This window comes from Nitritalea halalkaliphila LW7 (genome assembly GCF_000265075.1).
Taxonomy (GTDB): Bacteria; Bacteroidota; Bacteroidia; order Cytophagales; family Cyclobacteriaceae; genus Nitritalea; species Nitritalea halalkaliphila.
In genome coordinates this window covers 1-57,671 of record NZ_AJYA01000023.1, presented here as the reverse complement: position 1 = coordinate 57,671, position 57,671 = coordinate 1, and the positions used below count along the sequence as shown (strand labels likewise).

Sequence of the window (57,671 nt, the reverse complement as noted above, 5' to 3'; positions counted from 1 at the left end):
TATGCTGGAGGTATTATTTTCATAAAGAGACTTATAAAAAGTGAAAGCCAAGTAAAAGGTGAGCAGTAGCACTAAAACTACCAGTGCTCCAAAGGTTAAATTCCCCCCTTTTATACTATTTTCCAACACTTTTTTCTTCATAAAGGACGAAGCTCAAGTACAAACCAGTTTAGCTTTTCTAAAGGTACCTTTATTACCTCAAACTGTTTGTCATCCAAAGAAAAAAGGTCTACTTCTGCTCCTTTTTTAAATAAAGTCTCCGCGAGCAGACGAACCTCAAGTTGTTTACTTTGATACAAATTATACGCTTCAGGCCGGAAACTATCCCGAATTACAGGCTGGATGTAGGAGTAGTTTCGGATAGGTGGTAAGCTAAACATTTCCACTGCAGCATCTTTTCCTGCCACTAAAACGCCATTTTGATCCACGATAAGTAGGAGCTCTGATGTAGCACGTAAGTAATTTTCGATAATCGAGGAAATGGTCAAATCAGCCCCCAACACAAAGAGTAGTTCCTCCCCCCTATACACCGGATGTAAAAGACTAACCATCCAGCCCTTACCCACTGGATCTACATAGGCTTCCTGAATCCATACAGGACCCTTATTCGGGTTATTGAGCTCATCGGCCATGTAATAAAAGTTATAGCTCGTAACATCAAGGACCTCTGTGAGCATGGACTGTGCTTCATAGGGAGGATAAAGCCGATTTATCTGATAGCTAGAATTCAGATAAACTTGCGTGACCAAAGGATTTTCCTTCAGCACTTTTTTAAAATGCCGGTCGAGCCGTTCCGTTTGCGCCAGCAATTCAAAACTACGCACTTTATCAGGAGCTAACGCGGATACATACAGGGAACTTTCCGATGTATCCGCCCGCGGCAAGGTATTAAAATAGTGCTTAGACAGGTCGTACTTCTTTCGCAGCTCCTGCTCCGAAAAGGGGGGAGCATTTTCCACTACCTCCTCTGCGACCAGCGTCAATCCTATAATAGCGCGCTCAAGCTCAATAAGCTGCGTGTAGAAAGACGATGCAAATCGTACCGCAGCCGAATCCTCTTCCTGCTTTTGAACCGGATTACAAGCACTCACGAACACCATAAAAAACCAACCGAAATACCAACAACTTAATCGCATAAATTCATAACAAATGACTAAATCTAGCCATTTTCTAATTGAAATCGAAGTTTTTCTCCCATTACCTCAAAATTATTTTTAACTCCCTCCAAAAAAGGTTCTGACAGAAAGCCTTCTAGCTCTTTTTCCTCTAAAATATCCATTTCCGACACCTTATACGTTTGTTCTAAGGGACCCAGCTCATACTTGAGGATATACTTATTATTCCAAGAGAAAATGCTAATGCGAATATCCCCTTGGGTTAATTCTTTTACGACGCGCATACTTATGGCTTTTTCACTTCTGATGTGTATGAAATTTCTGATTTAAGGCTGGCCGACACCGAGCAGTACTTGTCCACCGACAGGCGCACCACTTTCTCGAACTCCTCAGCCGTGGCATCGGGCGATACCAAAATAAAGTGTAGGTGTATCTTCTCATAGTAAGCTGGAATGCCCTCATGACGCTCCCCTTTCACCTGCACAGAAAAATCGATGATCTCACGGCGCTTTTTGCGCATCATGAGCACCGCATCCACAGAGGCACAGCCCCCCACCGCGGAAAGCAGTAAATCCATCGGACTCTGTGCCTGCTTCTCTTCCGGTGCTAACATATCGATCGGCACTGTAATGCCTGATCATTTTTTGCCTCATAGGCATAGTCCGCCTGCATGCGAACCTCAACTTGTCTCGTCGCCATAATCTTTTTAGCTATAAAAAAGCCTCGAAGAAATTCTCCGAGGCCCTAAAATCATACTACATATTTCTGCGGTACTGACCTCCTACCTCATATAAGGCTTGTGTCAGCTGCCCTAAAGAGCAGTATTTCGCTGCCTCCATTAGGCCTTCGAAGATGTTCTGATTTTGAACAGCGCGGTGGCGCAATTCGTTCAGCATCGCCTCTGCCTGCTGCTTATTTCGCTGGTGCAGGTAGCCTAACATCTCGATCTGATACTCTTTCTCCTCCTTATGCGCACGAATTACCTCGCCCGGAATCACCGTCGGCGAACCCTCCGAACTTAAGAAGGTATTCACTCCGATAATCGGGTACTCACCCGTATGCTTTAAGGTCTCGTAATACAAGCTCTCCTCCTGGATTTTACCACGCTGATACATGGTTTCCATAGCGCCTAACACTCCTCCACGCTCTGTCAAACGGTCGAACTCTGCATACACCGCTTCCTCGACGAGATCTGTGAGCTCCTCGATAATGAAGGCTCCCTGAAGAGGGTTCTCATTTTTAGCCAAGCCCAGCTCCTTATTGATGATGAGCTGAATCGCCATGGCACGACGTACCGATGCCTCCGTAGGCGTCGTGATCGCCTCATCGTACGCATTCGTATGCAGCGAGTTACAGTTATCATAAATCGCATACAAAGCCTGTAGCGTCGTACGAATATCGTTAAAATCGATTTCCTGCGCATGCAGGGAGCGCCCAGAAGTTTGAATGTGGTACTTAAGCATCTGACTTCGCTCATTAGCACCGTATTTCAGCTTCATGCTTTCGCCCAGATCCTTCTCGCCACACGTCCGATCACCGCATACTCCGGATCGATCCCATTTGAGAAGAAGAACGACAGGTTCGGCGCGAATTTATTGATGTCCATCCCGCGAGACACATAATACTCCACGAAGGTAAAGCCATTCGAAAGCGTCAGCGCCAGCTGGGTAATCGGATTGGCACCCGCCTCCGCGATATGGTACCCCGAAATCGACACCGAGTAGAAGTTGCGGATGTTATGGTCGATAAAATACTGCTGCATATCTCCCATCACACGAAGCGAAAACTCCGTAGAGAAAATACAGGTATTTTGTGCTTGATCCTCTTTTAAAATATCTGCCTGCACCGTTCCGCGCACCTTGGCCACCGTCTCTGCCTTAATCTTAGCATACACATCAGCAGGTAAAACCTGATCGCCCGTCACCCCTAAAAGGAACAAGCCCAAGCCATCATGGCCCTCTGGAATCGACGCATTATAGCGTGGGCGTGGAACACCCTTCTCAGCATAAATAGCCTCTATTTTGGCCTCCACTTCTGCCTCTAAACCATTTGCATGGATGTAGCGCTCACACTGCTGATCGATGGCCGCGTTCATGAAAAATGCGGTCATCGCAGCTGCAGGCCCATTTATGGTCATGGAAACTGAGGTGCTCGGCGCACACAGGTCAAACCCGCTATACAGCTTTTTCGCATCATCCAGACAGCTGACATTTACCCCCGAATTACCGATTTTACCGTAGATATCCGGACGATAATCGGGATCCTCCCCATAAAGCGTTACCGAGTCGAAGGCCGTAGATAAACGCTTGGCCGGCATGCCCTTAGACACATAGTGGAAACGTTTATTGGTCCGCTCAGGACCCCCTTCTCCGGCGAACATACGTGTGGGATCTTCTCCTTCACGCTTAAAGGGGAATACGCCTGCGGCAAAAGGAAACTTGCCTGGCACATTTTCTGTCAGGCCCCACTTAAGTAGGTCCCCCCAAGCTTCGTACCTTGGAAGCACCACCTTTGGGATTTGGCTGCCCGCCAAACTTTTCGTGTAGGTCTGTACCTTAATTTCTTTGTCACGCACCTGGAAAACATAAAAGTCATCCGAGTAGCGCGCCTTCTCAGCATCCCATTCCTCTAACCACTTCTTGTTCTTGGGATCTAAGTTGAGGGCCACCTGCTCATACACCTCCTGAAGTTCTTTCACCAGACGATCTGCATCTGCCACGCCCGACTGCTGAATCGTTTCGATACTTTTATGGATGCTGTAGAGCTTTTGAGCCACTTCCTTCTGCTCTTCCACCCACTGCCCATACTTCCGGTTGGTTTCCGAAATCTCCGAAAGATAGCGTGTGCGGGCAGGAGGAATGATGTAAATCTTCTCCGACATTTCATTACTCACCTCGAAGCTCGTCTGAAGTGGAGCCCCCGTTTTCTCCACCACTGTCTGCATAAGCGCGCGGTAGAGGTGGTTCATACCCGGATCATTAAACTGCGAGGCGATCGTGCCGTAGACGGGTAGTTGCTCGTCCGGGGTGTCCCAAAGATTATGGTTGCGCTTATACTGTTTTTTCACATCACGAATCGCATCGAGTGCTCCGCGCTTATCAAATTTATTTAAGGCAATGACATCAGCGAAATCCAGCATATCGATTTTCTCCAACTGTGTGGCCGCCCCATATTCTGGCGTCATGACATAGAGGGAGAGGTCGGAATGCTCGATAATTTCAGTATCAGACTGGCCGATTCCTGATGTTTCGAGGATGATTAGATCGAAATTCGCTGCCTTCACCACATCTACCGCATCCTGCACATACTTAGAAAGTGCGAGATTCGACTGTCGTGTAGCGAGCGAACGCATGTACACGCGTGGATGATTTATCGCATTCATTCGGATGCGATCCCCAAGAAGAGCACCCCCCGTTTTCCGCTTAGAGGGATCCACGGAGATGATAGCCAGATGCTTGTCCTCGAAATCCAATAAAAAACGGCGTACCAGCTCATCCACTAGAGAAGATTTCCCCGCCCCACCAGTGCCGGTGATGCCTAAAACTGGGGTTTTAGCCTCCTGTGCGGCAGCACGTACTCGCTTTAAAATGCCTGCAGACTGCTCCGGAAAGTTTTCTGCCGCTGATATGAGGCGAGCGATCGTGACCTTTTCTTCCTTTGTCGGCAGCGTCGCCAGGTCCTGCACCTTATCTCCTACAGGGAAATCAGCCGTCTGTACGAGATGATTAATCATCCCCTGAAGACCCATCGAGCGGCCATCATCTGGAGAATAAATGCGTGCAATGCCATAGGCGTGCAGCTCCTCGATTTCGGTCGGTAAAATCGTGCCTCCACCGCCGCCAAAAAGCCGGATATGCCCTGCGCCTCGTTCCTGAAGTAAATCAAACATATACTTGAAATACTCTACATGGCCCCCTTGGTAAGAGGTGATCGCGATGGCCTGCACATCCTCCTGGATCGCACAGTCCACGATCTCCTGCACGGAGCGGTTATGCCCTAAGTGAATGACCTCACAGCCAGTCGCTTGGATAATACGCCGCATGATGTTAATCGCAGCGTCATGGCCATCGAATAGCGAGGCCGCCGTCACAATACGTATGTGATTTTTGGGTTTATAGATTTCTTGCGTCACAGTATGATAAAGCTATTATTTTCTAAGATCCCCCCAGAAGTGGGGCGCCTTCCGGCTACCTTGCGAATATAAGGAATTTATGCTAAGGAGGAAACCTTGATTACAGAAAGCCAGCAAAAGATTATTCCGCTAACACTTGTTTTGTGTATAAACTAAAAATATTCAGCAAGAAATTACAGCCATCGACATATAAATAAACGGTTGTATAGACACAGGAATTACCTCCCCATATTTTGCGCCCCGGCGCAAAAAAAAAGCGAGGCCCTGCCCCACCGGGCTAAAGACCTCGCCTACAGGAGATATCACGCCCGCTTAGCGAAAGGTGTACTTAAAAGACCCAAATCGGGCTACGATTTCGCGTTCTAAAGTCTCGCGATGATCTGGGTGGGCGATTTCCATCAAGGCATAGGCACGCTGCCGCAAGTTTTTGCCATACAAATAGGCCACCCCGTACTCGGTCACCACATAGTGCATGTGCGCGCGCGTAGTCACCACCCCTGCTCCAGTACGCAAGAAAGGATTGATTTTACTTTCGCCTTTTCGCGTAGTGGAGGCCAGCGCCATGATGGGTTTTCCGCCCTTAGAAAGGGCCGCACCACGCATGAAATCCATCTGCCCCCCGACGCCCGAATAGTGATAGCTCCCGATAGAGTCCGCACAAACCTGCCCCGTTAGATCGAGTTCCAAACAAGAATTTATGGAGACCACTTTAGGATTTTTCCGTATCACAGAAGTGTCATTCACATAGGCCGCCTCCTGAAAAGAAAAGAGCGGGTTATCGTGCAGGAAGTCATAGAGCGCACGATTTCCGATGGCAAAAGCAGTGACGACCTTGCCAGGATGTTTTTTCTTATAAGCATTCGTGACCACCCCCGACTGGATAAGCGGAAGCAGTCCATTAGAAAACATTTCGGTATGAATGCCGAGGTCCTTATGCTGGGTCAGTGCGCGGAGGGTGGCATCGGGAATACCACCGATACCCATCTGCAGCGTAGAGCGGTCCTCGATCAGTTCAGCGATATAGGCACCGATTTTTTCCTCTTTTTCACTGATTTTCTGGCTGTAATCTACCTCTGGAAGCGGCTCGTCGATTTCTACATAAGCATGGATGCGGCTCATGTGGATATGTCCTGCACCGTGGGTTCGTGGCATCTGTTTGTTGACTTGTGCCAAAACGATTTTAGCCGTTTCCACAGCGGGAATAGCGATATCCGCTGAGACACCTAAACTGCAGTAGCCATGCTGATCGGGCTCTGACACATGGAGGATCGCCACATCGGGCTGCAAAATTCCGGAACGAAAAAGTTGTCCGATCTCACTTAAAAAAACGGGCACATACCCTCCCTGTGCACTGTTAACGGCCTGGCGCACATTTTCGGAGACGAAGAGCGAATTGATAAAAAAGGCATCTTTTTCTTTTACTTCCGTGAGTGGCATCGCCCCTAAAGTAGAGATAGAGACGATTTCTACTCCTTTAAGCTCCGCACTTCGGGCGGCGAGGGCGCGTAGCAGGTGATGGGGTGTGGCGGCACTTCCATGGATAAAGACGCGATCTCCCGATTGTACAGAGGAGACCACCTGAGCAGCGGCTACAGATCGAACAGACATAAATTTTACGTTAGTATAGGTAGGGAAAAATAGACAAAACAAATGTAAAACACTTCGAAAAGCATTTTACAACTACTTAAGAAACGGAAAGAGGTGAAAAGAGTTTACGAATAGCCCATAGACCTACTGGGCTAGCGCTGTGGTCTCAGCCGATCGGAGGGCGTTTCGGACCAGTACAAACTCCGCAACATTTTCTTGGTCTAAAATCCCAACGAAGGTTCCTTGGTCAAAGACGAGTGCCACTTTAACATTTTTTTCGAGCATCCTTTGCCAGGCCCGCTCTAGCCCTTCGTTCACCTCTAGACGCAGCGCATCTTTCTCTACCACACGATGGATGGGAAAGTCTGTCCCCCCCTGCTGCAGGCCAGCGATGATCGCGTCACGACTTAGGGTGCCGACGACTCCCTGCGCATCATGCACCACGAAATGGGTCGCTTGGCTGTTGAGCAACTTGTCCACTGCCAGCGCTAATGGGTCGCTGAGGGCCAGTAGCTGATACTTACGCATCAAGACATTCTGAACGGTGAATCCTTTCAGGACGCTTTGTTTTGCGGTATGGGCGACCTCCGAGCCTGCACCTAAAAAGATAAATATCCCCACTAAGACTAGGATAGGGTTATAAAATAGGCCCACGAACACAAACCCCACAGCCAGCACCTGCCCGATTCCGCCGGCGATACGAGTAGCCTTCTCTCGCGGCATGCGGATGGCTAAAAAGGCCCGTAAAACCCTTCCTCCATCCATAGGAAAAGCAGGGAGCATATTGAAGAGTGCGATAAATACATTGGCGGAAGCCAAGACCAAAAGGAAATTCCCGGCCCCTAAGCGCGGCTCTTCCAGATCCATGCCAGAAAGGTCAGTGGTTCCTGTGAGCCCGATAAAAAGAAGTAGCACCAGGAAAATCACGATATTCACGGCGGGACCAGCCAGCGCCACGGCCAGCTCTTGCTTCGGGTCCTCGGGCAGTTTCTCCAGTCGCGCCACTCCTCCTATCGGTAGCAGCGTAATGTCGCGGGTGGGAATTCCGTAGCGTGCGGCGGCCAGGGCGTGGCCAAATTCGTGGAGGGTCACACAGAAAAAAAGGCTGAGTACAAAGCCTAGTGTCCACAGGATCGTCTCCGCGTCGGCTCCCGCTCGATAGTTCGAGAGCACGATCCAAAGCAGCAGGAGCGAAAAGGTCCAGTGCACAAAAACTTTTATCGATTTATAAGTACCTAGATACAGGGAAAGCTTCATACGAATCGGTTTAGGGGGGTGAAATTGGGTTAAGACTACAAATTTACACGTGGAAAAACGCCAATTCCCTGATAAAAATCAGTAAATCTCAAGAGAGTCCGCAGCTTTTTTTCGGGTAAGCTATCGGCAAGGAAACCTAAAGACAGATGAAGCCTCCGTTAAGTCTGGAAACTAATCAGGCGCTCTGCCGTTATTTTTGTACTTTTGGCTTGGCGAAAGCCTACTCAACCTATTTATAAAAAACCTAATGGCTATTCATGAAAAAAATTGCGGTTTTTACCTCTGGGGGTGATGCTCCTGGAATGAATGCATGTATCCGCGCCGTGGTTCGCACGGCGATTTACCATGGGATCGAAGTCTATGGCATTAATTATGGCTATGAGGGCATGATGAAGGGCAACATCAAGAGGATGCAATCCCACTCGGTCAGCAACATCATACAGCGGGGCGGAACGATCTTAAAATCGGCACGTAGCGAAGATTTCCGCAGTGCAGAGGGTCGCCGCATCGCCTATTCCAACTTACAAGCGCAGGGCATCGAGGGGCTTGTGGCCATCGGCGGGGATGGAACCTTTACCGGTGCGAAGCGCTTCCATGAGGAGTTTGGCATCCCGATCGTCGGCTGTCCGGGCACTATCGATAATGACATTTTCGGGACCGACTACACGATCGGTTTTGATACGGCGGTGAACACGGCACTGGAGGCCATCGACAAGATTCGCGACACCGCGGCGGCACATGATCGAATTTTTTTCATCGAGGTGATGGGGCGTGATTCTGGCTACATCGCCGTGGAATGCGGCATCGGGGGCGGGGCGGAATTTGTGCTCGTACCCGAGCAAAAGACGGAGTTACAAGATTTAGTTAAGACGTTTAAAAATCTGCGTAAGTCGAAAAGTTCGAGTATTATCGTGGTCGCGGAAGGGGACGATGCCGGTTCCGCCGATCAGATCATGGGTGCGGTAAAGGCCTCCATTAACGATCCTGAAAAGGAATTTAAGGTGACCACTCTCGGGCATATTCAGCGTGGCGGAAACCCTACGGCCCGAGATCGTGTTTTGGGTTCTAGGTGTGGCATGGCCGCGGTAGAAGGACTTCTTCAGGGTCAAAAGCGTGCGATGGCTGGTGTCGTAAATGGAGAAGTCTGCTACACGGATTTCCATGACTGCATCACGAAGAAAAAAGTCTTAAAAGACGATCACCTGAAGTTAATCGAAATATTGAGCATCTAAATTATGGGGTTTTTACCGATTATGATTGTGGTGGGCGGCGCCTCTCTGCTGTTCATCCTGACTGTACGCATTTATCTGGCGCAGCGAAATAAAACGCTGGAAGAGTTAGAGTTGCAGATGAGCGCTGCCGCGCAAAGCCTTCGCTTCGGCCAGCTTTACGGGGAGTCCACGCACCCTTCAGGCTTTTTTCCATCGCTTAAAATGGATAAGAAAAATAGTTTTGATCAGACGCTCCTCGCGCAGTTCACGCAGGCGCATAAAAACTACCAGCTGGAAGTACGAGCGTATAATAAATTGGTAAAAAAGCGTCCTTATAGTTTCGTGGCTAAAATTTTCGGGTTTCGGGTACGCCCGCAGCTTGCTTAAACCCTGTGGATTTCTAGTCAAGTACTAGCAGCTCCCATTATTCGGGAGCTGCTATTTTTTTATCGATAAAACGTAAAATGTCTTCTATGGCATCGGGATGAAACCAGTGGATTTCCGGATCACGACGAAACCAGGTAAGCTGCCGCTTGGCATACCTGCGCGAGTTTCTTTTCAGCAGCCGCACGGCTTCGTCGTAGTCATACTGCCCCTCCAGATAAGCGAATAGCTCCGTATATCCTACTGTTTGGAGCGCATTAAGTTCTCGATAGGGATAGAGTGCTTCCACTTCTCGCAGCAGTCCTGCTTCCAGCATGAGGTCCATGCGCTGATCGATGCGCGCGTACAATTCTTCGCGGGGGCGTTCCAGTCCAATTTTGATGGTTCGAAATGGGCGTTCGGGCAGTTGCTTTTGGCGGAAGCCAGAATAGGGTACGCCTGTACCCCAGCAGACCTCTAATGCCCGCATGAGACGCTGGGGGTTTTGCATGTCCACTTCTGCGGCATAGGCAGGATCCAGCTGACGGATTTCGCGCTGCAGGGCAGCTAATCCCTCCGACTGAAAGAGCTGCTGCGCACGTTCACGAAAGTGAGGGGCAATGGGCGGAATCGGATCGAACCCCTTCGTGATCGCGTCCACATAAAGCCCTGAGCCCCCCGTAAGAAGCAGAACCTTCTTTTGTTTGAAATAGGTGTCCATGAAATTTAGGACTTCTTTTTCAAACAAATTCACATCGTATGCGTCATGTATAGACTTGTGGTCTACGAAATAATGTGTTACTTTGAGGCGTTCCTCATGCGTGGGTTTCGCGGTACCGATTTCCATTTCCCGAAAAAACTGTCTGCTGTCTGCAGAAAGTATAGGAATGTGAAGTTTTTCAGCAAGTGTGATGCATAGGGAGGTTTTGCCTACTGCGGTAGGCCCCACCACTGTAATCAGTATTGGCTTAAACGGTTTAATGCGGGCTACATCATTCATAGGGATAAATTTAGGGAATAAATGGACGGTCAAACAAAAAAAATACTCATCGTAGACGATAACTTACTTAATAGGAAAGTTTTCGAGCATATCGTGGGACAACTTTACGAAATACGTTCTGCTGAGGATGGGCAGCAGGCTGTCGATATGTTACGAGAAGAACAGGTGGACTTAGTCCTGATGGATATACAGATGCCGGTGATGGATGGGATCACAGCCTTAGGCATCGTGCAGAAAGAGCAGCTGACAGAATGTCCCATCATCGCGGTTTCCGCTTTCGCAGACGAATCGGATAAGGCCTACTTTTTATCCACAGGCTTTCATGACTTTATTCCTAAACCGATAAAACCTAAGGTGCTTCTAGAGTGTATCGCCTTTCACCTTGCGCCAGCCGAGGAGGTAATTCAAAATAGGGAGGCACATCTAAGTAGCGCACATGCTGTGGTACTCGATGAAAAAGTGTGGCAGCAGCTTTTAAAATACAATTCGGAAGAAAATATCCGGATGGTGTATTTTGATTTTGTCGATGAATGTGAGCGGCTTCTGGCCGATATCGAGCAGGCAGTAGCGCGCGAGGATTTTTTGATCATCGGGGAAAAACTCCACATAATAAAAGGAAATTCGGGGACACTGGGGGCTACGGATATTTTTATTTTTGCGAAAGATTTTGAAAATAGTATTAAAAAGGGCATTTTTGACAAGGTGAGTGCCCAAACAAACCGTCTAAAAGAGAAGGTGGAGCACTTTAAACAGCACTTAACAAGCACACAAAACCAAGCATCTACGTAAATGGAAAGTAAAAGAATTTTAGTAGCCGAGGATAGTTCCGTTATCATTAACCTTACTAAAAATGTTCTAGCCTTCGAAAAGTATCACATCACAGCCGTGAAAAATGGTGCACAAGTTTTAAAAAAGCTTGAGAATGAAGACTTCGATCTCATTCTTATGGACATTAACATGCCTGTGATGGATGGTATTTCGTGCACACAGGAAATCCGAAAAATGCCTCAGGCTGAAAAGTCTCAGATACCGATCGTGGCCATCACGGGCAATTATAAAAATTACACCTTAGACGACTTTAAGGCAGCAGCCTCGATGACTACATCCAAAAGCCACTTGATTATGACTTGCTTCTCGCTACAGTAAAGAAGCATCTGACCAAATAACGTTATTCATGCCAGTACGGTACACCAAAGCCTATTTAGATAAGCTAGAAAGTGTTTTTGCCTCATCGGCGTATCATCTACGGTACGAAAAAGGAAGCTTTAAGTCGGGATATTGTATCTTGAACGAAAACAAGATTGTAATCGTTAACAAGTATTATACATTAGAAGGTAAAATCAACACACTGCTAGATATCCTAAAAGAGTTAGATTTAGATCCGGCTAGTGTGTCGGATAAAAAGCTGCAGGCTTTCCTTTCCGAGATAAAACAAACTGTACTGAAGCTTTGAAGATTACATTTTTAGGCACAGGAACCTCTCAGGGGGTTCCCGTTATTACTTGTAACTGTCCTGTGTGCAGTTCCTTAGACTTTCGGGATAAACGTCTTAGAAGTTCTTTACTGCTAGAAGTCCAAGGAAAAACGCTAGTGATCGATACGGGTCCTGATTTCCGGCAGCAAATGCTGCAAAACCGCGTGCAGCAACTTGATGCTGTTCTTTTCACGCATGCACATAAAGACCACACAGCGGGCATGGACGATATTCGCTCGTTCAACTTCAAGCAGAAGCAGGACATGCCTATTTATGCTACTTCCGATGTATTAAAACAGATTCAGCGGGAGTTTGCTTATGTGTTTGAGGCCATTAAATATCCGGGCGTACCCGCTGTGGCTCCTGAGATCATCGATGAAGCTCCCTTTTTGGCCGCAGGCATACCCATCACACCCATCGAGGTGATGCATTACAAGCTCCCGGTAAAGGCCTTTCGAATCGGGGACTTCACCTACATCACGGATGCGAATTACATAGCCGATAAGGAATTAGAAAAGGTAAAGGGCAGTAAGGTGCTCGTCGTAAATGCGCTACAGCGCACACCGCACATCTCGCACTTTACCTTAGAAGAGGCCCTCGCTTTAGTCGAAGAGCTCGAAGTGGAACAAGCTTTCTTCACGCATATTTCTCATAAACTGGGCACCCACCAGGAGGTCGAAGCTACCCTGCCTAGCCATGTACGCCTGGCTTACGATGGCCTTAGCGTTTCAATTCCCTAACCATGCATTTCAATCGCTATTTTCTCGAATTTCTCGTCCCTGAGTTGCGAGAAATACTCCTCGGACAGCAGATACAAGCGTGCTTTTCCCAAAATAAGGATGAGCTGATCATCGGCACAGTGAGTTCCTCAGGAGAGCGCTTTATCCGAGCGAATTTCCTGCCCAGTATCGCCTGTATGGACTTCCCGGACACCTTTCACCGGGGAAAGCGGAACACGATCAATTTATTTTCGCCACTGCTTGAAAAAACCATTGAGGCGGTGGACGCTATGCCGCATGAGCGCGCCTTTTCCCTTCGCCTAAGTGATGAGGCCGTGCTGCTCTTCAAGCTGCATGGCACTCGAGCAAATGTTCTTTACTACGACTCCGCGGATGCTCCTGAGGCCGTGCTACTTTTCCGAAATGAGCTTAAAGAAGACCACGGGGTTCCACTAAGCAGCTTTTCAAAGAAATTAGACCTCAGCAGAGCGCACTTTGATGCCTTAGAAGGGCATGCGGGACAGTTTTTACCCACTTTGGGCAAAATCCCCCGCCAATGGCTAAAGGAAAGGGGCTATCCTGATGCCTCACTGGATGTAAAATGGACCCTTCTACAGGAGCTCCTGGACATGCTGACCGTGCCGCTATTTAGTATTACACAGGAGCAGCAGAATTATGAGCTGAGCATGCTGCCGGTAGAAAACCCTCTTTTTCAGACCAGTGAGGCCGTAGAAGCCTGCCGGATGCTGTTTAAATATCGGGTGGCGATTCGCGCGTTCGAAAAAGATCGTGGACAGTGGATCAAACATTTTCAGGGACAAAATAAGAAATCTCAGGCCTATATCGCCAAAAACATGCAGCGACTGGAAGAGCTAGTGGAAGGCCGCTCCCCTCAGGAGGAGGCTGATATCCTGATGGCTAATTTACACCTGCTAAGTGGTCAAGAAACGGAGGCGCGCTTGTTCAATTTTTACAGCGGACAAGAAGAAGTGTTTAAGCTCAAACAAGGGGTGAGTCCTCAAAAACAAGCAGAGCTTCGCTATAAAAAGGCAAAAAATCGCCGTTTGGAAATCGCCCAAATCGAACAGCACATCCGTGATAAGGAGGAGCTAATCGCACAAAATGAGTTGTTTATCACACAGCTGGAGCAACTGGAAGATTACCGCAGCTTAAAAGCTTTTCTAAAAGACAATCAACTGGAGAGCCAGCAGCGTGAACAGGCTGAAAGTGTCCCTTTTAAACGTTTCGAGCATCAGGGTTTGAAATTTTAGTGGGCAAATCGGCCAAGGCCAATGACGAACTGCTTCGCCGCTATGCTTGGAAAGAGGATTTATGGCTACATGCCAAAGATGTGAGTGGCTCCCATGTGCTTATCAAGGCACGTTCAGGTTTAAATTTCCCAAAAGATGTACTTGAATATGCGGCTGGCTTGGCGGCTTACTACTCCAAGTACAAGCAAGAAAGCCTGGCTCCTATCGCTTACACCCCAGCGAAGTACGTGCGGAAGGTAAAGGGAAGTGCTCCCGGTGCTGTCATGGTAGACCGGGAGAAGGTGGTCCTGGTGGCTCCGCTAACGCCCCAGTAGGCACTTATACTTATCTGTTTTTCCTAAACAGTGCAGTAAGTGTCTCCGTTATCCCTTCGAAGGTAGATGCTCCATCTCCTATAGAAGGATCACTTAAAGCCTGGAAATCGGTATTCCCAACGCCACGCTGCATCGGATATACAAGTAAATAAGAGAACTCTTTAAAATAATTGTTTAAGTAATATGGGATTTTTGCCATGGCAGCATGGTAAGAAATCTTCTCTTTTCTACTCATAATAAGAACCAGTTGATCATTTTCCTTTAATTCCCGCGATAGGATTAAAAAATCTTCCCAGTTAGTAAAGGACTTGAAGGTCGCTTCGATGGGGTTGGATTTCTGAACAGAGCGTATAACTTTAAAAGCAGCATCATGTCCATAAAAAACGATAGGAGATCCTGAGTTTTTACTGATATTCCATATTTTCACCAACCAGAAGGGAAAACCGATTTCCCGCTCCACATTTCCTGGTAGTACGACACAGAGTCGCTTAATCGTGCTTAGCGGCTGTGCAGGTTTGTAGATAAACGTGGTGGTATTACACTTGGTAAGAATCCCTTTCGTCAGGTGCCCTAAAAAGGAATCTGAAATTCCTTTTTTACGTGTAGCCCTAAGATCAAGTCTGTAATAGCATGCTCTTTAACGACACTGTTAATGCCATTCACGATGTTGAGGTCGTAACGCAGTAATTCTTTAAGTTTATTATCTGAAGCCGCGGCCGTCATGACCGCCTGTTCTAGAATTTTTCGCGCGTTTTTAATGGGTAAATCGTTCTCGTCATTATTATTAACCACGCTGAGCGCATAGAGACCAGAGGTGTTTTTCTTGGATTTAATCAGCAAGCCTAGATTAACCAACTCTTCTGTCGTTTCCTGATTGCTGACAGGGATAAGAATGCGCTCCTTATCCTCTACCGTCTCGCTATCTTCTGTATCCACTTCTTGAAGGGCGATGTTACGTGCCCCTTTTTGGGCCACAAAGCTTGCGATGGTACAGGTTACCAAAATCATCAGAATAGTTCCATTAAGAATACTTTCGTTCAGCAGTCGAACCGGATTTCCGGCCTCGTCCGTACCGACGATGATGTTAAAGCCTACTAAAACTGCTGCAAGAGTAGCGGCAGCCTGTGCATTACTTAAGCCAAAAATAAGGTTTCGCTCATCTACCGAAAACTTAAATACTTTTTGCGTAGCGAAGGCGGCTAAGAATTTAGATAAAGTAGCCACTACGATCATCATCGCCCCTACCTTAATCGTTTCTATATCTTTAAAAAAGGCTTTGTAATCGATCAGCATGCCTACTCCGATTAAAAAAAAGGGAATAAAAATTGCATTTCCCACGAATTCGATTCGATTCATTAAGGGAGAAGTGTGAGGAATGAGACGATTTAAAGCCAAGCCAGATAAAAAGGCCCCAATGATCGCTTCGATACCTGCTAACTCAGCCAACACAGCCCCCAAAAAGACCATCACGAGTACAAAAATATACTGCGCCACACTGTCGTCCACTTTTTTAAAAACCAGCGTGCCAGTAAGGGAAATATAAAGATAATAATGCTGGAAAACAGGACCAGTGCCACACCTAAGCGCCCCCAAAAGTAACCATCTACCTCTCCCGCACTCATCCCGACGATGACGGCCAAGACCAACAACGCCAGGGTATCGGTAATCATCGTCCCCCCTACCGTTACATTTACTGCCTTGTTTTTAGCCACCCCTAACTTACTAACTAGTGGGTAAGCGATCAGGGTATGCGAAGCGAACATACTCGCTAACAAAACAGAGGTTGGAAGCGAGAAGGAGAACAAAAAATAAGACACGGAAGTCCCTAAAAGCATAGGAATTAAAAACGTAAACAAGCCAAACACCAAAGACTTGTTTACATTTTTCTTGAAATCCATCAAATCGATCTCCAGCCCTGCCAAAAACATGATGTACAGGAGTCCCGCTGTCCCTGATAAAATGATGCTACTATCTCGATCCAGAAGATAGAAACCATTTGGGCCCACGATGCACCTGCTATGATGAGTCCAAGCAGTGGCGGAATTTTTATCTTTTGGAGTAGCAAGGGAGCTACTAAAATGATAATTAAAATGATTAAAAAACGCAGCACGGGATTACTCAGCGGCAGCGTGAGATCATAGATATCTGCTAATAGAAGCATTGGTTTTCATTTAGAATGAAAAATAATAAAAATTACCTAATCACCGTAATGTATTTTCCTTTGGGGTAAAATATAGACCAGATTCCGGACGCCCCACACTAATTTTATTAAAACCATTCACTAAAACCACAGTGCCTGCGATACCGATTCCTCCTCCGACGTACAGCAGCGTCTCCCCTGCCCGAGGCCGCGTACCTAATAGTTGGCCACCCAAGATGGTAACAGAATATCCGAGCGTAGCCACTAAAATCCCTGCCTTTAACTGCTTTTTCGCTTGGTAGAGGCGCAGATCTGTCTCATACTGTTTCATTTCTAAACGCGATACCGCACGAACGAGCGAGTCAGATCGGGTGAGCATCCCGGTGGCTGCAGGAGCCTCCTGAAGAGGAGCGCTTTGATTTTGCGCATGCGCAAAGCCTCCGATGCAGAAAAGTAGTATGGCACACAAAAAAAGCTTCTTCATATTTACTGATTTATCCAATTTTTAAACCCAGAAACGCGCTCGCGGGATACTACCAGTAGCTCTCCCTTAGCCGCTCCGATTCCTATTTTAAGACGCCCATTTTCAAAAGGGGAAATGACATCAAGTGCTTCGATTTGTACGATAGTATTTCTACTGATGCGGTGAAAAATGGCTGGATCCAAGGCCTTTTCCAGCTCATTTAAAGATTCATCCACTAAATAGCGCTGCCCACCATCTCGTGTCACGAGGTAGGTAAGTCCGGCCTTAGAGTGAAAGAAAGCGACATCCTGTGCCCAAATAAAGTACATTTTTTTACCGACATGCACTAAAAAACGGGATTTATACGCTGGCTTAGGGAGATCGAGCACTTCTTGAATCATCTGCTTGAATAACTCAGGTTCAGGTAAGGCACTGACGGACGAGTGGCCCACGCTTTTAGCCAGCAAAAGCTCAACTTTTTTTAAGGCTCGCATTAACTTACTTCCTCTATGGGCTTTAACAAATAATCGATACAGTAATGGTCGAAAGCCTCGAGCGCATGCTGATCGAAGGCTGTTACAAAAATAACCGGTGTCTCTAGCCGATGCTTGCGCAGGGTATGGAAACTATGCCCATCGGCAAGGTGGATATCACAGAAGATGAGATCCACCTCCGTTTGAGTCGTTAATAGGTGCTCAAATTCTTCATTACTCTGCGCTAAGCCACAAATTTCGGATTCTGGCTGCAACTTGGAAATCAGCTGCTGCAGTCTTTTAGCGGCTAACGGTTCATCCTCTATAAGTAAGATTTTCATGATGTTTCAGCATGGGAAGAACGACCTCGAACAGTTCAGGAGTTTCCTGAACCTGTATCGCATGACCTAAAAACTGATATCTTTCGCGAATGTTTTGTAACCCTATCCCATTAGAGTTTTCCGGATACGGTTTAAGCTGCTTTTTATTGCGTATTTTTATGCTTTCTGGAGCTATATGGAGAGAAACCCGCATGGGGTTTGCCTGTGTAAAACTATTGTGCTTCACCACATTTTCGATGAGCAGCTGTAGGGTGGCAGGTGGGATGCCTAGGTGGGTCTGGTCTAAGTCTGAGGTGTACTGCACTTCCACCAAAAGAGCGCGATCAAACCGGGTTTCAAGTAGCGTGAGATAGGCCTGCATAAACGCCAGTTCGTCCTCTAGTGAGACCAGCACGCTATCTTTATGCTGCAGAAGGTAGCGATAAATTTTTGCCAACTGCTGTAAGTAATTCTCTGCTGCCTCCACATCTGTCTGGATGAGTGCAGATAAGGTGTTAAGATTATTAAAAAAGAAGTGGGGGTTCATTTGCGCGTTTAAGCGCTCCAGCTTCGCCTCGGAATTCAATCGGGAAAGCTTTTCTGCTTCTAAGGCTTTCTGTTTATACTGCTGATGGAAATACACCAATGCATGCAGCGTATTTAAAAAGAGATTCACGCGATACATAAAGCCAGCGATGAGCAGGAAGTTCTCTATACGGAAGAAAAAAGGATCTCCGAAGGTTTTGGCGCTAGCCCAAGTAAAAAAAAGTGCTCCGATACCCGTCAGCAGTAGGCTGGACAAAAAACTGAGTGATCAGGGCGTGAAAACGCGTAAACTGAGGCACCACGTACTGCTGAAGGAGACGATTTCCCTCCCATACGTAGCTTACGGCTAGCAAAATAAGAAGCCCTAGCGGTAATGCCTGTACGTCCACTAACGTAAGTCGATCCCCATCTAACAACCAGATGTTTAAAAAGGAGAAAGCCGTAAGGAAAAGGATAAATAACCAACGGTAGTGATGAGAGAACATGGGCCTTCTTTATCGAAAATACGCGGTGCAGGTATGTTTTGGATGAAGAAATGGGGCACAACATGCCCCATTTCTATGTATATAAAAGCAAGGATTGCCGAATTATGGGAGCAATACACCGTCGATAACGTGAACTACCCCATTTTCGATGGCTACATTAGCTGTAGTCACATTAAAGGTATTTCCATTATTATCTGTGACGGTTACGTTGCCATTGCTACGTGTTACAGTAAGCATTTCGTCCGCTAGTGTAGGCACCTCTTGCGCGCTTCTGCTAGGTCAAAAGAGAAGGCTACTGTAGGCACCACATGGAAACCAAGTGTTCTTACGACCTCTTCAAGGCCTAATAATTCCACTAATCCCTCTAGGTCAGCTACATTCTGCTCTTCCAGAAGGGCAGCGAATGCTTCGTTAGTTGGGGCAAACACGGTGATGGCCTCCGCTCCTAAAAGCGTTTCGCCTAAGTTAGCTGCCATAACTGCATCTAAAAGGACTGTTAGACCAGCTGCAGTGGCTGCTTCCACTACTGTAGGGAAGGTAAGTTCTGGTAGTAAAACACCGTCGATGACGTGCACGACACCATTTTCGATCGCTACATCAGCAGTCACTACGTTAAAGGTGTTTCCAGCTGCGTCCACCACTGTTACAGTACCGTTGGCTACATTAACGGTTAATTCTTGCCCTGCTAAGGTAGTAAACGTATTAGTCGCCTGTAAGTCACCAGAGAAAGCTACTGCTGGTACTACGTGGAAGCCTAAAACAGTTTCTAAGTTTTCTACACCACCGATACGTACCACTAACTCTTCTAAGGAGGAAACATTAAAGGCTTCAAGTGCATTTGCAAATGCCTCGTCGTTAGGAGCAAAAACAGTGATGGCTTCAGCAGCTGCTAAATCATCTGCGATACCTGCTGCTGTCACTGCTAAGATGAGGTTCGATAAGCCGGCCTCAGTAGCGGCTTCTAAAAGAGAAGGGGCCTCCATTTCCATTTCTCCTAATTCAGGAAGTAAAACACCATCGATTACGTGTACAACACCGTTTTCGATTTCCACGTCAGCGGCGATTACGTTAAAGGTATTTCCTACCGCATCCGTTACTGTCACTGCGTCTCCACTGCGCTCCACTAAGATTTCTTGTCCGCTAAGTGTAGGAAGCATTTGAGAAGGCTGTAAATCAGCCGCGAAAGCTACAGAGGGAACCACGTGGAATGCCAATACAGTTTCCAAGTTCTCTACACCGCCAAGCGTGGCTACTAATTCACCGAGATCGTTCGCATCGAAGGCAGCCAGTGCTGCTGCGAAAGCCTCGTTAGAAGGTGCGAAAACGGTAATCTCATCTGCCTGAAGCAGCGTAGGCCCCACTCCGGCAGCTTCCACGGCGGCAAGTAAGGTCGTAAGGCCGGCGTTCTGGGCAGCCGTCACTAAGTTAGGTGCATCCTCCTCCATTACTGGAGGCGTCATTTCTTCTTCATCACTACAAGCGAAGAAGGACAGGAACAGCGTTCCAGCGAGCAGATAATTGGCTAGTTTTTTCATAAGAGAGTAAAATTATTTTATGGATTAAACCCCTTTAAAATAAAATGTTTTCATGCCAATCCCTAACTTGTAGAATTTATACCTTGAACTGTTCATTTTTTACCTCGAACTGTCGCTACAGGCGAGGTGCTTGAACCAAAAAAGAGTCCGAGAAACGAACACGGCGCTCCTCGGACTCCAAATACTCCCTTGCTACCAAAACACACTGAGTTTTCAGGGAAGAAAGCTCGGCTTACCGCTTAAAAAGCATAGCGTAAGCCCAGCTGCATGCGCCACGGTGTACCGTTAATCGGAAGCACCCCTACTCCAGACTCTACATTATACTGGTAGGTACGTGTGGCCTGATCGAAACCCCGAATACTCTGTAGATTCCGCGTTCTTCCCAAGTCATTATTCACCCCCCAGTCTTTATTCAGTAAATTCATGAAGTTAAAAACATCAGCCGACACTTCGAAGCGCTGCTTGCCGAAGGTCTTAATCGTTTTTAATAAACGTAAATCCACCGTGAAGAAAAATGGATTTTCTCCTCCATTACGACGCGCCACAGAGCCGAAACTTTCTCTCAAGTAGCGCTTTGCACTTTCGGCCGTATTCGGGTCATTTAGAATCGCCTCGTAACCCGCACGAATCGCATCTGGCGTGGCAGGATCATTCGGATCGAAGACGAAAGCCAATGCATTATTCAGTGGAAAATCCCCCTGTAGAGAGCCATTCGAAGTCATAAATGAATAACGCGAGCCCCCGATACCGATTAAACTCGCCCCGAAAACAAAGCCCTTCCAAGTCGGTGAAGCTCCATTTAGCACCACCTTATCCCGAAATTGATTATCTGAGTAGCCCCAGTTGAGCGCACGCGAATCATCGACCACTGGAAGGAAAGTCGAGGTATTCGCCACACAGCAGTTGTAAGAGGAGTTATCAAAAGCCTGATTAAAGGTATAGGAAGCTGTAAAATAACCATCCTTACCGATGCGGACTGAACCGTCTAAGATAAAAGCATACTGATAGGCAGAGGCCACCGAGTTCAGCTCCAGCACACGTCCTACATTTTCAGAAGCTCGAGAGAACAACCAGTTCGTCTGCCCACGGTCTGAAATCGTCCCCGCAGGCACGAAAACACCTCTATTGCCCTCATTTTCCAGACGGAAAAACGGCTCATCCACTAAATTTCGTTCCAAGTACACGTAGTTATTATAGGTATACGAGAAGAGTGCATTCGCACCGACACGGAAGCGATCTCCGATGAACTTATTATAGTTTACATTCGCTTTTACCGTATTCGGAACTCTAAAATCCTCGCTGATCGCATTAATCGTAGAAATAAAATCGGCTCCTTCCGGCACCCTGGCGCAGGCACCCATTACGGTAACCGATAAAATCAGCCTCAGGAACCAGATCGCCCTGTACGTCGATCGCCGCTAACATCACACCCGAATTTTGGATGTTGTTCACCTGCGCATAGTAATGCGGCTGAGCCGCAAAGATCCCCGCACCAAATTTCAGCACATCGGTGTTCTTGCCCTTGATGTTCCATGTCAGCTGCACGCGCGGCTGAATATTCGTGAAGTCTTGTGGCTTCACCTGCGTATTGATTCCCAGCTCATTTCTCAAGACAGGGTTGGGAGCCGCTGCATTCATAAAAAGGGTCGCATCGTAACGTATGCCCACTACAGCATTCAGGTCTGGATGCGGATTCCACTCTGCCTGACCGAACACAGAAAAGTCCATCACCGTTTGCTTCACGATCGGCAGGCCCTGAAGCGGCACCTCACGCGCATAGCGGAAAGGGCGGTTATTTTCGAAATCAGTCAAGCTATTGTAAAAAAAGCGCCCGTTTTGCTCACTGGTGAGCAGGGTCTCCAAGTACGTGATCATATTATCCGTACCAAAAGTCAAGTTGACCTTACCCCGCTGCATGTAGGTGGTATTTACGAAATGCAACTGCCGCTCCATATTCGTCTCCGGTAAAAAACGCTGCCCACCGATCTGCACGTTCGTCGTCTGGATCGCGTTCGGATTACTTTCCGTAGGGAAAGGAGACTCTACCCGTACGATCGCCCGTGGGATGTTAAAGAAAGGCAACTGACTATTCGGTGCAAAAGCGCGCTCTGCATGCTGAAACTGAACTTTTAACTCGTTCGTCGTAGAGGCATTGGCGATACTTCGTAGGGAAACCAACAAACTATTTTCTTTCGAAGTAAAATCTCCCCATACCTCAGCGAGGTTAATGGCCGTATTGTCGTTTACAGAAAAAGGATTACTCCAGTTGGTGAAATTATTTCGGATCGTCAGCTTGTTGCGCTTATTAATCTGCCAGTCGATACGTGCAAAAATCGTGTTGGCTACTGTGGTACGGCCGAACTCCCCCACCTGCTGCTCAGGGCCTACGCCGAACTTATTACGTGCGATGTCGATAAAGCGATTTAGCGTGTCCTGGCGAATCCGCAGGCGACGCTCATCATCCTCATTTCGAATATCTGCGATAAAAACCGGTTCACCTGCATCTTGCCGATCGAAAACGGTGTAGAAGTGAAGCTTATCTTTAATGATAGGCCCTCCCAAGCTGAAACCCCACTGGGTATTATGAAAGCTCACATCCCGCTGCACCCCGCGAATATCCGTTTGGCTAGCTAGATTATCGTTTCGGTGATACACGAAAGCAGCACCTTCCATTTCATTCGTACCTGCCTTGGTCACCGCATTCAGTGCACCCCCAGCCTGACGCCCTGCGTCACATCATAGGCATTCGTGGCCACCTCGAATTCCCGAATCGCTTCGATGGAAACGGTGTAGGGCCCTCTTCCGATTTCTCCGGCGGTCAACTGATTACGCGCATTTACACCATCTAAGGTGATGTTCGTGGATGTTCTGCGCTGTCCACCGAGGTTGAGCGCTCCGCCACCCTGCAGCGGAGAAAGCGCCGTCAGGTTAGCAAAATTCCTTCCTTCCGTAGGTAGGTTTTTAATCTGCTTCGAGTCGATGGCCGTCACAGCACCTAGCTTATCGATCTGATTTTTAAAGCTATTGCCTGTTACCACTACCTCTTCCAGCTGACTATCGCTGGAAGTCATCTCTACACGCACCTGGATACGATCCCCCTGGTTCAGGGTATATCCTGTGTAGCGCTGCGTCTGATAGCCCATGTAGCTGATGGTTACCGAGTAAGGACTTCCTAAGGGAAGCTGCTGGAATGTAAAGCGGCCATCGACCCCCGTCACGGCACCAGCCTCAAAACCAGTGGATTCATTACGGACGAGCACCATGGCTCCGAGCATGGCCTCTCCCCTTTCATCGGTCACCACGCCACCGATAGTGGCATTCGTGGCCTGAGCGTAAGCTGACCCGGGTGAGGCCAGCAAGCATACCGTTCCGAAAATCAGAAACAGCACGCGTAAGCGTAATACGTTAAGCATAGTAAGATAAAGTGTCGTTTGATGCCACAAAAGTCGTGGTCTCCACTTCATCTGCATGTTAAATTTTAACATGTTAATGAGCCTTAATGAAGGCTTAACCTGCAGGAGAACTTCCTGTACCCCACTTCATCTTGTGGTAATAATCAGAAGCCCCCTTTGCCCTTCGGGCAAAAAAAAAGTCTGTACCTTCACCTGAAGATACAGACCCCGCAAGCACCTGTAGGGCGCCATTTATTCCACGATATGGATTTTCAACATATTCGTCTTGCCTTTCGCTTTTAACGGCATACTGGCCGTGTTCACGACGATATCTCCTGGAACCACGTGACGGTCTTCCTTCAATTTATTTTGTAAATCCATGAAGGTAGCATCTGTGGACACGTTACTCTCATAGTAGTAGGCGCGCACCCCCCAGACCAGGCTCAGCTGGGTGATAAGCGGTTTGTTTCGGGTAAAAATAAAAATGCTCGCTGAAGGGCGATGTGCAGAGGCACGGAAAGCAGTGAATCCAGAAGAGGTGATGCCCACCACGGCTTTTGCTTTCACGTTTCGCGAGAGGCGAACGGCCATGAGGATGAGGTTGTTCGACAGGAACGTCTCATCCGTTTCGGGAATTTTAAAGAGATTATGGTAGATCGGTGCATTTTCCTCGATATGGGCGATGATGGTGCTCATGGCCTTTACCGCATTTATCGGGAAGTTTCCAGAGGCGGTCTCTGCCGAAAGCATTACGGCATCCGCTCCATCCAGCACGGCGGTGGCGACATCATTTGTCTCGGCACGTGTAGGGCGAGGATTTACGATCATGCTTTCCAGCATCTGGGTAGCGATGATAACCGGCTTACAGGCCAGTTTACACTTCTCCACCATGGTTTTCTGCCAGAGCGGCACCTTTTCCATAGGCACCTCTACCCCGAGGTCTCCACGTGCCACCATGATGGCATCTGTGGCGGCGATGATTTCATCTATATTTTCCAGTGCCTCTGGCTTTTCGATTTTCGCCACGATTTTACAAAACTTACCAGCAGCCTGGATGCGGCGTCTTAGGTCTTCGATATCCGCTGCTGAGCGGACGAAAGAAAGTGCGATCCAGTCCACCTCTTGCTCTAGACCGAAGGCGAGGTCTTCTATGTCTTTTTCGGTAAGAGAAGGAGCAGAGACCTTTGTGTTCGGCAGGTTGATGCCTTTTCGGGACTTTAAAAGTCCACCGTGAATGACGGTACAGTGTACCTGCTTACCATCGGTACTGTTTACTCGGAGTTCTAAGTTACCGTCATCGATTAGGATGCGGTCGCCCTCTTTTACGTCATTTGGGAGGTTTTGGTAAACGGTAGAAACCATGGAACTATTTCCCACCATCTCCTCCGAGGTAATGGTTAGCGCATCCCCAGGCTTGATGGTGACCCCATTATTTTCCACCTCCCCTACGCGAATTTTTGGACCTTGAAGGTCCTGGAGAATACCTAGGCTGGAATTCGTCTCCCTGTTAATTTTCCTAATTTTTTCGATAACAGCGGCATGTCCTTCGTGGTTTCCGTGCGAAAAATTCAGGCGAAAAACATTAGCGCCGGCTGCGGCAAGGCTTCTGAGAACGTCTTCAGAATTCGAGGCAGGACCCACAGTCGCTAAAATTTTCGTGCGATTAAACGATTGGTTAATCATAGGTTTAAGAGTATTTAATAGGTTATAAGATTGTCTTTAGATTTCAATTTACGAATATCCGGCTTGAAAACAAGTTGCACCCCTGGGCAGCTCCGGATACGCTCCCCGTACTGGACGGGGTCGAAGCCTGCGCTTTCATCCTCAAAGAGGAAGAAATAATCCATCTGCTTGAGCTCTGGAAGCACATACCCTCGCTTTCCTCCGTGAAGGAAGCCACGGTTTTGGAGTAGCGCCAGATAGCCATGTTCCAGGGTATGCTTAAAGAGGACAGCTGCTAATTTCACCCCACGTGCCGCATACACTTCATGATCCTCTACGCGCTTCAGCTGGATGTTTAACTTTCTGTTTAACCAGAAGGCCAGCGTATGTGCTTTTAAAGGAGTCACCAGTCCCAATAACTCAAATTCGTATGAGGGGTCTATCAGGAGTTGGGTTTTCTTCATGGCTGGATGACGTCAAAAAACAAAGTTAAGCATTCTCGCTCAACTTTAACACGCTACATGAATATCTTCATTTAGTTGCCATTTTTTTTTGGCAATAAGGCATTAAATCTATTTCTTTGCGGAGTGTTTAAAATTTAAACTGATCTAAAATGTCTGAAATTGCAGAAAAAGTAAAGGCCATTATCGTTGATAAGCTTGGCGTAGATGAAGGTGAGGTTACTCCTGAGGCTAGCTTCACGAATGATCTTGGTGCTGACTCTCTTGACACGGTAGAGCTCATCATGGAATTCGAAAAGGAATTTAACATCTCGATTCCGGACGAACAAGCTGAACAAATCGGTACTGTTAAGCAGGCGATCGATTATTTAGAGGCTAACGTTAAATAAAATTCATAAGCTTAAATTATGAATTTAAAAAGAGTAGTTGTTACAGGTTTAGGTGCCCTTACACCCATTGGTAACACCGTTCCAGCTTACTGGGACGGGTTAGTAGCGGGTGTAAGTGGTGCTGCGCCTATCACGAAATTTGACGCATCTAAATTTAGGACACAATTCGCCTGTGAGGTCAAAAATCTGAATGTAGAAGACTTCATAGACAGGAAAGAAGCCCGTAAAATGGATCCTTTTACGCAGTATGCTATGATTTCTGTGGATGAGGCTATGCAAGATTCCGGGCTTGATCTAGAAAAAATCAACCCCCTGCGCGCTGGCGTAATCTGGGGCTCCGGAATAGGTGGTTTACGTACGTTCCAGGATGAAGTGACGACTTTCGCTACAGGTGACGGAACACCACGTTTTAACCCATTCTTTATACCAAAAATGATCGCCGACATAAGTACTGGCTTTATCTCCATTAAATACGGATTCAAAGGCCCGAACTTTGTGACGGTTTCTGCCTGTGCCTCCGGCACAAATGCACTTATCGATGCCTTCAACTATATTCGTTTAGGAAAAGCAGATATCTTCATTTCTGGCGGCTCTGAAGCAGCCGTGACAGAAGCAGGTATCGGCGGATTTAACGCCATGAAAGCACTTTCCCAGCGAAATGATTCGCCTGAAACTGCCAMTCGCCCGTTCGATAAAGACAGAGATGGCTTCGTCTTAGGCGAAGGTGCTGGCGCCATCATTCTGGAAGAATATGAGCATGCGAAAGCACGTGGTGCCAAAATCTACGCGGAATTAGTAGGTGGCGGTATGACCGCAGATGCGCACCATATCACCGCACCACATCCAGAAGGTGAAGGTGCCGCGAACGTGATGCGCTTTGCACTAGAAGATGCAGGCCTGAAGCCAGAAGATATCGACTACATCAACGTACACGGTACCTCTACACCACTCGGAGATGTGAGCGAAATCAAAGCCATTCAGTCTGTCTTCGGAGAGCATGCCTACAAGCTAAACGTAAGTAGTACCAAATCCATGACGGGTCACCTCCTGGGTGCCGCAGGTGCCGTGGAAGCGATCGCTTCGATTTTAGCCGTTAAAAATGGAATTATTCCTCCGACCATCAACCACTTCACAGACGATGAAGCCTTCGATAGCGGAGTGAACCTTACCTTTAACCAGGCACAAAAAAGAGAAGTCAGAGCGGCTTTGAGCAACACCTTTGGATTTGGCGGACACAACTGTTCCATCATCTTCAAAAAAATAGACGCGTAACTTGATCCGAACGCTATTGCTTCGACTTCGGTCGATCTTCTATAACAAAAATCAAAAAAGGCTTGCATCTTCCATCCAACACATGGTAGGTAGCAAGCCTTTAAACATTGAGCTTTATGCCCTCGCCTTAAAGCATGCCTCCATCGCAGATGAAGTGGTGCATGGGCTAAAAATTTCAAACGAACGGCTCGAATACCTCGGCGACGCCTTCCTAGGCGCCATCATCGCTGAGTTCCTCTACCAAAAATTCCCCTACAGAGATGAAGGTTTCCTCACGGAGACGCGCTCACGGATGGTGAACAGAGAAGCCCTAAATGAAATCGCCAGAAAAATCGGCTTACAAAAAATCATCGAAGCACAGCAAAGCGGAAAAAACTTTCAAATCCATAAATCCATCTACGGAGATACTCTCGAAGCCATGGTCGGGGCCATCTACATGGACCGAGGATATGCCTTCACCCGCAACTTTGTGCTGAAAAGAATTGTTATCCACTTTGATGTCGATGACCTCATCACTACGACTGCGAACTACAAAAGCAAGATCATCGAATGGAGCCAAAAAGAATCGAAAGTCATCGAATTCAGCACGGTGTCCGTCACAGGAAATCAGCGCTTTAAAGAGTTTACAGTAGAAATTTTAGTGGATAGAACCAGCATCGCCACAGGTAAGGGAGCCACGAAAAAGAAAGCGGAACAGGAAGCTGCTAAGGCTGCCTGCGAAAGCCTCTCCCTCCTCTAAGTAACGTCCTTGTGCACATTCGAATGAGCGAAAATTCTACACGGCCACTCGCTATCGGCTTGGCCACCGTTAACCAAACCCCTTTAGACTGGAACGGCAACCTTCACCGCATCCTACTAGCCATCCAGGAAGCGAAAGAACAAGAAATAGCATTTCTCTGTTTCCCCGAGCTCTCCCTATGCGCCTATGGGTCTGAAGACCTATTTTTAAGCTACTGGTACCCGAAAAAAGCTTGGGAGCAGCTGGAAAAACTGCTTCCACACACCGAAAACATCAGCCTTGCCGTCGGCTTGCCCATTCGAAAAGGCGGCAAGCTCTATAACTGCATGGCGATTCTAGAGAATGGCAGCCTAAAGGCATGCATCGCCAAGCAGTTCATGGCCATCGACGGCGTACATTATGAGTTCCGCTGGTTTGAGCCTTGGCCTGCAGACAGGCTGGACAGCATCGAGTTTCGGGGCCAGACCATTCCCTTTGGCGACTACATCTATACGCTGGAAGGCCATAAAATCGGCTTTGAAATCTGTGAAGATGCCTGGAGAGGAGCGGACCGACCTGCCTACCGCCTAGCCGAAAAAGGAGTGGACCTCATTTTTAACCCGAGTGCCAGCCACTATGCCATGGGCAAAACCCAAACCCGCGAGGATCTCCTTATGGAGAGCGTGGGTATTTTAAAGGGCACATACTGCTACATAAACTTAACCGGAAATGAGTCTGGACGCATGATCTTCGACGGGGAGACCCTTATCGCACAGCCCCATGGGATCGTGTATAAAGGAGAGCTGCTTTCCTTCCAGCCCTTTCGCCTACACTGCTTTCATTACCAGAAGCAGCAGGCAGCGCCCCTTTGGCCGAAGGCCGCATACGATCAAAATGAAGAGCTTACGCAGGCCGTCAGCTTAGCGCTTTTCGATTACCTACGAAAGAGCCGTGCGAAAGGATTCGTCCTCTCCCTTAGTGGTGGGGCAGATTCCTCCAGCATCGCCGTCATGGTCGCGGAAATGGTGCGTAGAGGAGTCCAGGCCCTTGGCCAAAAGGCCTTTGCGCAGGCGCTATCCCTCCCCCCGGAGGCAGAAACCGAGGAGCTGAAGGCCCTTACCGGAAGGCTATTTACTACCGCCTATCAAGGCACGGAAAACTCCTCCGAAGCCACCTTCGCCAGTGCGCGCATGCTGGCAGAATCCATCGGCGCACGCTTCCACCACTGGACCATCGATGCAGAAGTGCAGGGCTACAGCCAAAAAATCGCAAAGGCCCTCGGCCGGGAGCTCAGCTGGCAAGAGGATGACCTGGCCCTCCAAAATATTCAAGCGCGTGCACGTTCTCCCATCATTTGGATGCTGGCGAACATTCAGGGGGCTCTCCTGCTGACCACCTCGAACAGAAGCGAAGGGGATGTCGGCTATGCCACCATGGACGGAGACACCAGCGGCAGCATCTCCCCGATCGCAGGGCTTAGCAAGGTCTTCGTGCTGCAGTGGTTGCGCTGGGCGGAAAAAGAACTGGGCTACAGCGGTTTGGCTGGCGTAAACAGCCTACAACCCTCGGCTGAGCTTCGCCCGCTGGCGCAAGAGCAGCGCGATGAGGAGGACCTCATGCCCTACCCCCTTCTGCTGGCGATCGAATGCCTGGCCATTCGGGAGTACCGATCGCCACTGGATGTGTATAAAAATCTGCTTGAAGAGGGCAAGTGGGGAGATCCTGAGGCCCTGAAGACATCGGTGATCCGATTTTTTAGGCTTTGGAGCCAAAATCAGTGGAAAAGAGAGCGCCTCGCCCCTTCCTTTCACTTGGATGACTTCAACGTGGACCCGAAGACCTGGTACCGCTTTCCGATTTTAAGTGGTGGCTTCCGGGAGGAATTGGCCGAGCTGGAGGCCTATTCAGCGGATTAGTAGTGAATTTAACAGGGAAAACCCTCGAAAAATAGTAAGTTTACACGTTCTTAACGTTCGTACATTAGCATGTTACATACATTACTTGCCTATACGGTCTGGGATGCTGATCCCGCCATCTTTTCTGCCTTTCCACGCCTACGCTGGTATAGCGTGCTTTTCGCACTAGGCTTTATCATCTCGCAGCAGATCATGGTCTATTTTTTCACAAAAGAAGGCCATAAAGCGGAGCTGGTGGACAGGCTGACCATCTATATGGTGCTCTCCACCATCATCGGTGCGCGACTGGGGCATGTCTTGTTTTATGAGCCCGACCGCTACCTGAGTAACCCCATCGACATTTTAAAGGTATGGGAAGGGGGACTTGCCAGCCACGGAGCCGCTTTCGCGATCTTGTTTGCCCTCTATCTCTATGCCCGCAAAACACCGGGACAGTCCTACCTATGGGTGGTGGACAGAATCGTGATCGTCACCGCCATGGTGGGGGCCATGATTCGGATCGGCAACCTAATGAACTCCGAAATCGGGGGCAAGCCGACCGAGTCAGATAGTGGCTTCGTTTTCGCCCGTGAAGCAGTAGAGATCATGCGGGAGCTCAAGGTGCCCATCCTCGATGTAAATGCCTATAAGCCCGATAACAGACAAAGCGAATTAGTGGGAAATGGGATCGTTCCGGTAAATTTCGAGCTTCAAGTTGCGAAAGGGGCCTTCGAAAAGGAGGAGCTCGAACGTGTACTGGGACAGGATATTAAATATATTTTAACACGTTACCGTAGCTCGCAGAAGTACCTGGCAGAACCAGCTGAGGGGACAGTTACCATGAGCATCAGCGATCAGGGCAGCAGCTATCGCGTGACGGTGGAGACCTTTGGCATCGCCCGGCACCCCACCCAGATTTACGAGTCCCTCTCCTATTTCCTGATCTTTTTACTGCTCCTGGTCCTTTGGATCCGCATGAAAGAGCGCGTTCCCGAAGGCCTCCTTTTAGGATTATTTTTGATCTTGGTCTTTGGCATGCGCTTTTTCTGGGAGTTTATGAAGGAAAACCAGGTGGAGTTCGAAGAGGGATTACAGTTTAACATGGGACAGCTACTCAGCATTCCACTCGTAATCGCGGGCATCATTTTAGTGGTGCGCGCCCTAAAAAATGGGGCTCCCCAGCCACCCAGTCTAGAGAAAAAAGCGTAAGCGAGCATATACGCGCGAGCCAGTGCTTGCGTTAAGGAGAAAGCATGGAATTTAGTGGTTGGAGCTCTTCTGGTAGTCGCTTGGTAGGCCTTTTTTTGGGCCTTTGGCTTGGCCTTGTCCTTTGCGCGGAAGCGCAAAGTGACCTGAGTCCAGAATCTGAAGTGACCGTGGGCTCCATTTATGTGGTAGGAAACGAAAAAACCCGCCGAAACATCATCTCCCGTGAGCTGACCCTGGAAGAGGGAGGCACCTACACCTGGGGCTTTCTGCTCGAGCAGCTGGAGGCCGATCGGGCTAAGGTGTATAACCTGCTGCTTTTTAATCAGGTCACGGTGCAGCCCATCGTCTATGGTCAAAATACGGTGGACATTCTCGTCACCGTCACCGAACGCTGGTACATCTATCCAAATATTATTTTGGCGCTAGCCGACCGAAACCTCGCCGAATGGTGGACCAACCAAGAACGAGACCTTTCGCGTGTTAATTTCGGGATGCGTGTGGCCCATAACAATGTGGCCGGCCGGAATGAGAAGTTGCGCATCGGGGGGCAGCTCGGCTTCACGGAGGCCTTCGATGTGCTGTACTCCATTCCCTATATAGACCGGAATCAAAAGCATGGCATCGCGGCGCAGTTTACCTATTTCACGCAGAAAACGGTGGCGCTACGCTCTGAGAACAACAGGCAAATTTTCTTTACCAATGAAAACGAGGAGGTGCTCAGGAGAAACACCGCTGCGGCTATTCGCTACACGTATAGAGGGAGTTTTTACAATTTTCACTTTGTCAATCTCGGGTTTAACAACACGCTCATGAATGCCGATGTGCTGGCGGAAAACCCGAATTTTTTTCTGCATGAGGGACGGCGTCTGCGCTACTTTACGGCGGCCTACACCTTTCGGCATGATCGGCGGAATAACAATGCCTATCCTACTCGGGGGGCTTTTTTAGGATGCGAGCTTGCGCAAATATGGGCTGCTCCCCTCAGATGATATAAATGACTTGGAATTCAGTTTCTCCGCCAGCCGCTTTCTGCCCCTAGGGGAGCGTTTTCACCTCGCCACAGGTGCTAGTGGGACCTATTTCTTTGGCCGCCAGCAGCCCTACACCTTAGTGACAGGCATCGGCTACGCGCCTAGTTTTATTCGGGGCTACGAGTTTAATGTGGTGGAAGGGCAGCAGTTTATCGTGCAAAAAAATTCCTTGCGTTTCAAGTTTTTCGACTATGCCTGGGACCTGAGCGACTTCATTCCTTTTGACGAGATTTCCTTTTTGCCGATCACCTTTTACCTGAGTGCGAATTTCGACCATGGCTATGTGAACGACCGCTTGCGTCTACCGGAAAATCAGCGCCTGGCGAATAGTTATTTGTTCGGCTACGGGCTGGGCCTGGATTTCGTCAGCTTATACGATCTGGCCATCCGCTTCGAGCTTTCTCGAAATAATAATGGGGAGAATGTGTTCTTTATAAATTTCCGCGCTCCTTTTTAATTGTTTTTTTTTGGCCGAAGGCCAAAGGAAACGGCTTAACTATTTAAGTAAAACTGGGGCCAAGACTCAGGGTGATCCATGTGTACGCGGCTCTTTTTCATGTCCTTTAGTGGGAGTAAGACGGCTAGTCTACAGTGCTGGCTGCGGTGGTCCTCCCCGATTTCCATTTTGCCCTCCACGCTACGTACCGCGTAGGCGATGTACTTCAGTTTAAACCGATCTCCGTAGGTTTCCTCTCCCTGCTGCTCATCATGCTGGCGGATGGCTAGAATGTTTTGGACCACTGCCTCCGCAAGTGGGGGGCTGGCAAAAATAAATTCCACAAAAAGTTGGTGCTCTACAGACATGTATTTCATCTCCACACGTACGGGAACATGCTTGTCTTCGGTCGCGCTGACGGCGTAAGAAAGCATATTTCCGATAATTTCTAAGACTTTCGAGCGAGGAAAGAAGCCTTTACGCGGCGCTATACCGGGCGCAAAACGAATGTCAAAGGTACAGCCAAAAGCATGTACGAGAGGCCCGTAATACTCCCGTAGGAGATCCGGAATCTCTACGATATCGACCGGGTCCACATCAGCGGTGTTTTGGAACTTTTTAGCCTCCTCGCTTTGGCCTAGATAATCGTCTAAGCGTTCGCAGAGGGTGCTGGCCAATCCATGTACCGCTAGGGCAAAGGCATCATTTTTAGACTCCGCCATCGTCTTGGCCTCCTCAGATTCTAGGGCGGCAAACTGCCGTAGCGAATACAAGGGAGAGCGGACATCATGAAGGACGGCACTATTATAGTAGCGGGTAGATGCTACGTATTTCAAGAGAGCGTTGCGCTCACGTAGCGCCTCTAATTTATCCACGCACTCTTGCGCTAAGAGCTGCAGCATGCGCTTCTGTACTTCTGTAAACTCCTGATCCTCCGTAGCGATAACACACAGGGTTCCTAAAACGCGTTTATTCGGATTAACCAAAGGCACGCCATAATAATGCTTGAAGAAAGGAGCCGCCACTACCCAAGGAGCATCAGCGAAGCGCGCGTCTAAATCCAGTCGCTTGATTTCTACGGGATCACTTTGGGCGATGGTATGGTGACAAATGGTCGCGATCCGAGGTGTTAAGGTAGGATCCGCACCGTAAGCGCCTATGGCCCACTGATTCGTAGCATCAAAAACATGGGTAAACGAAAACGGCACTTGAAAAATCTGAGCGGCCAACTCGTTTAAAGCATTAAAATGCGCTTTTGCCTCCAAATACGGAATCTTATACTCATGAAATTCCATCAGCCGATCGAACTCCCACTCCATCTCAAACGCCATGTATACCTATTTTTTGTGTTTGAACTACTTCAGTCAGCATAAAAATGTAAAAAACACTATTTTTTCCATGCCAAATATAGTCTTTTATTTGAGAAAATAAGGCTACGCTATGGGGAAATGTTAGTGGATTGCGCTAAACAACTATATGTTGTTTCATGGTGTAGGTGCTGCAACCGATTGCAACAGACTAGAAGTGTTTAGCGCCCGAGTTCGGGCGTTCGAAATGCGGATCTTGCTGGAAATTTTTTTCTTATGTACGATCGCTTTACTTTTTTATTCCTGATTCTGCTTTATGTGCTTCCGAAACAGGACCTCCACGCTCAGGGGAGTCAAGAACTACTTCCCAAGGGCGCCCGCGCAGCTGCTTTAGGGCATGCTTCGCTTACGCTCGTGGACGGCTGGGCGCTGTTTAATAATCCAGGGGCCTTAGGCTTGGTTACCGAGGCCAGCGCAGTAGTGGGCTACGACCATCGCTGGCAGCTGGCCGAGCTTAGCAGTCTCGGGGCTGCCTATGTTCATCCCCTAGCGAATGGCAGCGTGACTGTGGGTGCCTCTCGTTTCGGGGGACCCCATCTGCATGAGAGTAAGCTCAAGCTGGCCTATGCGCACCGGTAGGTCCTGCGGCCATCGGGGTGAAAGTCACCTACTCCACCCTATACATGGCAGGTATCGGGAGTGCGGGGGCATTTTATATCGACGCGGGGCTGCACATGGCGCTTTCCAAAAGACTTTTTATGGGCATGCATGCGGTCAACCTAAACGCGGCGCGCTGGAGTTCAGAAACCGAGGAGCGTTATCCTTCCCTGATTAAAATTGGACTAGGCTATCACCTCTCCGAAAAGCTTCAGGTCTTTGCCCAAGGGGAAAAGGATCTTTTTTATCCCTTTGGTGTCCAGACAGGTTTAGCCTATCAGCTCGTAGAGGCTTTGCAGCTGCGCATCGGTGTGAATCAGCTGCAGGAAAGCCTGCATGGAGGCTTTGGGTTTCGGTATGGCAAGCTGGATATCTCTTTCGCTTCACGCCATCATCAGGCCCTTGGCTTCACGCATCATGCTGCCTTTCGACTGGATTTTTAACTTTTTTCAGCTATGACATCTTTTATAAAAAAGGCAGGCCTGCTACTGCTTTTCTGGGCAGGTATGCTCACGCTGGCATGCGCGCAGGAGGACCCTAATTTCGAACGCTTGCTAGAAAATATTTTATTCAGTACGCAGGCTGAGGATCTCGACCTCGAGGCGCTCCAGGAGCAGCTGCTTGAAGCCCTCTCCCAGCCTCGCGGGGTGAATGAAATCAGCGGGGCTGAAATTCAGGCCCTCGGCATCTGGACCAAAAGAGAAATCGATGCTTTCTTACAGTTTCGGGAGGAATTTGGCCCCTTTCAGTCCCTTTACGAGCTGCAGGGGATCGAAGCCTTATCCCTAGAGTCCCTCCAGCTTTTTTTGCCTTTCGTACAGCTACAGGCACCCCTCGCCGACACTGGAAATCTACGCGATAATCTAAAAAAAGGAGGAACCTGGGATATTTTGCAGCGCGCTGCACGCACCCTAGAAACGCGTCGAGGCTTTCGAACGGATGCTGGTCCTGCGGCCTATTTAGGCGACCCTTGGCAGCACCTACTTTTAGCACGCTATGCGAAACCGGGCGCCTTTAGTTTTGGGCTCACCCTGAGCAAACAGCCCGGAGAAGCCTTTCTCTGGGACCCACAGACACGGCGTCTGGGGTATAACCATCAAGGCTTTCATGCCGCGCTTTATCCCAAGGGACGTATGCGGGCACTCATTTTAGGGGATTATGTCCTACAGTTCGGCCAAGGGCTCGTCTTCGGAGGTGGCTTTCAAGTGGGTAAGGGTGCCGAAACCATCACCTCTCTGCGCCAGAGCAGCAAGGGGAGCCGTCCCTTCACAGGCACGATGCCCTTCGGGTACTTTCGAGGTGCTACGGTCACTTTTCAGGAGAAAGGGCATCAGCTGAGCCTAATGGCTTCCAGCCAAAAACGGGATGCGCGCTTTCATGAGCCCGATGCGGATACGGAGGAAACCTTTTCGCTTAGGATTCGCTCCTTCCCCACCGTCGGTCGCTACCGCACGGCCTCAGAGCTGGCTGCTAAACAGCAGCAGCGTGTTATGGACCTGGGGGGAAATTACCACTACTCAGGTGCTAAAGGGCTTTGGGAGGTTGGCATCAATGTCCTCCACACGAACTTCGGACAGAAATGGATGCCGATCCCGAATCGGTACAACCAGCAGCGTTTTCGTGGGCAGCAGCATACTGTAGGCAGCCTGTACGGAAGCTTGAACTGGGAAAATCATCTGCTTTTTGGAGAATTCGCCCAAAGCATGGGCCGTGGAGCTGCCTACACCGTAGGACTTATGAGCGCCCTCCACCCACAGCTTTCCCTTTCTCTGCTTTGGCGAGACTATGCACCCGATTTCTCCAGCTTTTACGCTGCCGCTTTCGCTGAAAATACACGACCTGAAAATGAAAAAGGGCTGTATGTGGGCCTCAAATACGAAAAAGGAAGGCGCTGGCTGCTCACTACGTATGCGGACTTTTTTTCCTTTCGGGAGGCTCGTTTTCGTGCCTATGGGCCTGGGGATGGCTATGAGTACCTTCTGCGCCTGCGTTTTTCCCCCTACAAAACCGATGAATGGATATTTTTTACCCGCTACACCCAAAAAGACCGCAATGCCCCCCAGCAGGAGGGCGTCCGCCTCTTTCAACTTTGGGGTACCCATCGCACACAGGCCGTACTCAATTTCAGCAAGCGCTTTCAAGAGGGCTGGGAAAGCAGAACACGCCTGCAGTGGGCACAGTTCAGACACGGAAATCTGGAGCCGAGTCGGGGTTTTGCGCTGGCGCAAGACCTCCACTATCGCCTGCATACCTGGCGCTTTTCTGCCCGCATGGCCCTCTTCCAAACCGATGACTTCGACACGCGGCAGTATTTATTTGAGCAACAGGTCTTTCGCGCCTTTTCGATTCCCGCTTTCCATGGCCGAGGACAGCGCACCTATCTCTTGGTCAGCAAGCGCCTCGGTGATCGGTTTACCTTTTACGGTCGGATCGCGCGGACCTGTACACAGATCTCTGGACCATTAGCAGTGGCTGGCAAGAAATCCAAGGGAACACGCAGCATGACCTAAGTCTCCAACTACGCTACCGCTACTAAGGGTGAACGAGAAAAACTTACTCACCTAAAAGAGTACTTTCGGCGGTAGTCATGTGCACTGTCCCACCCAAAGGCTCCTATCGCGTGCTCAGGATAGGCAAGCGCTGCTACTCTTTTAACTTGTCGTTTTCCTGATGCCGCCGCTGGTCACGGATATTTTTTTTCTCAAAATTTCGGCGTAAAGCTGCACTCAGGTCTACTCCAGTCTGGTTCGCCAGGCAGACTAATACCCAAAGCACATCGGCCATTTCGTCCCCAAGATCACGATCTTCATCGGAGGCCTTAAAGGACTGTTCTCCATACATGCGTGCCATCAGCCGTGCGAGCTCTCCTACCTCTTCCATCAAGATGGCTGTATTCGTAAGCTCATTAAAATAGCGAACCCCGACGGTTTTAATCCAGTGATCTACCTGTGCCTGTACCTCCTGAAGTGTCGGCGAGGGCAGCTCCTGGGTCTGTTGTTCTTTTTCCATTCCTTTTTCCTGTAAAGGTAAGTTGAATTCCTTTTTTATGGTAGGCCTTCAGCCAAAGTGGAATTTTCTACCGCTTATCTCCGCCATTAACCTTATAACATAATATATCAGAAATAAGCCGCAACTCGAAAATAACCCGAATTTTTTAGAAGTATTTTTACCTGTTAAGCAGCATTATCTCTATGAAAACACGGTCACAAGCATTTTTATTCCTTATGCTCTACTTCTTCAGCGCCGCGGCCTTTGGGCAGCAAGAAAAGAAAGCGCTTCTCGAAGGCTTTATACCATTAGAAATCGAGCGCCAAGCCGGGAAAATTAGCCTACGGATTCCGCAGGAATTTCTGGAAAAGGAGTTCTTGTATGTCAACAGTCTTGCCGCAGGCGTAGGCTCGAATGACTTAGGCCTAGACAGGGGGCAGCTGGGCAAGACGCGGGTGGTGGCCTTTCAAGAAGCCGGTAAAAAGCTTTTGCTTATCGAGAAAAATTACGGTTTTCGTGCTTATTCCGATAATCCGGCGGAGCTAAAAGCGGTAGAAGATGCTTTTGCACAGTCTGTAGTCTTTGGTTTTGATATCGCAGAACGATCTCCCGATGGGAGTATTTTAGTGGATGCCACTGCTTTTTATTTGCAGGATGCCCACCAAGTGGCGCGCAAGCTAACAGATGCGAATCAAGGGCGCTACACGGTAGATGCAAGCAGGAGTGCCTTGCATTTTCCTATGGTGAAGAATTTCCCCTTAAACACCGAAGTAGAAAGCATCCTAACGGTTAGTGGTGAGGGAAAAGGTTCCTATATCCGCAGCGTGAGCCCAGATGCAGATCATATCACCGTGCGGCAGCGCCATTCCTTTATCGCCTTGCCGGATGCGAATTATCAGCCGAGGGAATTTGACCCCCGGTCAGGGTATTTTCATATTAGCTATCAAGACTATAGCAGCCCGATTAACAGTCCGCTCATCAAAAAGTATATTTCACGTCATCGACTAGAAAAAAAAGATCCCTCAGCAGCACGGTCGGAGGCGGTGAAGCCCATCGTCTACTATGTGGATCGTGGGACACCTGAACCGATTCGCTCCGCTTTAATCGAGGGGGGCAACTGGTGGGCGGAGGCCTTCGATGCGGCGGGTTTCGTGAATGCCTTTCGTGTGGAGCTTATGCCGGAAGGGGCCGATCCCCTGGATGTGCGCTACCATGTTATTCAGTGGGTGCATCGCGCGACAAGAGGATGGTCTTATGGCAGTTCCATTCGCGACCCCCGCACAGGAGAAATCTTAAAAGGGCATGTGAGTCTGGGGTCTTTACGCGTGCGCCAAGACTTCCTTATCGCACAGGGGCTTGCACAGCCTTATGATGCCGAACATCCGGATGAAAATCCGCTTTTAGAAATGGCACTGGCCCGACTACGTCAGCTCTCTGCACATGAGATCGGGCATACGATAGGCCTGGCGCATGCTTATGCCTCATCACCATCGAATCGTGCCTCCGTGATGGATTATCCCTATCCGCTGATTACCTTAGATGCAGAAGGTAAGCCTGATTTTTCAAATGCTTATGAGCAGAAGATTGGTGCTTGGGATGTCTGGGCCATCCGCTATGGCTATGAAACTGTTCCCGAAGGTCAGTCGGAGTCAGCGCATTTAAAGCAGTTACTGGAAGACACCTATGCCGATGGACATACCTTTATCTCGGATACAGATGCGCGCCATCCAAGTGGCAGCCATCCGCAAGCACATCTTTGGGATAATGGAGACAATGCGGCGGAGGAGCTGATGCGCATGCTGCAGATTCGGAAGCAAAAACTCGCCACCTTTTCGCTCAACAGTATTCCCGATGGAACACCTGAAGCACAGCTGGAAGAGGTTTTAGTGCCGCTCTACCTGATGCACCGCTATCAGCTGGAAGCTACGAGTAAGTTGATCGGCGGACTGGATTACACCTATAAGGTCAAAGGAGATAATCAGCGTATTCAGGCGCGTTTAGATGCTGCCACACAGAAGAAAGCACTGGAGGCCATCTTGGCCTCGTTACAAGTGGAGCAACTGGCACTTCCTGAATTTGTGCTTGAGCGCATTCCTCCTCGTCCTATGGGCTATGGCCGGAACCGTGAGACCTTTCCAAGTCGAAATGGTTTGAATTTCGATCCTTTTGCGCCAGCAGAAAATGTTCTGGACCTCGCGCTGGGCTTCCTGTTAGAATCTGGAAGAGCTAATCGCCTGCATCAGCAGCACCTGTTCGAGGCTTCCCTGCCGAGTTATCAGGATGTAGTGGATGCGCTCAGCGATGCCTTGGTGGCCCGCCGCTATTCGGCCACGTACGCAGATGAGCTTCAGGTGCTCGCCGAACACAAGTTAGTAGAACATTTGGAGCGTATCGCTGCTGATCCCGGCAGCAGTCCTTCCGTTCAGGCGATCAGCAGGGGAAAGCTCCAGGAAATCGCTTTGATCCAGACAGCGGAGAAAAAAGGAAGCAGCGAAACATCTCTTCTAGCGCTTCATCGCGCCCTGATTCGAGATAAGGTAACGCATTTTCTAAGTGAAAAAATGCCTGTGGGAAGACGCAGTACGCTGAAAGTGCCGGATGGGGCTCCCATCGGTTCAGATGAAATCTTCTGCGACTTTGACTGGTAGTCAAAGGAGATTTCCCTTTGTAAACTACGCGCTCGGCTTTAGTCAAGCATAGCCTTGAACATCGTAAAAAATCATCTTTACCTTTTACTAAAGCAAGCGAGGGAGCATTTACTTCTTCGCTTGTTTATTTCCAGCACAGCGCTTAGAGCAGTACTTGACCTCCTCCCAATTCTTTTCCACTTTTTACGCCAGGTAAAAGGGCGCTGGCATACGGGACACATCTTTTCGGGTAAATGTTGCTTTTTCACAGGAAGGATAACTCCCAATCTCCTGAAAAGGTTTTTACGGAAGAGGGAGCATCCTTTTGGGAGGGCGTGGGAAGCGCCTAGAAAAAAAGTTTTGTATGGACACTTGAACTACTCCCCATCATCAGACGATTTGCTGATCATTCTTAATTGAATTTTCCTTTTGTTTTTCATCTCATAAATGCCTTTTAACACGTCGAACGGATACCGAGATTTAACCCTTTCGATGGGGTGGCAGTGTAGGATGAGTTAATACTCAAAAGGAACTATCTTTTCTGGTACTTGTCCTTTGAGGGGGTAGCGAAACACATCGAAGGATTTTCTCCCTTGCCTTCCTTCATATACGTAACCCTTATCTATGACCAAAGGGAAAAATGAAAGATTGTAAATTGGCTTAACCTGATTGGCATCATCTACCTTATGAAGTGTATAGGTCTTGCTTGCATCATCACCTAAGCCAGACTCCCATGCAAGCAGATAAACCTCACCATATGGCTGATCAAACAGCATTTTCATCTCTGTGTTATCGTTCTTTACGGGAACCTTTGAACGTTGAATTCTACCCTCCTTATCCAATCGAACTAACGTCTTATGCGTAGATGACCAAATGAATGTAACTCCCTCCTTATATCCATAATAAGCGGTAAATGTCTCATTATGTTTACCTATCATTTTACCATTTGGATGAAGGATTACAGTAGTATCTTGTGCCGAAATAAAGCCATAATCAAAAGGTGGATTTTTTGTAAAACCGTATCCCATGTGCCGAAATCTTCTGCTTGGATTAATAATTTTATCACCAGGCCTTTTGATCAAAATAATTTGCGTCCCTGTTTCATTTGGACCCCTTTCTACGTAATCCCGGCCAACAATATAATCTGGATTCAAAAATGTATTCGGAGTATTGATTCCATGCTGCTTCCCGTTATAAAATTCGTAGGCCTCTACTACTTCAAACCGATTATTGGCTGTATTTATCATCAGTGAATAACTTACGTCTAAAGGACTGAAAATGGAGTCATTTACCTTTACAAAACTTTGAGCTGCATCAATTTTCATTTCATCCACTACAAGATTAGCTTTATCCAACAAGTACATCTTCCTTTTCATGGGTCTTTTATTGGAGGCATAGATCAATACCTTTTGTTCACCCATGGGCAAGAAGGAGGTCAGAATACAGTTTTCACAGCCATAAACCAGTTCAGGAACAGCTTCTTGGGCATTAATAGCTGTGGCGACCAGAAAAAAACTATAAATAGGCAGCAGCGTTTTGAGGAGAAAGCGAAACATACGTATATTTTTTAGCGGTAACATCAATCAATATAGGACTAAATGCATTCAAATCGTATGATTTCATAAGGTTGTTTTCATCGATCACGATTTTTAAGTTTGTTTTTGAAATTAATTTTTTCGATTTTTCAAGCCTCTCTTTTGACACCACATTCCCTGAAAGAACCACCGAAATCTCTCGCTCAGTTTTTTCCAGCTGTTCCAGTACTTCATCGACGCACAGTCCACAACTATCTAAAGGCAACAATAAGACCTGATTAGTAGTTAGTTGAAAATTTATTTTTTTCAAGATAATACTCTAAATTTTGACCATATACATATGGGTTGAGGCTATTAGCTTCACATCCTAGAAGAAAAAGAAGGTATATCAATTTACTCCTCTTCCCAGTTAAAGATTCCAAAAACCATTTCATCATCATTTTTCCTTTCATTACTAAATATATAAAGGCCATTTTTTCTTACAAATGTGAACATGGGGTTGTAAGTCTGGGTATCCAAGTCTGTAGCACCGACTACGTTTAACGCTTTATCCATTATCAATATTTTCCACTGAGCATCCAAAGCCGTATTTTTAGTACCCTGAGGATTTATTAAATCCTGTTTTTCCTTCAAAAACCTGTAGTAAACCTGCCTGTAGGGGTCAAAAAGAACTTGCTGAAACCATGCAGAAGAAATATAATGATTGACGAATTGCTGAAAATCAGCGTACCGTTTTACGCCCACATTTTCATACTGCTTCAGTTTGGGATAGTGGTGTTGGACTACATTTGAACTGTCTAGGATATATTCATAAATACTTGGATCGGCAGGAAAAGTAACTAAATACGTGCTTCTGTGCGAATGAGTAAGGGTCGGTTCACGCAAAATATCGTAATAAGCATCTCCTCTGTAAACTTCCGGGTATGCACCGAAGGTAGTTTTCGCTTCATTAGTTACAGGATCCCACACTACAAACTTATCCTTTTTGTAATAGTTGGCCGAGGCGACATCTATATCAGGGTATACAGGCAATATCCAGTTCGAGGTTTCAAAAATGGGTCTTTGCCCTTGATGTGCATAAGCGACCGGGTATAGCTGCGTTCCTTTATTATCTCTCAATTGAACTGCTGGTGCACTAAGTAACTCACCGCGTACATTAAAAACTTTCATCCGCTTACTTCTATCTTGGATCATTACAATACTATCCGAATTGAAGTACCAAAACATATCTAAATCAGCCTCTATACTTCCCGGTCCATCTTCTTCAAAAAAGATGTGACGTATAGGGATACTGTCTCCATCCAATGGGATAAAATCCAAAGAGACCTGCTGTCGATTGAAGCCTAGCAGGTAAGAAATTCCATTCTCCTCGATTACCTGAAAATAATCGTAAAATGGGAGCGTCAAGGAATCAATGGTGATGCTATGCGTGTCTATACTTACCATTTTTTGGGTAAAATTCACATCCCGTTCTATAGTTTCAACAGATTCGATAGCCGCCTTTTCGCCTGAACATGAGACAATAAAAAAAAAGAAAACATATCAATCTTAATTTTTCCATAAGTTAAGAGAAAAGTTGCCTTATCGATGTTAAGTCAAACATTATTTTATAGTACTTCTTCACAAAATACAATCCACTTATATTTTAGACAGTTTGTGAGGAAATATCTTAAATGTATTTTAACTTCAATAAGACAACTATATTAAAGAATTGTTTATTCACTAGATGAAACAGCAGTCACAATGGCTACCACCGCAGCAGCAATTACTACGACATCTTTAGCATCTTGCCAAAAGCAGATTTTTCTGCCTTCGCAAGTTGTTCCTTTTTGTTTACATTTTTCGGCTTGACTTATAGCACAAAATTCTTTTTTTTAGTTGTGGGACATCAGAAGCCATAGTCAAATTACTAAAAGAAAGTCCTCCGAATATTAGAATTCCGCTACATAATAAAGATAATCTTCGTTTCATGTCTATTTACTTTAATGATTTTGTGAATACTTAGTCTTAAGCATAAGACTATTACCTTTCTATTGAGTCATACGGATTGCCAGTCCTATTTTAGCTTTACATTTTTGCTACTAATATAATGTGTGTGTGTAATGCAAGAGTTTATGGAGATTTTTTTTCAAAAATCTATGAATGGGACAACTAGTCTCCATTATCAGTATATTACTTTTGTCTTATCCGTATCCGTACGACGAACCCTGTATTTTCCGTAGGCATGGGATTTTGTAGTCTTGCGAAATGGAAATAAAAGACAAAGAGTTTTACCAGGAGCTTTACCGGGAGTGGCTTAGCTCTGGTTTAAAGAAGTCTGTCCTTGCTGCTAACCGAGTGATTAATCGAACTAACCTCTACTACAGGTGCAAAGAGCTAGAAGTAGTAAGTGAGCCGATATGGCAAGCTGTAAGTGAAATGGTATGGATGAAAGAGAGTGGTTAAGTGATAGTTTTGATCGCGTACAGAGAATCAAGCCTTAGGACCTCTTTAAGCTACTGCCCACTAATTGAGCCAAGTATAGATGCCAATTATAACTCCTATACGTATTTCGTTGCGCCCCCTTAGGGACGCAACCCGATGACCAGTTGCGCATAAGGACTGCGCACATAGGAACCCATCGGCACATCGAGAAGGTCAAAACTTCCGATGGGGAGTTCGAATCCTACATTCACCCCTACGACGACATTAAAAAGCTGGCTTTTAGTCAGTGGAATACCGTAGAGAAAAGAAGTTTCAGGCTTAACCGCCAAACCGCTCGTCCTCACATAGCCATCATGAAAAGGTTCTTCGAAAAGAACTGGGAAATCGGGTCTTTGCTGCGCCAGCAGCGTATAGCGCAGATTCGCATAGCCCAGCCCGAGGAGCCCACCCAGCTCGAAATTCTTCCATTCGAAAAACTTCCTCCCCCCGCTGAGATACATGCGTGCAAAATTCAAGGTATGTGTGGAGGAAGCATTCGCCGTACCGCTGTGCCCAGAATTATAGATGTCTATGGCATACAAAAACTGCTTAGACTCCCCCATGATGCGCATCCCGAAGTTATTCGCCCTGTTCGCTACCGGCTGGAGGCCAGCACCTTCGAGCGCTTCATTTAAGGCCTCTGGCGCAGTGAAATTAGGACCATACAGGAAGTAAACACCTAAGGTCGCATCTTTATAGAAAAAGTTTTGATCCGGCAGCGTTAGGCCCAGGCCCATACGGAAAAAGGCACCACTCATCAGGTTGTTAAAGCTCATTCCAGCCATTTCCCAGGAATTTTCGAAGGGACTGAAAGCATATCCAAAGCGGGTGATGACCTCAAGCATTTCGCCCCTGCCGGGAATAAAGAAGTCATAGCTCGCCTGAAAGCCTATCTCCGTCAGAAAGCCCGTAAGCGCACTGGTTCCACGGTGAATATCCCCATCGCGTAAAATAAAACCCTGCTGGGGCTGGTCGAGAAAGTGCCCGAAAGTCTCACGGGGGGTGTCCCGGAGCATTTGGAAGTTCAGAAACCCCGCACCGAGCGAAAGATAGTGCAAGAACTGAAACCGACCCTCCTCTGTGAGTGCATAGCCCACGTTCGCATAAAAACGGGTGCTACGCTGGTTAATCCTAAAATCGTTAAAAGTAGCATACTGCCCCACGTTTTGGAAGAGCTCGAAGCCCACCAGAAAATCATTGTAGCGGGTTTGAAAACCCAAGCCAAAGTTCATGTAACCGTTCCGTGTTGGGGAAAGGCCTTTGCTGCTCAGCAGCTCATTAAACTCCCTATTCGTGGCCCCTGTGAGGCCGAAAGTCCCGTATACGGTCGACCGATTCGTCAGATCCAGCTGACAAAAAGCCTGAAGGGGCATGAGCATACCCAGTAGCCAAATGTATAAAAGTGTCTTCCTACACATACAGGTGCAAAGGTAAGGGAAAGCAGGGAGATGGCGAAAGGCCTTCAGCATCGACTGGGAAAAAAGCAGGTGATCAGCAGAGGACAGCGCCTAAAGCTGTTGTGCTACCTGCATTAACTTTTTCTTTAACTCCTGCGGGTCGAAGGGCTTACCCATGTGATCGTAAATACCAGCTGCACGGATATCCTGCTGAATATCCACAATGGAAGACGCCGTCAGCGCTATGATGGGAATGTCCGCATAGGGCTTTAAGGGATTCGAACGTATCAGACGCGCAGCCTCAAAACCATCCATGACAGGCATTTGTAGGTCCAGCAGTAAGAGGTCAGCGGATTCCTCTTCTAAGGCCTTTAACACTTCTTCACCATTGTCGACCAAACGAATGTTTCCTACCCCCCAGCGCTCCATAAACTTACGGATCATGAGCTGATTGACCATATTGTCCTCCGCCACCAGTACGCGCAGACGGGAAAAATAGGCCTGATCCTCCTCTACAGCACGCACTTCTTTTGGCTTTTCGGTGACAGTCTCATAAGTGAACTCCAGTAAAAAGCTAAAGGTAGTCCCGCCATAAAAATTATCCTTTACCTGTATATCGCTGCCGTGCATCTCGATCAGGCGCTTGACGATAGCTAGCCCCAAGCCAGTACCTCCATACTTGCGGGTGGTCTCACTGCTCGCTTGCGTGAAGGCTTCAAAAATACTCTCTTTCTTGTCGTCTGGGATCCCGATCCCTGTATCTTCCACCTCAAATAAAAGCTGTACGCTACGATCGGTCTTCTCTTTCAGCACCACGCGCAGCAACACATGCCCCGACTCGGTGAATTTCAGTGCATTACTTACCAGATTATTCAGAATTTGCGAGATACGCGTCGGATCGCCCAGTACCTGCTCCGGAATACCCTCCTGCACGTCTGCCTTCAGCCGTAGCCCCTTCTCCGAGGCCGTGTAGGAATAGGAACGCACGATCTTCTGTATGTTGTCTTTCAGCTGGAAGGGAATGTGCTCCAACTGTAGCTTGCCGCTATCGATTTTATTAAAATCTAAAATATCATTAATGAGTGCCATAAGATTTTCTGCCGAAAACTGTAAGGTCTTCAGGTTTTCCAGTTGGTCCAAGCGGGGATTATCCTGCAGCAGCAAGTGAGAAATGCCAATCACCGCATTCATCGGCGTCCGAATTTCATGACTCATGATCGAAAGAAACTGCGACTTCACGCGGAGGGCCTCCTCTGCCTTGATCTTGGCATAGTAAAGGGCTTTTTGGGTCTCCTTCAGATGGGTGATATCGCGAGCCACCCCCATGTAACTGGTTACCTCCCCGTCTTCCCCATAGACTAATTTCCCATTTGAACTCAGTACCTTCAGAACCCCCTCTTTCGTGCGGAGCTTGAATTCGAGGAACTGGTGCTGTGCAAAGAAATCGTAAGGGTCCACTGCATCTAAAGATTGTTCAAACACCTCTCGATCTTCTTCACTAATCAGCCGCAAAATAGAAAGCCCGAGCACCTCCTCTGGGCTGTACCCAAAATACTGCGTCACATTCGGAGAAATATAGGAGAGGCGTAAATCACTCGAAATCGAGAAAATAATTTCCGTCGATTCCTCCACCAGCGTACGGTACTTGCTCTCTGACTCCTTAAGCGCCTGCTGGTAGGTAAACTCATGATGGATGTCGCGAATAACCACCAGCATGGATTGCAACTGATTTTTTTCTATAATTGGATTGCAGTACGCCTCGTAGTACCTCTCCTGATGGCTAAAGGTGATCACCTTCATCGCCTGATTGCGCTGGCTGCCTTTGACTGCCTCCTGCAGTGTAGCCCAGTGAGCACCCTGGAAATCCGTCATGGCACGCCGCTCTAATGCCCGCGTATCCGGTTCCCACTCCTGTAGGACGCTACCCTCTGCCACTAATATTTCCAGTTCTGGGGTAAGCAGGAGCACGCCCGTTCCGGGCAAATTAGAAGCGAGCAAGCGGTACAGACGCTGCCCTCTTTCCAGGGCCTCTCGGTATTTTTTCTGCTCTGTGATATCCTGGATAACCCCCTCATGGAGCACCATCCCCGAACCCTGCTGCAGCGTATTGGTGGATTTATCGGAAACCCAGATATAGCGTCCATCGGCACATCTCAAGCGATATTCGCCTGAGAAAACCATGTCCTCGGCACGATTTTCACTGGAATAAAAAGCCTCTATAGTAGGACGGTCCTCTTCATGCACCAAGTCCAGTAAACTCACACCGGCATCCACTAAGTCCGCAGCACAGTATCCGAAATGCTGCACATTTTCTGTTATGTAGGTAATCCTAAAATTTTCCGCTGGATTCACCGTAAATAGAATGGCCGTAGAATTTTCCACGATCGTTTGCGCCTGCCGCGCTAAGGCTTCTTGCTGGCGCAAAGCCGTTAAATCCCGCATCACAAAGGAATAGCCGATAGGATCACCGTCTTCATTTCTTAAAAGAGAAGCACTTAACTCTACCGGAATCTCCTGCCCCTCCTGGTACCAGCTTAGAAAGCCCTTCCATACCTCATGCAGCTGTAGCTGCTGCTGAATGGCTTCTAAAGTTCCTTTGCGCAGCGTAGAAGGCTCTAAAAGTTGATCTAAGGAAATCTCCGCATCCTGCTTAAATGCCCGATATAAAAGATGAAAAGATTCCGCCGCCCGGTTGAGATAAACCAGCTGCAACCCCACATTCGTCACGAAAATCGCATCATTCACCTGGGTCAATACCTGCGACTGAAAACGCAGGTAACGTTCTGCTTGCTGCTTATGGGTCACATCTAAACAGTAGCCATACACTTCATTATGTGAATTTTCTAGCGTATCCCCTCTTTTAACGAAGTACTGCACATGCTTAAATTGACCCGAAGGTGTCTCCAGCATAAACTGTCCCGAGCTCGTCAGATCCCCCTGCACCGCGGCCACCAGATGCCGCAGAAAAGGTGTCTTGCCCTTTTCCGCTATCATCTGAGTGAAATGCTGAATCGGAATGGAATCCTCTTTCTGCTGCAGCTCGAACAACTGGCGCAGCCCCTCTGAGAATGTAAAACGCTTCGTGATAAAACTATAGCGCCAAGAGCCTGATTTCGCGATTAGCTCGGTACTCGCCAGAAGACTTTCATTTCGCTTTAACTCGCTAATCATACGGCCCTTCGTTAAGCCCGCCGCATAAATATCCCCCAGCTGGCGAAGGACGTACTCATCTTTTTCTACCCAGTCTCGCTTTTCCCGAACAGCATCTAGTCCAAAAAAGCCAATCAGCTTATTCTCCGAAAAGATGGGAATCAGCATCACCGATTTGATGTCCTGTGCCTTATAGACCTCCTGCTCATACTGAAACAAGTCATCCATATGCTCTACATCAGGTACGATAAATACATCTCCGCGTGCCAGCGTTACCATCGTGAGCAAGTTCATTTCGTAGGGCAAGTGTTTCAAATTATGAATCTCCGGGGCGATGCCTTCCGCTGTCCACTCGTATATGTTTTCCATCTCCTGCAGCTCATGATGGATAAGAAAAATATACGTCCGGTCAGCCTGCTCATACTCCCCTAACATCCGTAAGGACTCCTGATAAATCAGCGGTAAGTCCTCTGCATTGGCATTCACGAACTTCGTGGAAATCTTATTAATCAACTGCTCTAAGGCATACCGCTTCTTCAGTGAGCCCTCTGTCTCCACAAACGCCGTCGTCTCACTTCCCGAAAACAAAATCCCCCGAACGGTCGGATCATGGAGCAAATTAGTCGCCACGCTCTTCACGAATAAAGGACGTTCCGAATTATAAAGTACCCAAAAATCCACTTGCACCTCATGTCCAGGCCCTCCCTCTAAAATCTCCTTCAGAGAGCCCTTCGTCACCTGAATAATGCCTTTCTCCTTCAGGTTAAAAACAGACTGATCCTCCAGCATCTTTTCCTCTACGCCAAGCCGCTTTTTCACTGCTTCGTTAAGGAATAAAAAAACGCCCCTCCTCATCCACGATTACCAGCATCTCGCGGCTGTACTGCACGAGAGGAAGCGAAATTCGCTTCTGTTCGTTTTGGATACGCAGCTTTTTATCGTTTACTTTAACCAAAAATAGCCCCTCTCCGGCAGCGTGTAGGGAGAGCTCCATCTCATCTTTAGATGCCTGATCTCCCCCCTCCGCAGAAACATCCAGCGCCGGATAAGCCGCTATGCGCTGCATAATAAGCTGAGCGAGCCGCGAACTCCTCTCCTCCGAAAGCTGCAGCAGGTACTGCTCATACGCTTTATTAGCGAAGCGCAGGCCTTCAGGGCCAAAAAATGCTACCGGACAGGGATTTTCGCCAAATAACACGAAAAAATCCTCTTGATCAGAAATCAACATGATAGAGAAGCTATTTTTATTTTATTTCCGTTTACCCTAAGAACACAAAGGCTTAGTTACCGAATTATCCGACAATATAACGTAATTCTATAGAAACCATGCAACATCTCAGCAGTAGATTACTCATTCTACTTCTCTTTTTCGGAACTTTTTTCTCGGCCTTCGGCCAAAAAGAACCCGTTAACATCTCCGACCTCACCAAAATCGTTACCACAGGGTCAATTTCCATCAGCCCAGACGGAGAAAAAGCCATCTTCGTAAAAAGCTTCATGGAAGAAGAGCAGGGCAGCTTCACCTATAAGCGGCAGCTCTGGATGATGGACATGAAGCAGCCCAATACCATGCGGCCCATCAGCTCACCTACGGCAAACAGCAGCGGAGCCAGCTTCTCCCCCGACGGAAAAACCCTCGCCTTTACACGCGCCTATAAGGGCAAAAGCCAGATTTGGCTGCTCCCCCTAAACGGTGGAGAGGCGCAGGTGCTCACCGATGCCAAGTACGGCGCCTCCAACCCGGTCTGGTCGCCTGACGGCAAAAAAATCCTCTTCTCCAGCACCCTTCCGATGTGGGCCATCGAGGGGGAGCCCGACTGGGAACACCAGCGCCCCGGAAGGAGCTTTGGCGATGAGCCAGACTACCGCGCCATCCAAGCAGGACTAGCCAAAGAAGAAGTGAAGCCAAATGTGGACGGTGACCTGGCCGAACTGCGCGCCTGGCTGGCGAAAAATGCTGCGAAACAGGACCCTAAAGTCATCGACAGACTTAATTTCCTCGGCGAAAAAGACCTCAGCCCAGACCTGTATTTTTCTCATCTTTACACGATTGACTTAGAGTCAAAAACAGAGACCACCCTGACTTCCGGCTTCCAAAACTACTTCGGAGCCACCTGGTCGCCTGATGGAAGCTACATCTTGGCCTCCAGCCTAAAAAATGAGCTCCACCCCGACTTCACCCAGCATACCGAGGTATGGAAAGTGGACCTAGCCACTCAGGAAGCCTCTGTTTTCTTTGCCCTAGAGGGCTTCCGCGTAGGCAATCCCAACTTTTCCCCAGATGGAAAAAGTATCTTGGTAAGTGGCCAAGAGATCGATGAGCCAAGCTATAACCAATCCATGATCGGAGTCCTCCAAGCGAATGGCAGCGGGTTTAAGTGGCTCACCGAAAGCCTGGACCGAAGTGTCGGAAGTGCCAAGTGGAGCACCGACAGCAAAAGCATCTATTTCACCGCAGCCAATGAGGGAGGCTTCTCCCTATGGAGCGTGCAGGCCAGCAATGCCAAAATCACTCCGCTGATCACGGGACAAGTGGGCGTCGGCAGTTTTGACCTCCACGGAGACCGCCTGCTGTATGCCTTTACGGAGGTGAAGAACCCTTCTGAGCTTTATCTGGCGGATAAAAATGCGAAAAACGCTCGGCAGATCACTCGTTTTAACGAAGACTGGCTGGCGACAAAAGAAATTTCTTTCCCGAAAGCACATCGGCTAAAAACAGACGATGGCTTCGAAATCGAGTATTGGGTGATGGAGCCTGTCGGCCGAAAACCAGGGGTGAAATACCCTACCGTCCTTCAAATGCATGGGGGGCCTAGTGCTATGTGGGGACCGGTGAAGGCTCTATGTGGCATGAATTCCAAGTCATGGCTGCGAAGGGCTACGGTGTCGTGTATGGCAACCCAAGAGGCTCTGGCGGATATGGAAAAGCCTTCCAAAAGGGGAACTTCCAAAACTGGGGAGATGGCCCTGCATCCGATGTGCTGAGCGCCCTCGATGAGGCAGGAAAAACCTACGACTGGATCGATGAAGACCAGCTGTTCCTTACAGGAGGATCCTATGCCGGCTACTTGACCGCTTGGATCGTCGGGCATGACCACCGCTTTAAGGCGGCCTTTGCGCAGCGCGGAGTCTATGAACTCACCTTTTTCCTGGGAGAAGGTAATGCGTGGAGACTGGTGCCTAACCACTTCGGCTATCCCTGGGAAGAGGGCGTGAAAGAAATCATGGACTACAACTCCCCTCAAACCTATGTGCAAAACATCCAGACACCGCTCCTGATAAAGCATGGAGATGTGGACCTTAGAACGGGCGTGCGCCAAAGCGAACTGCTCTATAAATCCCTGAAAATCCTCGGTAAGCCGGTCGAATACGTGCGCTACCCGGATGAGGGGCATGAGCTCTCCCGCTCTGGGGACATCACACGCCGCATGGATCGCATCGGCCGCATCATCGAGTTCTTCGAGCGTTATGTGCAGCATCCCAACTAACCGAAAAATTTACTACTCTTATTTGCTTATGAACTACATGCCCCGAAGAAGCATGCTTGCCCTCCTACTTGGCCTCTGGCTGAGTATGGGGGCTTTTGCACAAGAAAAGGATACGCCGCGTCCGATGACCTGGCAGGACATTCCCTCCTGGAAAGCCATGAACCCGAATGCGGTGAAAATCAGCCCCGATGGGCGTTTTGTCGCCTACAGCATCTCGGAAGTGGATGGAGACGCGGAGCTTATTTTACATGATGCCTCTAAAAAAGAGGACATGAAAACATTTAAAATCGGCTCCAGCAACTTTCCCATGTTCGAGTTTTCAGAAAACAGCCGGTATTTTGCTTTTAAAGTCTATGAGGACGATAAAAGTAAAAAAGCAGCCGCTAAAAGTAACGGCAAAGGCAAGCCCGATAAGCTCACCATTCTGAATCTAAGCGATCTGAAAGAAACCTCGATCGATAAGGTGACGAACTTTTCGTTCAACAATGAAAACGGAAACTTTATCGCGATCAACTTGCTAAAAGAAGGGAGCGCGGGCGACGGCAAGGGCTCTGATCTTCTCCTCATGGAGCTGAGTACGCAGAAAAAGCTGAATCTGGGCAATGTGTACGAGTACAGTTTCAACAAACCCGGGACGCACCTAGCCTACTTGGTAGATGCTGCGAATAAAAACGGGAATGGCTTGTATCTACTGCAGCTGAGCAGCTGGACCACGCAGGTAATCGATAACGATGAGGCTTCCTATAAGTCGCTATCTTGGAATGAGGAAGGCGATGCGTTAAGCTTACTTAAGTTTATAAAGGATAAGAAATACAAGCAGGAGCACGGGATCGCGATGGGCCTTACGGCGCTAAACGCGCCAAAGCTGACGCAGGTAGATCCACGGGAAATCGATGCCTTAAAATCGAGTGGCATGACCATCAGCCCGAACCGCAGACCGAGCTGGTCAGAAGATAAGACACGCCTGTTTTACGGCTTACATCGCCTCGAAAAAGCCGAGGATGCACCTGAGAAAGAGGACAAGGAAGGAGAGCAAACGATCGATCGCGATTCCTTAGAACGCGTGATGATCGAAAAACTGCGAAACGACGAATCTATCGCGGATATTAAGGCTTTGCGCGAAGCGCTAGCAAAAGTAGATACCTTAGATAAGTCCAAGTCAAGTCCGAAGCCAAGAAGAATGAGGCCAAGAAACAGATATGACCATCTGCACTGGGCAGATAGCAGGCTGCAGTCGCGTCAACAAATTTTAGAGAATCAGGATAAAAACCTGAGCTATTACGGCATGTATCGCGTGGCGGACAAGCAGCATATCACACTGAATGACAGCACGATGAAAGACCTCAACTTACTGCCCAAGCAGCACTTCGCGATGGGCATGGATGAGCGTGCCTATGAGTTACAGAGCAATCTGGACGGCCAAAACTTCCGTGATATTTATAGTGTGAACCTACAGACGGGGGAAAAGGTACTTCGTTTTGAAACTTTTACCTCCCTACCTTCGCGAGCCTACCGAGAAGCTCTCCTGACGGTAAAAAGTGGCTTTATGGCTTGGAAGGGCACTTTTACGTCTTGAACCTCGAGTCAGGGCAGACGACCAAAGTGACGGAAAGTTTACCTGTTTCATTTATCGATACTGAAAATGACAGAAACGTGTCAGACCCTATGCATACGCCTCTAGGCTGGAGTGCAGACAGTCAGTTTGTGCTGCTTCGTGATGGCTGGGATATTTGGCAGGTACCGGTTACAGGTCGTGGATCAGCGATTAATTTAACTGTGGATGGCCGTGAAAAAGGCATTCGCTATCAGGCACGCTATGTGTTGGACATGGAGGAAAAAGGAATCGACCTCAGCCAGCCGCAGTACCTGCGCATGTATGGGGAGTGGACGAAAAAAAAGTGGTGTAGCCCGCCTAAATGCCAGCCGTCGTGGCCTTGTAGCAGGTCCTGAAGTGCTGCTTTGGGAGGATGCCGCGATTTCACGCGTTTCCAAGCCGAAAAAAGCGGATATGCTGAGCTTCAGCCGTGAAAACTTTCAGGTGCCGACGGAAATGTTTTTGGCGGATATGAACTTGAAAAATGCAGTCCAAGTGACGAAAAACGCCCCAGATAAAGATAAATATGTGTGGAGCTCGGGCGTTCGCTTGGTGGATTACACTTCAGATAAGGGGGCTAAACTGCAAGGGGCGCTCTTCCTACCTGCTAATTATGAGGAAGGTAAAAAATACCCTACCATCATCTATTACTACGAAAAGCTATCTCAGACGCTTCACAACTATGCTGGACCGAACTTCTCAGGGACAGGTTGGAACCCTGCCATTTACACCTCTAATGGTTACGCGGTCTTTATTCCAGACATCGTTTACACCCTAGATGACCCGGGAATGTCGGCTGTATGGTGCGTTCTTCCGGCTGTCGATGAAGCGATTAAAACCGGTGTGATCGATGAAAACCGTATGGGATTACATGGACACAGCTGGGGTGGTTACCAAACCTCTTTCCTTATCACCCAAACGCCACGCTTTAAGGCCGCAGCTGCTGGGGCACCACTAACGAATATGATTTCCATGTATGACCTGATTTATTGGAACACAGGTAGCGGTAACATGAGCATTTTCGAAGCCTCACAGGGTCGTTTCAGAGGCGCGCCTTGGGAAAACTGGGAGTCGTATGAGCGCAACTCCCCTATTTACCACGTGAAAAATGTGGAAACGCCACTCCTCATGTTGCATAACGATAAAGATGGAGCCGTGGATTTCACACAGGCATCGAGTATTATAATGCTTTACGCCGTCTACAAAAGCCCGTAATCATGGTGCAGTATAAAGGTGAAAATCATGGTTTGGGCAAACTAGAAAATCGAAAAGACTACAGCGTCCGCATGCTCGAGTTCTTCGATCACTTCTTAAAAGGTGAGGAAGCGCCAGAATGGGTAACAGATGGAATTCCTAGACTACAGCTAGAAGAACACCTTGAAAAGCGTGCATTCTAACATTATTGAACTATTTTGGTAAAAATTATAAAAATAAGGCCTTATAGTCGTGAAAAATACCTAAAATTAGGTATTTCTAATTCGAGGTCTCTGGCGTATTTTTGTAATACTTAAATGAATTTAAGTAGGTGTTTAAGTTTCGAAAAGCCTCCACACTCGTGGGGGCTTTTTTTTTATCGGGGCTTTCAGTAGCTCACAAGCGCGAGACATAGTTCGTGGGAATCAAGTAAGAAAAAGATCCTGCTTTCCATAAACTAAACCTACATGTATGGGTTTAGGAAAGCATACCTGTAATCGTTTACACCTATGCATGCTTCCTCCCGTATATACCGAATTTCATGTACCGTGCTGCTCCTTTTATCTTGGATTTCCATTAGTGAGGCTCAGCAGTCTCAGTGATCGAAATCTCATTATAAATCCCCTCGCTGACAGCACCTCCTTCCCAGAGAACAAACGAGTCTCCGTGCACATGCACTGCAGGCTGGCGGGATTTGGGCGCTATACCGGACTTTCCGACGATGATCATGAATGGTTCCACGAGCTGGGAGCGAACATCGAATTGATTCGCTTTTCCAACAGAAGCACACTTTCCATCTACACCACGATCGAATTTATCGCAGATCCCTTTAACCGGATCACCTTTAACCCCAGGGCCATTTGGTGGTCGGAGGGCTTTATTTATTCTTTAAAAACGGCGGAAGATCGCTTTTGGCAGTTTAGCTACCACCATCGCTGCAAGCATGACATCGATAATCTTTCGATCGGTGAAGAGCGCACACTTATTTACGGCAGCTTTCGGGCAGAACATATCCGCACCTATCAGCTGCCGAAGCGGCGCGAGTTGTGGCTGAGTCTCGGAACGGACCTTTACAGCATTTTACAAGACACGCGCGACCCGATAAATCCAGTACCTGAATCGCTCAATCAAGAGCGGCTCATCGCCTCCACTTCCTTAAAAGCACACTTCCTACTGCCCTTTAAGGATGAGCAGGTGGCATGGTTTGTGAACACCTACGTGCAGCCCAATCTATTCGGTCAGGAAAAGGGCTTTACGAATCGCTTTCGGGAAACCGCTGAATTTAATGTGAATGCTGGCGTAAGTACGGGACTCATGCTTAGGGGCGCTGCCCAAATTAGACTGTTTCTCGACTACGAGTACCTGAATGACACCGAAATCCCCATTCAGCCACGTCATGCACACCTTCTAAAGTTTGGCATTAGAGGCTTGAGTGCCAAAGGTATCCGATAAAAAAGAGTCACTATACGCGGTTTTTGGAGTCGATATGCAAGGTAACCGGACCATCGTTCAGCAGGCTTACTTGCATATCTGCCCCGAAAATCCCTTTGGCCACAGGCCCTCCCAGATGCCCTTCTAAAGCCGTGCAAAAGTCTTCATAGAGTGGTTGTGCCTGCTCGGGTCGAGCGGCTTTGATATAACTCGGACGATTACCCTTTTTCGTGCTGGCATGCAGGGTAAACTGTGAAATACAAAGGATTTCTCCGCCTACCTCCAGCACACTTTTATTCATAACTCCCTGCTCATCGGCGAAAATACGAAGCTGGCAAACTTTCCGACTTAGCCAGTCCACATCCTCGGCAGTATCTGCTGCCTCTATTCCGACGAGGACGAGCAACCCTTGTGCAATAGCCCCCACGGTTTGACCGGACACCTCTACTTTCGCATGCTGCACACGCTGAATCAATACGATCATGGTGTAAACTGGTGCATTTCCCGTGATACAATTATTTTAAAAGACGCCGGACGCTTCTCGAAGGCATGGATCAACATCCCGCGTGCAACTTTAGAGGCCTCGATTCCCCGAAATGAATCTCCGATCCGCAGCCACTTGAGCGGAAGCATGGCATACATGGCCAGAGACTCTCCGAATCGGAATTCATCCCGATCACCTAAAAGTAGGCTGGGACGATGCAGCAGCAAATGCGGAAAGCCTAATTCCTTTAATTTGGCCTCCGTCTCCCCCTTGATCCGGTTGTAAAAAACCTTTGACCTGTGGTCAGCACCTAAGGCAGAGACATAAGAGAAGGTTTTGGCCCCCAAGCGCAAGCACAGTTTTCCGAAATCAAGGACAAAGGTCTGGTCGATCTGTCTAAATTTCTCTTGCGAACCTGCTTGCTTAATCGTGGTGCCTAGGGCACAAAAGGCATGTAAGGCTGCACGGCCCTCTGAGACTGCCAAG

At 48.1% G+C, this 57,671-nt stretch carries 53 protein-coding genes and 5 pseudogenes (1 of these 58 running past the window's edge); 25 read left to right on the top strand and 33 right to left on the bottom strand.

All coding sequences use genetic code 11. The annotated features are described in order from the left end of the window. The 7 genes and pseudogenes from A3SI_RS09025 to A3SI_RS08995 form a co-directional block, all read right to left on the bottom strand. On the bottom strand, positions 1-141 hold the start of the coding sequence (locus A3SI_RS09025) for a hypothetical protein (protein ID WP_009055269.1). 291 nt of this gene lie to the left of the window's left edge; only the first 141 of its 432 coding nucleotides appear in the window; the start codon lies at positions 139-141; its stop codon lies off the left edge, out of view. Continuing rightward, on the bottom strand, positions 138-1,136 hold the full coding sequence (locus tag A3SI_RS09020; protein ID WP_040670555.1) for a PDC sensor domain-containing protein: 999 nt from the start codon (positions 1,134-1,136) through the stop codon (positions 138-140). The genes A3SI_RS09025 and A3SI_RS09020 overlap by 4 nt, the downstream gene beginning before the upstream one ends. A 23-nt stretch (positions 1,137-1,159) precedes the next feature. Continuing rightward, the gene (locus A3SI_RS09015; protein WP_009055267.1) at positions 1,160-1,399 is read right to left on the bottom strand and encodes a hypothetical protein; all 240 of its coding nucleotides are present in this window, start codon (positions 1,397-1,399) and stop codon (positions 1,160-1,162) included. A gap of 2 nt (positions 1,400-1,401) precedes the next feature. Then, on the bottom strand, positions 1,402-1,740 hold the full coding sequence (locus A3SI_RS09010) for an OsmC family protein (protein WP_009055266.1): 339 nt from the start codon (positions 1,738-1,740) through the stop codon (positions 1,402-1,404). A gap of 130 nt (positions 1,741-1,870) precedes the next feature. Then, positions 1,871-5,247 (bottom strand): annotated as a pseudogene (locus A3SI_RS09005) (methylmalonyl-CoA mutase family protein). Between the two features lie 312 nt (positions 5,248-5,559). Beyond that, complete coding sequence (locus A3SI_RS09000) at positions 5,560-6,855, bottom strand: acetyl-CoA hydrolase/transferase family protein (RefSeq protein ID WP_009055260.1); 1,296 nt, start codon at positions 6,853-6,855, stop codon at positions 5,560-5,562. 123 nt (positions 6,856-6,978) lie between these two features. After that, positions 6,979-8,091, bottom strand: a complete 1,113-nt coding sequence (locus tag A3SI_RS08995; RefSeq protein ID WP_009055258.1) for a site-2 protease family protein — start codon at positions 8,089-8,091, stop codon at positions 6,979-6,981. 257 nt (positions 8,092-8,348) lie between these two features. On the opposite strand from A3SI_RS08995, the gene pfkA reads away from it, so the two are divergent. Further along, the gene (gene pfkA, locus A3SI_RS08990) at positions 8,349-9,323 is read left to right on the top strand and encodes a 6-phosphofructokinase (protein ID WP_009055257.1); all 975 of its coding nucleotides are present in this window, start codon (positions 8,349-8,351) and stop codon (positions 9,321-9,323) included. A gap of 3 nt (positions 9,324-9,326) precedes the next feature. Then, a complete protein-coding gene (locus A3SI_RS08985) occupies positions 9,327-9,689 on the top strand; it encodes a hypothetical protein (protein WP_009055254.1) in 363 nt (120 codons plus the stop codon). A 37-nt stretch (positions 9,690-9,726) separates the two neighbouring features. Here A3SI_RS08985 and miaA read toward each other — a convergent pair whose 3' ends face one another. After that, entirely contained in the window at positions 9,727-10,665 is a 939-nt protein-coding gene (gene miaA, locus A3SI_RS08980; protein ID WP_009055253.1) for a tRNA (adenosine(37)-N6)-dimethylallyltransferase MiaA, read from the bottom strand. 21 nt (positions 10,666-10,686) lie between these two features. Here miaA and A3SI_RS08975 point away from each other — a divergent pair, with 21 nt between their 5' ends. The 6 genes and pseudogenes from A3SI_RS08975 to A3SI_RS20680 all read left to right on the top strand — a co-directional run bounded on the left by A3SI_RS08975 (position 10,687) and on the right by A3SI_RS20680 (position 14,443). Beyond that, on the top strand, positions 10,687-11,454 hold the full coding sequence (locus tag A3SI_RS08975) for a response regulator (RefSeq protein ID WP_009055251.1): 768 nt from the start codon (positions 10,687-10,689) through the stop codon (positions 11,452-11,454). Next, positions 11,455-11,831 (top strand): annotated as a pseudogene (locus tag A3SI_RS08970) (response regulator). A gap of 8 nt (positions 11,832-11,839) precedes the next feature. Then, positions 11,840-12,118, top strand: a complete 279-nt coding sequence (locus tag A3SI_RS08965) for a hypothetical protein (protein ID WP_009055247.1) — start codon at positions 11,840-11,842, stop codon at positions 12,116-12,118. Then, entirely contained in the window at positions 12,115-12,879 is a 765-nt protein-coding gene (locus A3SI_RS08960) for an MBL fold metallo-hydrolase (protein ID WP_009055245.1), read from the top strand. Before A3SI_RS08965 ends, A3SI_RS08960 begins: the two co-directional genes overlap by 4 nt. Before the next feature lie 2 nt (positions 12,880-12,881). Continuing rightward, positions 12,882-14,129, top strand: coding sequence for an NFACT family protein (locus A3SI_RS08955; protein WP_238531694.1), 1,248 nt, complete (start codon positions 12,882-12,884; stop codon positions 14,127-14,129). Then, positions 14,129-14,443: an NFACT RNA binding domain-containing protein gene (locus A3SI_RS20680; protein WP_238531693.1), complete on the top strand. Its 315-nt coding sequence runs from the start codon at positions 14,129-14,131 to the stop codon at positions 14,441-14,443. The genes A3SI_RS08955 and A3SI_RS20680 overlap by 1 nt, the downstream gene beginning before the upstream one ends. A 10-nt stretch (positions 14,444-14,453) precedes the next feature. Here A3SI_RS20680 and A3SI_RS20675 read toward each other — a convergent pair whose 3' ends face one another. The 14 genes and pseudogenes from A3SI_RS20675 to A3SI_RS08910 all read right to left on the bottom strand — a co-directional run bounded on the left by A3SI_RS20675 (position 14,454) and on the right by A3SI_RS08910 (position 25,923). After that, positions 14,454-14,903 (bottom strand): hypothetical protein, encoded by a 450-nt coding sequence (locus A3SI_RS20675; RefSeq protein WP_238531692.1) that lies wholly within the window; start codon positions 14,901-14,903, stop codon positions 14,454-14,456. A 110-nt stretch (positions 14,904-15,013) separates the two neighbouring features. Then, a pseudogene (locus A3SI_RS08950) lies at positions 15,014-16,449 on the bottom strand (cation:proton antiporter). 195 nt (positions 16,450-16,644) lie between these two features. Beyond that, complete coding sequence (locus tag A3SI_RS08945) at positions 16,645-17,067, bottom strand: hypothetical protein (protein WP_009055244.1); 423 nt, start codon at positions 17,065-17,067, stop codon at positions 16,645-16,647. A 2-nt stretch (positions 17,068-17,069) separates the two neighbouring features. Beyond that, the gene (locus A3SI_RS17385) at positions 17,070-17,498 is read right to left on the bottom strand and encodes a LytR/AlgR family response regulator transcription factor (RefSeq protein ID WP_162098441.1); all 429 of its coding nucleotides are present in this window, start codon (positions 17,496-17,498) and stop codon (positions 17,070-17,072) included. A 41-nt stretch (positions 17,499-17,539) separates the two neighbouring features. Continuing rightward, positions 17,540-17,860 carry a LytR/AlgR family response regulator transcription factor gene (locus A3SI_RS17380; RefSeq protein ID WP_009055241.1) on the bottom strand — a complete coding sequence of 107 codons (321 nt, stop codon included), beginning with the start codon at positions 17,858-17,860 and terminating at the stop codon, positions 17,540-17,542. Beyond that, positions 17,835-18,641 (bottom strand): sensor histidine kinase, encoded by an 807-nt coding sequence (locus A3SI_RS08935; RefSeq protein ID WP_009055239.1) that lies wholly within the window; start codon positions 18,639-18,641, stop codon positions 17,835-17,837. The genes A3SI_RS17380 and A3SI_RS08935 overlap by 26 nt, the downstream gene beginning before the upstream one ends. After that, entirely contained in the window at positions 18,589-18,870 is a 282-nt protein-coding gene (locus A3SI_RS18905) for a hypothetical protein (RefSeq protein WP_156810249.1), read from the bottom strand. Before A3SI_RS18905 ends, A3SI_RS08935 begins: the two co-directional genes overlap by 53 nt. Before the next feature lie 102 nt (positions 18,871-18,972). Beyond that, complete coding sequence (locus A3SI_RS21590; RefSeq protein ID WP_083836474.1) at positions 18,973-19,128, bottom strand: fasciclin domain-containing protein; 156 nt, start codon at positions 19,126-19,128, stop codon at positions 18,973-18,975. Then, complete coding sequence (locus A3SI_RS08925; protein WP_009055236.1) at positions 19,116-20,405, bottom strand: fasciclin domain-containing protein; 1,290 nt, start codon at positions 20,403-20,405, stop codon at positions 19,116-19,118. The genes A3SI_RS21590 and A3SI_RS08925 overlap by 13 nt, the downstream gene beginning before the upstream one ends. Positions 20,406-20,644: 239 nt before the next feature. Further along, entirely contained in the window at positions 20,645-21,748 is a 1,104-nt protein-coding gene (locus tag A3SI_RS19700) for a hypothetical protein (protein ID WP_202946854.1), read from the bottom strand. Then, positions 21,714-23,102, bottom strand: coding sequence for a hypothetical protein (locus A3SI_RS19695; protein WP_202946853.1), 1,389 nt, complete (start codon positions 23,100-23,102; stop codon positions 21,714-21,716). The genes A3SI_RS19700 and A3SI_RS19695 overlap by 35 nt, the downstream gene beginning before the upstream one ends. Positions 23,103-23,107: 5 nt before the next feature. Then, complete coding sequence (locus A3SI_RS19690) at positions 23,108-23,818, bottom strand: carboxypeptidase regulatory-like domain-containing protein (RefSeq protein ID WP_202946852.1); 711 nt, start codon at positions 23,816-23,818, stop codon at positions 23,108-23,110. A 231-nt stretch (positions 23,819-24,049) separates the two neighbouring features. After that, entirely contained in the window at positions 24,050-25,480 is a 1,431-nt protein-coding gene (pyk, locus tag A3SI_RS08915; protein ID WP_009055235.1) for a pyruvate kinase, read from the bottom strand. A 14-nt stretch (positions 25,481-25,494) separates the two neighbouring features. Further along, positions 25,495-25,923 (bottom strand): IPExxxVDY family protein, encoded by a 429-nt coding sequence (locus A3SI_RS08910; RefSeq protein WP_040670549.1) that lies wholly within the window; start codon positions 25,921-25,923, stop codon positions 25,495-25,497. Positions 25,924-26,072: 149 nt separating this feature from the next. Between A3SI_RS08910 and A3SI_RS08905 the strand changes: the two genes are divergently transcribed. The 7 genes from A3SI_RS08905 (at position 26,073) to A3SI_RS20670 (ending at position 32,891) form a co-directional block, all read left to right on the top strand. Beyond that, the gene (locus A3SI_RS08905) at positions 26,073-26,309 is read left to right on the top strand and encodes an acyl carrier protein (RefSeq protein ID WP_009055231.1); all 237 of its coding nucleotides are present in this window, start codon (positions 26,073-26,075) and stop codon (positions 26,307-26,309) included. Between the two features lie 18 nt (positions 26,310-26,327). Then, a complete protein-coding gene (fabF, locus tag A3SI_RS08900) occupies positions 26,328-27,581 on the top strand; it encodes a beta-ketoacyl-ACP synthase II (protein ID WP_009055229.1) in 1,254 nt (417 codons plus the stop codon). Between the two features lie 82 nt (positions 27,582-27,663). After that, positions 27,664-28,320 (top strand): ribonuclease III, encoded by a 657-nt coding sequence (gene rnc, locus A3SI_RS08895; RefSeq protein ID WP_009055227.1) that lies wholly within the window; start codon positions 27,664-27,666, stop codon positions 28,318-28,320. Positions 28,321-28,343: 23 nt separating this feature from the next. Continuing rightward, on the top strand, positions 28,344-30,215 hold the full coding sequence (nadE, locus tag A3SI_RS08890) for an NAD(+) synthase (protein WP_009055226.1): 1,872 nt from the start codon (positions 28,344-28,346) through the stop codon (positions 30,213-30,215). A gap of 69 nt (positions 30,216-30,284) precedes the next feature. Further along, positions 30,285-31,403, top strand: a complete 1,119-nt coding sequence (locus tag A3SI_RS08885) for a prolipoprotein diacylglyceryl transferase (RefSeq protein WP_009055224.1) — start codon at positions 30,285-30,287, stop codon at positions 31,401-31,403. 44 nt (positions 31,404-31,447) lie between these two features. Beyond that, positions 31,448-32,392 (top strand): POTRA domain-containing protein, encoded by a 945-nt coding sequence (locus tag A3SI_RS08880; RefSeq protein WP_238531691.1) that lies wholly within the window; start codon positions 31,448-31,450, stop codon positions 32,390-32,392. A 10-nt stretch (positions 32,393-32,402) separates the two neighbouring features. After that, positions 32,403-32,891, top strand: a complete 489-nt coding sequence (locus A3SI_RS20670; RefSeq protein WP_238531690.1) for a hypothetical protein — start codon at positions 32,403-32,405, stop codon at positions 32,889-32,891. Between the two features lie 35 nt (positions 32,892-32,926). On the opposite strand, the gene A3SI_RS08875 is transcribed toward A3SI_RS20670, so the two are convergent. Continuing rightward, positions 32,927-34,201 (bottom strand): sensor histidine kinase, encoded by a 1,275-nt coding sequence (locus A3SI_RS08875; RefSeq protein ID WP_009055222.1) that lies wholly within the window; start codon positions 34,199-34,201, stop codon positions 32,927-32,929. Positions 34,202-34,453: 252 nt separating this feature from the next. Here A3SI_RS08875 and A3SI_RS08870 point away from each other — a divergent pair, with 252 nt between their 5' ends. The 3 genes from A3SI_RS08870 to A3SI_RS08860 are packed head-to-tail and all read left to right on the top strand — an operon-like array spanning position 34,454 to position 37,344. Further along, positions 34,454-34,816 (top strand): hypothetical protein, encoded by a 363-nt coding sequence (locus A3SI_RS08870; RefSeq protein WP_009055220.1) that lies wholly within the window; start codon positions 34,454-34,456, stop codon positions 34,814-34,816. Between the two features lie 17 nt (positions 34,817-34,833). Continuing rightward, positions 34,834-35,277, top strand: a complete 444-nt coding sequence (locus tag A3SI_RS08865; RefSeq protein WP_156810248.1) for a hypothetical protein — start codon at positions 34,834-34,836, stop codon at positions 35,275-35,277. 12 nt (positions 35,278-35,289) lie between these two features. Then, entirely contained in the window at positions 35,290-37,344 is a 2,055-nt protein-coding gene (locus A3SI_RS08860) for a hypothetical protein (RefSeq protein ID WP_009055216.1), read from the top strand. 133 nt (positions 37,345-37,477) lie between these two features. Here the strand turns inward: A3SI_RS08860 and A3SI_RS08855 are convergent, their stop codons facing one another. After that, entirely contained in the window at positions 37,478-37,843 is a 366-nt protein-coding gene (locus A3SI_RS08855) for a nucleotide pyrophosphohydrolase (RefSeq protein WP_009055215.1), read from the bottom strand. Between the two features lie 182 nt (positions 37,844-38,025). Between A3SI_RS08855 and A3SI_RS08850 the strand changes: the two genes are divergently transcribed. After that, complete coding sequence (locus A3SI_RS08850) at positions 38,026-40,470, top strand: zinc-dependent metalloprotease (protein WP_156810247.1); 2,445 nt, start codon at positions 38,026-38,028, stop codon at positions 40,468-40,470. Between the two features lie 108 nt (positions 40,471-40,578). On the opposite strand, the pseudogene A3SI_RS18200 reads toward A3SI_RS08850, so the two are convergent. From A3SI_RS18200 to A3SI_RS08820, 7 genes and pseudogenes are all read right to left on the bottom strand, one after another. Further along, a pseudogene (locus tag A3SI_RS18200) lies at positions 40,579-40,718 on the bottom strand (DUF2256 domain-containing protein). A 246-nt stretch (positions 40,719-40,964) separates the two neighbouring features. Then, complete coding sequence (locus A3SI_RS08845) at positions 40,965-42,005, bottom strand: hypothetical protein (protein ID WP_009055211.1); 1,041 nt, start codon at positions 42,003-42,005, stop codon at positions 40,965-40,967. Next, complete coding sequence (locus tag A3SI_RS18900; RefSeq protein ID WP_156810246.1) at positions 41,965-42,294, bottom strand: hypothetical protein; 330 nt, start codon at positions 42,292-42,294, stop codon at positions 41,965-41,967. Before A3SI_RS18900 ends, A3SI_RS08845 begins: the two co-directional genes overlap by 41 nt. Positions 42,295-42,377: 83 nt before the next feature. Further along, complete coding sequence (locus tag A3SI_RS08840) at positions 42,378-43,448, bottom strand: DUF4221 family protein (RefSeq protein ID WP_009055209.1); 1,071 nt, start codon at positions 43,446-43,448, stop codon at positions 42,378-42,380. Between the two features lie 1,100 nt (positions 43,449-44,548). After that, positions 44,549-45,865, bottom strand: coding sequence for a hypothetical protein (locus A3SI_RS08830; protein WP_040670558.1), 1,317 nt, complete (start codon positions 45,863-45,865; stop codon positions 44,549-44,551). Between the two features lie 90 nt (positions 45,866-45,955). Continuing rightward, the gene (locus A3SI_RS17375; RefSeq protein WP_009055202.1) at positions 45,956-49,813 is read right to left on the bottom strand and encodes a PAS domain S-box protein; all 3,858 of its coding nucleotides are present in this window, start codon (positions 49,811-49,813) and stop codon (positions 45,956-45,958) included. Between the two features lie 7 nt (positions 49,814-49,820). Beyond that, a complete protein-coding gene (locus A3SI_RS08820; protein WP_009055200.1) occupies positions 49,821-50,222 on the bottom strand; it encodes a hypothetical protein in 402 nt (133 codons plus the stop codon). A gap of 98 nt (positions 50,223-50,320) precedes the next feature. On the opposite strand from A3SI_RS08820, the gene A3SI_RS08815 reads away from it, so the two are divergent. The 6 genes and pseudogenes from A3SI_RS08815 (at position 50,321) to A3SI_RS08805 (ending at position 56,722) form a co-directional block, all read left to right on the top strand. Then, positions 50,321-51,979, top strand: coding sequence for a S9 family peptidase (locus tag A3SI_RS08815; protein ID WP_238531689.1), 1,659 nt, complete (start codon positions 50,321-50,323; stop codon positions 51,977-51,979). Continuing rightward, a complete protein-coding gene (locus A3SI_RS20665) occupies positions 51,883-52,482 on the top strand; it encodes an alpha/beta hydrolase family protein (RefSeq protein ID WP_238531695.1) in 600 nt (199 codons plus the stop codon). Before A3SI_RS08815 ends, A3SI_RS20665 begins: the two co-directional genes overlap by 97 nt. A 52-nt stretch (positions 52,483-52,534) precedes the next feature. Further along, positions 52,535-54,058, top strand: a complete 1,524-nt coding sequence (locus A3SI_RS20660; RefSeq protein WP_238531688.1) for a hypothetical protein — start codon at positions 52,535-52,537, stop codon at positions 54,056-54,058. After that, positions 54,055-54,432, top strand: coding sequence for a hypothetical protein (locus tag A3SI_RS20655; RefSeq protein ID WP_238531687.1), 378 nt, complete (start codon positions 54,055-54,057; stop codon positions 54,430-54,432). The genes A3SI_RS20660 and A3SI_RS20655 overlap by 4 nt, the downstream gene beginning before the upstream one ends. Next, positions 54,359-55,473, top strand: a pseudogene (locus A3SI_RS20650) (alpha/beta hydrolase family protein). The gene A3SI_RS20655 and the pseudogene A3SI_RS20650 overlap by 74 nt, the downstream one beginning before the upstream one ends. A gap of 268 nt (positions 55,474-55,741) precedes the next feature. Beyond that, entirely contained in the window at positions 55,742-56,722 is a 981-nt protein-coding gene (locus A3SI_RS08805) for a hypothetical protein (protein ID WP_156810245.1), read from the top strand. 10 nt (positions 56,723-56,732) lie between these two features. Here the strand turns inward: A3SI_RS08805 and dtd are convergent, their stop codons facing one another. Beyond that, complete coding sequence (dtd, locus tag A3SI_RS08800; RefSeq protein ID WP_009055196.1) at positions 56,733-57,185, bottom strand: D-aminoacyl-tRNA deacylase; 453 nt, start codon at positions 57,183-57,185, stop codon at positions 56,733-56,735. Next, a partial coding sequence (locus A3SI_RS19325) for a Rossmann-fold NAD(P)-binding domain-containing protein (protein WP_040670540.1) occupies positions 57,182-57,671 on the bottom strand: 490 nt, incomplete at its 5' end. The genes dtd and A3SI_RS19325, both read right to left, overlap by 4 nt.

Bases quoted from the DNA above. Each gene is read 5' to 3' on its own strand.
- rnc (WP_009055227.1), top strand. From the start codon at position 27,664: ATGGTAGGTAGCAAGCCTTTAAACATTGAGCTTTATGCCCTCGCCTTA.
- A3SI_RS08925 (WP_009055236.1), bottom strand. From the start codon at position 20,405: ATGAAAAAACTAGCCAATTATCTGCTCGCTGGAACGCTGTTCCTGTCC.
- pfkA (WP_009055257.1), top strand. From the start codon at position 8,349: ATGAAAAAAATTGCGGTTTTTACCTCTGGGGGTGATGCTCCTGGAATG.
- A3SI_RS08945 (WP_009055244.1), bottom strand. From the start codon at position 17,067: ATGAAGAAGCTTTTTTTGTGTGCCATACTACTTTTCTGCATCGGAGGC.
- A3SI_RS20660 (WP_238531688.1), top strand. From the start codon at position 52,535: ATGCTTGCCCTCCTACTTGGCCTCTGGCTGAGTATGGGGGCTTTTGCA.
- A3SI_RS09015 (WP_009055267.1), bottom strand. From the start codon at position 1,399: ATGCGCGTCGTAAAAGAATTAACCCAAGGGGATATTCGCATTAGCATT.
- A3SI_RS08815 (WP_238531689.1), top strand. From the start codon at position 50,321: ATGCAACATCTCAGCAGTAGATTACTCATTCTACTTCTCTTTTTCGGA.
- A3SI_RS08820 (WP_009055200.1), bottom strand. From the start codon at position 50,222: ATGTTGATTTCTGATCAAGAGGATTTTTTCGTGTTATTTGGCGAAAAT.
- dtd (WP_009055196.1), bottom strand. From the start codon at position 57,185: ATGATCGTATTGATTCAGCGTGTGCAGCATGCGAAAGTAGAGGTGTCC.
- A3SI_RS08855 (WP_009055215.1), bottom strand. From the start codon at position 37,843: ATGGAAAAAGAACAACAGACCCAGGAGCTGCCCTCGCCGACACTTCAG.
- A3SI_RS09000 (WP_009055260.1), bottom strand. From the start codon at position 6,855: ATGTCTGTTCGATCTGTAGCCGCTGCTCAGGTGGTCTCCTCTGTACAA.
- A3SI_RS08910 (WP_040670549.1), bottom strand. From the start codon at position 25,923: ATGAAGAAAACCCAACTCCTGATAGACCCCTCATACGAATTTGAGTTA.
- A3SI_RS08830 (WP_040670558.1), bottom strand. From the start codon at position 45,865: ATGTGTAGGAAGACACTTTTATACATTTGGCTACTGGGTATGCTCATG.
- A3SI_RS08875 (WP_009055222.1), bottom strand. From the start codon at position 34,201: ATGGCGTTTGAGATGGAGTGGGAGTTCGATCGGCTGATGGAATTTCAT.
- miaA (WP_009055253.1), bottom strand. From the start codon at position 10,665: ATGAATGATGTAGCCCGCATTAAACCGTTTAAGCCAATACTGATTACA.
- A3SI_RS08880 (WP_238531691.1), top strand. From the start codon at position 31,448: ATGGAATTTAGTGGTTGGAGCTCTTCTGGTAGTCGCTTGGTAGGCCTT.
- A3SI_RS08860 (WP_009055216.1), top strand. From the start codon at position 35,290: ATGACATCTTTTATAAAAAAGGCAGGCCTGCTACTGCTTTTCTGGGCA.
- A3SI_RS08845 (WP_009055211.1), bottom strand. From the start codon at position 42,005: ATGTTTCGCTTTCTCCTCAAAACGCTGCTGCCTATTTATAGTTTTTTT.
- A3SI_RS08955 (WP_238531694.1), top strand. From the start codon at position 12,882: ATGCATTTCAATCGCTATTTTCTCGAATTTCTCGTCCCTGAGTTGCGA.
- A3SI_RS19690 (WP_202946852.1), bottom strand. From the start codon at position 23,818: ATGCTTAACGTATTACGCTTACGCGTGCTGTTTCTGATTTTCGGAACG.
- A3SI_RS09020 (WP_040670555.1), bottom strand. From the start codon at position 1,136: ATGCGATTAAGTTGTTGGTATTTCGGTTGGTTTTTTATGGTGTTCGTG.
- A3SI_RS08975 (WP_009055251.1), top strand. From the start codon at position 10,687: ATGGACGGTCAAACAAAAAAAATACTCATCGTAGACGATAACTTACTT.
- A3SI_RS08995 (WP_009055258.1), bottom strand. From the start codon at position 8,091: ATGAAGCTTTCCCTGTATCTAGGTACTTATAAATCGATAAAAGTTTTT.
- A3SI_RS17380 (WP_009055241.1), bottom strand. From the start codon at position 17,860: ATGAAAATCTTACTTATAGAGGATGAACCGTTAGCCGCTAAAAGACTG.
- A3SI_RS08905 (WP_009055231.1), top strand. From the start codon at position 26,073: ATGTCTGAAATTGCAGAAAAAGTAAAGGCCATTATCGTTGATAAGCTT.
- A3SI_RS08965 (WP_009055247.1), top strand. From the start codon at position 11,840: ATGCCAGTACGGTACACCAAAGCCTATTTAGATAAGCTAGAAAGTGTT.
- A3SI_RS08850 (WP_156810247.1), top strand. From the start codon at position 38,026: ATGAAAACACGGTCACAAGCATTTTTATTCCTTATGCTCTACTTCTTC.
- A3SI_RS18905 (WP_156810249.1), bottom strand. From the start codon at position 18,870: ATGTTCTCTCATCACTACCGTTGGTTATTTATCCTTTTCCTTACGGCT.
- A3SI_RS08885 (WP_009055224.1), top strand. From the start codon at position 30,285: ATGTTACATACATTACTTGCCTATACGGTCTGGGATGCTGATCCCGCC.
- A3SI_RS08870 (WP_009055220.1), top strand. From the start codon at position 34,454: ATGTACGATCGCTTTACTTTTTTATTCCTGATTCTGCTTTATGTGCTT.
- A3SI_RS08985 (WP_009055254.1), top strand. From the start codon at position 9,327: ATGGGGTTTTTACCGATTATGATTGTGGTGGGCGGCGCCTCTCTGCTG.
- A3SI_RS08805 (WP_156810245.1), top strand. From the start codon at position 55,742: ATGGGTTTAGGAAAGCATACCTGTAATCGTTTACACCTATGCATGCTT.
- nadE (WP_009055226.1), top strand. From the start codon at position 28,344: ATGAGCGAAAATTCTACACGGCCACTCGCTATCGGCTTGGCCACCGTT.
- pyk (WP_009055235.1), bottom strand. From the start codon at position 25,480: ATGATTAACCAATCGTTTAATCGCACGAAAATTTTAGCGACTGTGGGT.